General features: G+C 41.5%; 54 protein-coding genes, 1 tRNA gene and 1 riboswitch (2 of these 56 cut by a window edge). Of the genes, 34 read left to right on the top strand and 21 right to left on the bottom strand.

The window, feature by feature from the left end; all coding sequences use genetic code 11:
* From parC to nudF, 6 genes are all read right to left on the bottom strand, one after another.
* Positions 1-142, bottom strand: the beginning of a protein-coding gene (parC, locus tag QQJ93_RS10630; protein WP_089122245.1) for a DNA topoisomerase IV subunit A. The gene continues 2,132 nt to the left of window position 1, outside the view; 142 of the gene's 2,274 nt are visible here — the first part of the coding sequence; it begins with the start codon at positions 140-142; its stop codon lies beyond the left edge, outside the window.
* A gap of 31 nt (positions 143-173) precedes the next feature.
* Positions 174-2,060 carry a DNA topoisomerase IV subunit B gene (gene parE, locus QQJ93_RS10635; RefSeq protein WP_089122244.1) on the bottom strand — a complete coding sequence of 629 codons (1,887 nt, stop codon included), beginning with the start codon at positions 2,058-2,060 and terminating at the stop codon, positions 174-176.
* Between the two features lie 206 nt (positions 2,061-2,266).
* Positions 2,267-2,884 (bottom strand): esterase YqiA, encoded by a 618-nt coding sequence (gene yqiA, locus QQJ93_RS10640; RefSeq protein ID WP_431313592.1) that lies wholly within the window; start codon positions 2,882-2,884, stop codon positions 2,267-2,269.
* A gap of 39 nt (positions 2,885-2,923) precedes the next feature.
* Entirely contained in the window at positions 2,924-3,748 is an 825-nt protein-coding gene (cpdA, locus tag QQJ93_RS10645) for a 3',5'-cyclic-AMP phosphodiesterase (RefSeq protein WP_089122243.1), read from the bottom strand.
* A 52-nt stretch (positions 3,749-3,800) separates the two neighbouring features.
* The gene (locus QQJ93_RS10650; RefSeq protein ID WP_089122242.1) at positions 3,801-4,223 is read right to left on the bottom strand and encodes a DUF1249 family protein; all 423 of its coding nucleotides are present in this window, start codon (positions 4,221-4,223) and stop codon (positions 3,801-3,803) included.
* A gap of 77 nt (positions 4,224-4,300) precedes the next feature.
* Positions 4,301-4,927: an ADP-ribose diphosphatase gene (gene nudF, locus QQJ93_RS10655; protein WP_089122241.1), complete on the bottom strand. Its 627-nt coding sequence runs from the start codon at positions 4,925-4,927 to the stop codon at positions 4,301-4,303.
* Between the two features lie 230 nt (positions 4,928-5,157).
* Here nudF and tolC point away from each other — a divergent pair, with 230 nt between their 5' ends.
* Entirely contained in the window at positions 5,158-6,513 is a 1,356-nt protein-coding gene (gene tolC / locus QQJ93_RS10660) for an outer membrane channel protein TolC (RefSeq protein ID WP_089122240.1), read from the top strand.
* A 274-nt stretch (positions 6,514-6,787) separates the two neighbouring features.
* Here tolC and hldE read toward each other — a convergent pair whose 3' ends face one another.
* Together hldE and glnE are read right to left on the bottom strand one after the other, a co-directional pair.
* Positions 6,788-8,218 (bottom strand): bifunctional D-glycero-beta-D-manno-heptose-7-phosphate kinase/D-glycero-beta-D-manno-heptose 1-phosphate adenylyltransferase HldE, encoded by a 1,431-nt coding sequence (gene hldE, locus QQJ93_RS10665; protein ID WP_089122239.1) that lies wholly within the window; start codon positions 8,216-8,218, stop codon positions 6,788-6,790.
* 131 nt (positions 8,219-8,349) lie between these two features.
* Positions 8,350-11,208 (bottom strand): bifunctional [glutamate--ammonia ligase]-adenylyl-L-tyrosine phosphorylase/[glutamate--ammonia-ligase] adenylyltransferase, encoded by a 2,859-nt coding sequence (glnE, locus tag QQJ93_RS10670; RefSeq protein ID WP_089122238.1) that lies wholly within the window; start codon positions 11,206-11,208, stop codon positions 8,350-8,352.
* Positions 11,209-11,321: 113 nt separating this feature from the next.
* On the opposite strand from glnE, the gene QQJ93_RS10675 reads away from it, so the two are divergent.
* Positions 11,322-12,077 (top strand): ion transporter, encoded by a 756-nt coding sequence (locus tag QQJ93_RS10675; RefSeq protein WP_284186085.1) that lies wholly within the window; start codon positions 11,322-11,324, stop codon positions 12,075-12,077.
* Between the two features lie 345 nt (positions 12,078-12,422).
* On the opposite strand, the gene QQJ93_RS10680 is transcribed toward QQJ93_RS10675, so the two are convergent.
* On the bottom strand, positions 12,423-13,946 hold the full coding sequence (locus QQJ93_RS10680; RefSeq protein ID WP_089122237.1) for a CYTH and CHAD domain-containing protein: 1,524 nt from the start codon (positions 13,944-13,946) through the stop codon (positions 12,423-12,425).
* A gap of 296 nt (positions 13,947-14,242) precedes the next feature.
* Here QQJ93_RS10680 and QQJ93_RS10685 point away from each other — a divergent pair, with 296 nt between their 5' ends.
* The 3 genes from QQJ93_RS10685 to QQJ93_RS10695 all read left to right on the top strand — a co-directional run bounded on the left by QQJ93_RS10685 (position 14,243) and on the right by QQJ93_RS10695 (position 17,198).
* Positions 14,243-14,923 carry a TIGR00153 family protein gene (locus QQJ93_RS10685; RefSeq protein WP_089122236.1) on the top strand — a complete coding sequence of 227 codons (681 nt, stop codon included), beginning with the start codon at positions 14,243-14,245 and terminating at the stop codon, positions 14,921-14,923.
* Positions 14,924-15,039: 116 nt separating this feature from the next.
* The gene (locus tag QQJ93_RS10690; RefSeq protein ID WP_089122235.1) at positions 15,040-16,299 is read left to right on the top strand and encodes an inorganic phosphate transporter; all 1,260 of its coding nucleotides are present in this window, start codon (positions 15,040-15,042) and stop codon (positions 16,297-16,299) included.
* 287 nt (positions 16,300-16,586) lie between these two features.
* Positions 16,587-17,198 (top strand): TIGR04211 family SH3 domain-containing protein, encoded by a 612-nt coding sequence (locus tag QQJ93_RS10695; protein ID WP_089122234.1) that lies wholly within the window; start codon positions 16,587-16,589, stop codon positions 17,196-17,198.
* 277 nt (positions 17,199-17,475) lie between these two features.
* Here the strand turns inward: QQJ93_RS10695 and QQJ93_RS10700 are convergent, their stop codons facing one another.
* From QQJ93_RS10700 to QQJ93_RS10710, 3 genes are all read right to left on the bottom strand, one after another.
* Positions 17,476-18,732, bottom strand: coding sequence for a uracil-xanthine permease family protein (locus QQJ93_RS10700; RefSeq protein ID WP_089122233.1), 1,257 nt, complete (start codon positions 18,730-18,732; stop codon positions 17,476-17,478).
* 274 nt (positions 18,733-19,006) lie between these two features.
* Positions 19,007-19,840, bottom strand: a complete 834-nt coding sequence (locus QQJ93_RS10705) for a general secretion pathway protein GspB (protein WP_089122232.1) — start codon at positions 19,838-19,840, stop codon at positions 19,007-19,009.
* The gene (locus QQJ93_RS10710; RefSeq protein WP_089122231.1) at positions 19,840-21,528 is read right to left on the bottom strand and encodes an ExeA family protein; all 1,689 of its coding nucleotides are present in this window, start codon (positions 21,526-21,528) and stop codon (positions 19,840-19,842) included. The genes QQJ93_RS10705 and QQJ93_RS10710 overlap by 1 nt, the downstream gene beginning before the upstream one ends.
* 308 nt (positions 21,529-21,836) lie before the next feature.
* Between QQJ93_RS10710 and QQJ93_RS10715 the strand changes: the two genes are divergently transcribed.
* Both QQJ93_RS10715 and QQJ93_RS10720 read left to right on the top strand, forming a co-directional pair.
* Complete coding sequence (locus QQJ93_RS10715; protein ID WP_089122230.1) at positions 21,837-23,060, top strand: multifunctional CCA addition/repair protein; 1,224 nt, start codon at positions 21,837-21,839, stop codon at positions 23,058-23,060.
* A 133-nt stretch (positions 23,061-23,193) separates the two neighbouring features.
* Positions 23,194-23,964 (top strand): undecaprenyl-diphosphate phosphatase, encoded by a 771-nt coding sequence (locus QQJ93_RS10720; protein WP_089122229.1) that lies wholly within the window; start codon positions 23,194-23,196, stop codon positions 23,962-23,964.
* Positions 23,965-24,055: 91 nt separating this feature from the next.
* Here QQJ93_RS10720 and folK read toward each other — a convergent pair whose 3' ends face one another.
* Together folK and folB are read right to left on the bottom strand one after the other, a co-directional pair.
* On the bottom strand, positions 24,056-24,538 hold the full coding sequence (gene folK, locus QQJ93_RS10725) for a 2-amino-4-hydroxy-6-hydroxymethyldihydropteridine diphosphokinase (RefSeq protein WP_089122228.1): 483 nt from the start codon (positions 24,536-24,538) through the stop codon (positions 24,056-24,058).
* Positions 24,535-24,894 carry a dihydroneopterin aldolase gene (folB, locus tag QQJ93_RS10730; protein ID WP_089122227.1) on the bottom strand — a complete coding sequence of 120 codons (360 nt, stop codon included), beginning with the start codon at positions 24,892-24,894 and terminating at the stop codon, positions 24,535-24,537. The genes folK and folB overlap by 4 nt, the downstream gene beginning before the upstream one ends.
* 158 nt (positions 24,895-25,052) lie before the next feature.
* On the opposite strand from folB, the gene plsY reads away from it, so the two are divergent.
* A complete protein-coding gene (plsY, locus tag QQJ93_RS10735) occupies positions 25,053-25,664 on the top strand; it encodes a glycerol-3-phosphate 1-O-acyltransferase PlsY (RefSeq protein ID WP_089122226.1) in 612 nt (203 codons plus the stop codon).
* A 346-nt stretch (positions 25,665-26,010) separates the two neighbouring features.
* On the opposite strand, the gene tsaD is transcribed toward plsY, so the two are convergent.
* A complete protein-coding gene (gene tsaD / locus QQJ93_RS10740; RefSeq protein ID WP_089122225.1) occupies positions 26,011-27,027 on the bottom strand; it encodes a tRNA (adenosine(37)-N6)-threonylcarbamoyltransferase complex transferase subunit TsaD in 1,017 nt (338 codons plus the stop codon).
* A 228-nt stretch (positions 27,028-27,255) separates the two neighbouring features.
* Between tsaD and rpsU the strand changes: the two genes are divergently transcribed.
* The 7 genes from rpsU (at position 27,256) to QQJ93_RS10775 (ending at position 33,999) form a co-directional block, all read left to right on the top strand.
* Positions 27,256-27,471 (top strand): 30S ribosomal protein S21, encoded by a 216-nt coding sequence (gene rpsU, locus QQJ93_RS10745; RefSeq protein ID WP_017024921.1) that lies wholly within the window; start codon positions 27,256-27,258, stop codon positions 27,469-27,471.
* 28 nt (positions 27,472-27,499) lie between these two features.
* Positions 27,500-27,943 (top strand): GatB/YqeY domain-containing protein, encoded by a 444-nt coding sequence (locus QQJ93_RS10750; RefSeq protein WP_089122224.1) that lies wholly within the window; start codon positions 27,500-27,502, stop codon positions 27,941-27,943.
* A 272-nt stretch (positions 27,944-28,215) separates the two neighbouring features.
* Positions 28,216-29,976: a DNA primase gene (gene dnaG, locus QQJ93_RS10755; RefSeq protein ID WP_089122223.1), complete on the top strand. Its 1,761-nt coding sequence runs from the start codon at positions 28,216-28,218 to the stop codon at positions 29,974-29,976.
* Between the two features lie 120 nt (positions 29,977-30,096).
* Positions 30,097-31,938, top strand: coding sequence for an RNA polymerase sigma factor RpoD (gene rpoD / locus QQJ93_RS10760; protein ID WP_089122222.1), 1,842 nt, complete (start codon positions 30,097-30,099; stop codon positions 31,936-31,938).
* A 158-nt stretch (positions 31,939-32,096) separates the two neighbouring features.
* A tRNA-Ile gene (locus QQJ93_RS10765) sits at positions 32,097-32,173 on the top strand.
* Positions 32,174-32,299: 126 nt separating this feature from the next.
* Positions 32,300-32,572, top strand: a complete 273-nt coding sequence (locus QQJ93_RS10770; protein ID WP_089122221.1) for a hypothetical protein — start codon at positions 32,300-32,302, stop codon at positions 32,570-32,572.
* Entirely contained in the window at positions 32,572-33,999 is a 1,428-nt protein-coding gene (locus QQJ93_RS10775; protein WP_089122220.1) for a GGDEF domain-containing protein, read from the top strand. Before QQJ93_RS10770 ends, QQJ93_RS10775 begins: the two co-directional genes overlap by 1 nt.
* Before the next feature lie 187 nt (positions 34,000-34,186).
* On the opposite strand, the gene ribB is transcribed toward QQJ93_RS10775, so the two are convergent.
* From ribB to QQJ93_RS10795, 4 genes are all read right to left on the bottom strand, one after another.
* Positions 34,187-34,849: a 3,4-dihydroxy-2-butanone-4-phosphate synthase gene (gene ribB, locus QQJ93_RS10780; RefSeq protein WP_089122218.1), complete on the bottom strand. Its 663-nt coding sequence runs from the start codon at positions 34,847-34,849 to the stop codon at positions 34,187-34,189.
* A 129-nt stretch (positions 34,850-34,978) separates the two neighbouring features.
* A riboswitch (FMN riboswitch) is annotated at positions 34,979-35,138 on the bottom strand.
* A gap of 155 nt (positions 35,139-35,293) precedes the next feature.
* On the bottom strand, positions 35,294-35,908 hold the full coding sequence (locus QQJ93_RS10785; RefSeq protein WP_089122217.1) for an acetate uptake transporter: 615 nt from the start codon (positions 35,906-35,908) through the stop codon (positions 35,294-35,296).
* A 192-nt stretch (positions 35,909-36,100) separates the two neighbouring features.
* On the bottom strand, positions 36,101-36,727 hold the full coding sequence (locus QQJ93_RS10790) for a mechanosensitive ion channel domain-containing protein (RefSeq protein ID WP_089122216.1): 627 nt from the start codon (positions 36,725-36,727) through the stop codon (positions 36,101-36,103).
* Positions 36,727-37,689, bottom strand: a complete 963-nt coding sequence (locus QQJ93_RS10795; protein WP_431313597.1) for a bile acid:sodium symporter family protein — start codon at positions 37,687-37,689, stop codon at positions 36,727-36,729. Before QQJ93_RS10795 ends, QQJ93_RS10790 begins: the two co-directional genes overlap by 1 nt.
* A 300-nt stretch (positions 37,690-37,989) precedes the next feature.
* Here QQJ93_RS10795 and QQJ93_RS10800 point away from each other — a divergent pair, with 300 nt between their 5' ends.
* Positions 37,990-38,373: a DUF3302 domain-containing protein gene (locus tag QQJ93_RS10800; protein WP_089122214.1), complete on the top strand. Its 384-nt coding sequence runs from the start codon at positions 37,990-37,992 to the stop codon at positions 38,371-38,373.
* Entirely contained in the window at positions 38,373-39,503 is a 1,131-nt protein-coding gene (locus tag QQJ93_RS10805; protein ID WP_089122213.1) for an HlyD family secretion protein, read from the top strand. The genes QQJ93_RS10800 and QQJ93_RS10805 overlap by 1 nt, the downstream gene beginning before the upstream one ends.
* A 93-nt stretch (positions 39,504-39,596) precedes the next feature.
* On the opposite strand, the gene QQJ93_RS10810 is transcribed toward QQJ93_RS10805, so the two are convergent.
* Together QQJ93_RS10810 and QQJ93_RS10815 are read right to left on the bottom strand one after the other, a co-directional pair.
* Complete coding sequence (locus tag QQJ93_RS10810; RefSeq protein WP_089122212.1) at positions 39,597-40,844, bottom strand: NAD(P)/FAD-dependent oxidoreductase; 1,248 nt, start codon at positions 40,842-40,844, stop codon at positions 39,597-39,599.
* A gap of 13 nt (positions 40,845-40,857) precedes the next feature.
* A complete protein-coding gene (locus QQJ93_RS10815) occupies positions 40,858-41,925 on the bottom strand; it encodes a methyltransferase (RefSeq protein ID WP_089123530.1) in 1,068 nt (355 codons plus the stop codon).
* Between the two features lie 203 nt (positions 41,926-42,128).
* Between QQJ93_RS10815 and QQJ93_RS10820 the strand changes: the two genes are divergently transcribed.
* The 17 genes from QQJ93_RS10820 to QQJ93_RS10900 form a co-directional block, all read left to right on the top strand.
* Complete coding sequence (locus QQJ93_RS10820) at positions 42,129-42,875, top strand: beta-ketoacyl synthase chain length factor (RefSeq protein WP_089122211.1); 747 nt, start codon at positions 42,129-42,131, stop codon at positions 42,873-42,875.
* Positions 42,875-43,684 (top strand): lysophospholipid acyltransferase family protein, encoded by an 810-nt coding sequence (locus QQJ93_RS10825; protein WP_089122210.1) that lies wholly within the window; start codon positions 42,875-42,877, stop codon positions 43,682-43,684. The genes QQJ93_RS10820 and QQJ93_RS10825 overlap by 1 nt, the downstream gene beginning before the upstream one ends.
* Before the next feature lie 30 nt (positions 43,685-43,714).
* Entirely contained in the window at positions 43,715-43,972 is a 258-nt protein-coding gene (locus QQJ93_RS10830; protein WP_089122209.1) for a phosphopantetheine-binding protein, read from the top strand.
* Positions 43,973-43,994: 22 nt separating this feature from the next.
* Positions 43,995-44,252 carry an acyl carrier protein gene (locus QQJ93_RS10835; protein WP_089122208.1) on the top strand — a complete coding sequence of 86 codons (258 nt, stop codon included), beginning with the start codon at positions 43,995-43,997 and terminating at the stop codon, positions 44,250-44,252.
* Complete coding sequence (locus QQJ93_RS10840) at positions 44,252-44,815, top strand: COG4648 family protein (protein WP_089122207.1); 564 nt, start codon at positions 44,252-44,254, stop codon at positions 44,813-44,815. Before QQJ93_RS10835 ends, QQJ93_RS10840 begins: the two co-directional genes overlap by 1 nt.
* Positions 44,816-44,854: 39 nt before the next feature.
* Positions 44,855-46,288, top strand: a complete 1,434-nt coding sequence (locus QQJ93_RS10845) for an AMP-binding protein (RefSeq protein WP_284186086.1) — start codon at positions 44,855-44,857, stop codon at positions 46,286-46,288.
* A gap of 1 nt (position 46,289) precedes the next feature.
* Entirely contained in the window at positions 46,290-46,649 is a 360-nt protein-coding gene (locus tag QQJ93_RS10850) for an ApeI family dehydratase (protein ID WP_089122206.1), read from the top strand.
* Positions 46,650-46,666: 17 nt separating this feature from the next.
* Positions 46,667-48,490, top strand: coding sequence for a glycosyltransferase family 2 protein (locus QQJ93_RS10855; protein ID WP_089122205.1), 1,824 nt, complete (start codon positions 46,667-46,669; stop codon positions 48,488-48,490).
* Positions 48,471-50,024, top strand: coding sequence for an HAL/PAL/TAL family ammonia-lyase (locus QQJ93_RS10860; protein WP_089122204.1), 1,554 nt, complete (start codon positions 48,471-48,473; stop codon positions 50,022-50,024). The genes QQJ93_RS10855 and QQJ93_RS10860 overlap by 20 nt, the downstream gene beginning before the upstream one ends.
* 104 nt (positions 50,025-50,128) lie before the next feature.
* Positions 50,129-50,566 carry an acyl-CoA thioesterase gene (locus QQJ93_RS10865; protein WP_089122203.1) on the top strand — a complete coding sequence of 146 codons (438 nt, stop codon included), beginning with the start codon at positions 50,129-50,131 and terminating at the stop codon, positions 50,564-50,566.
* A gap of 70 nt (positions 50,567-50,636) precedes the next feature.
* Entirely contained in the window at positions 50,637-51,269 is a 633-nt protein-coding gene (locus QQJ93_RS10870) for a LolA family protein (protein WP_089123528.1), read from the top strand.
* Positions 51,270-51,338: 69 nt separating this feature from the next.
* Positions 51,339-53,654 carry an MMPL family transporter gene (locus tag QQJ93_RS10875; RefSeq protein WP_284186087.1) on the top strand — a complete coding sequence of 772 codons (2,316 nt, stop codon included), beginning with the start codon at positions 51,339-51,341 and terminating at the stop codon, positions 53,652-53,654.
* A 1-nt stretch (position 53,655) separates the two neighbouring features.
* Positions 53,656-54,309 (top strand): DUF3261 domain-containing protein, encoded by a 654-nt coding sequence (locus QQJ93_RS10880; RefSeq protein WP_089122201.1) that lies wholly within the window; start codon positions 53,656-53,658, stop codon positions 54,307-54,309.
* Positions 54,310-54,363: 54 nt separating this feature from the next.
* Complete coding sequence (locus tag QQJ93_RS10885; RefSeq protein ID WP_089122200.1) at positions 54,364-55,566, top strand: beta-ketoacyl-[acyl-carrier-protein] synthase family protein; 1,203 nt, start codon at positions 54,364-54,366, stop codon at positions 55,564-55,566.
* Positions 55,559-56,029, top strand: a complete 471-nt coding sequence (locus QQJ93_RS10890) for a hotdog family protein (RefSeq protein WP_089122199.1) — start codon at positions 55,559-55,561, stop codon at positions 56,027-56,029. Before QQJ93_RS10885 ends, QQJ93_RS10890 begins: the two co-directional genes overlap by 8 nt.
* A 22-nt stretch (positions 56,030-56,051) precedes the next feature.
* Positions 56,052-56,777 carry a 3-ketoacyl-ACP reductase FabG2 gene (locus QQJ93_RS10895; protein ID WP_089122198.1) on the top strand — a complete coding sequence of 242 codons (726 nt, stop codon included), beginning with the start codon at positions 56,052-56,054 and terminating at the stop codon, positions 56,775-56,777.
* On the top strand, positions 56,774-57,671 hold the 5' portion of the coding sequence (locus tag QQJ93_RS10900) for a beta-ketoacyl-ACP synthase (protein WP_089122197.1). 350 nt of this gene lie beyond the right edge of the window; 898 of the gene's 1,248 nt are visible here — the first part of the coding sequence; it begins with the start codon at positions 56,774-56,776; the stop codon falls past the right edge of the window. Before QQJ93_RS10895 ends, QQJ93_RS10900 begins: the two co-directional genes overlap by 4 nt.

The raw sequence follows: 57,671 nt of genomic DNA on the forward strand, positions 1-57,671 counted from the left end.
GCTGTACTGGCTTGAGGCCGTCCCCAACATACGGTAAGGCACGGTCCATAATTACGTACATTGAATAGTTTAGATACGCATCTTCTGTAAACTTGCGCAGGGCTAACTGTTCAACACCATCAAATGTCATTTCAGAACTCATTGATTAACCTTAATTCTTTTCTATAAAGGGCTTATAGCTCTACGTCTGCTTGATCACCGTAGGCTTGTAGCCAATTACGACGGTCTTCCGCACGCTTTTTACCTAGTAGCATATCCATCATCTCCATGGTTTGCTCATCGTCATCAACGGTTAATTGCACTAAGCGACGAGTATTAGGATCCATGGTTGTTTCACGAAGTTGTAGTGGGTTCATCTCACCCAAACCTTTAAATCGCTGCACGTTAATTTTGGCTTTTTTATTGCTTAATCGCTCTAAAATGCCATCTTTTTCTGCTTCGTCTAAGGCATAGAATACTTCTTTACCACAGTCGATACGGAACAGAGGAGGCATGGCAACATAAACATGGCCAGCACGAACGAGAGATTCAAAATGGCGCATAAATAGCGCACAGAGTAATGTAGCAATATGCAAACCATCGGAGTCCGCATCGGCAAGAATACAGATTTTGCCATAGCGTAAACCATCAAGATTGTCTGTATCAGGGTCAATACCCAATGCTATAGAAATATTATGGACTTCATCAGAGGCAAGAACTTGGTCTGAAGACACTTCCCAAGTATTTAAGATTTTACCACGCAGCGGCATGATCGCTTGAAATTCACGATCTCGAGCTTGCTTGGCTGAACCCCCTGCCGAATCCCCTTCCACTAAGAAAAGTTCGGTACGGTTTAAGTCTTGTACTGAACAATCAGTTAATTTGCCTGGTAGTGCTGGACCTGAAGCCACTTTTTTACGAACCACTTTTTTACTGGCACGCATACGACGGTGGGCATTAGCAATGCAAGACTCAGCCAGCAACTCCGCAATTTGCGGTTTTTCATTAAGCCATAAACTAAAGGCATCTTTGACTACACCAGAAACAAAAGCCGCCGATTGACGAGAAGATAAACGCTCTTTAGTTTGACCAGCAAATTGAGGATCTTGCATCTTGATCGACAGTACATACGCACAGCGATCAAAAATATCATCACCCGTTAACTTCACTCCGCGTGGCAGCAAGTTGCGGAATTCACAAAACTCACGCATGGCATCAAGTAAGCCTTGGCGTAAACCATTAACGTGAGTACCACCTTGAGCCGTTGGGATCAGGTTAACGTAACTTTCAGTAATTAAATCGCCACCTTCTGGTAACCAAATAATCGCCCAATTAGCTGCTTCGGTTTGCGCAATAAATTCACCAGTGAAAGGCTCTTCAGGCAACGCAGGGAAGCCTTTCACCCCTTCGACTAGGTAATCTTTCAGGCCATCTTCATAGAGCCATTTATGAGTTTTATCATTCACTTTATCGATAAACTCAATTTCAAGACCTGGGCATAACACAGCTTTCGCTCGTAAGTTATTCACTAAACGGCTAACAGAGAAATTACCGGAATCAAAATACGAAGCATCTGGCCAGAAATGAACACTGGTTCCAGTATTACGACGACCACAAGTACCTGTAACTTCAAGTTCAGAGACTTTATTACCGTTTTCAAATGCGATTTCATACACTTGAGCATCACGTTTAATGGTCACTTCTACCCGTTTGGATAAGGCATTCACTACAGAGATACCTACCCCGTGTAAACCGCCTGAGAATTGGTAGTTTTTATTTGAGAACTTACCACCAGCATGCAATTTACAGAAAATCAGCTCCACTCCTGAAATTTTCTCTTCTGGGTGGATATCAACTGGCATGCCTCGACCATCATCAGTCACTTCGATCGATTGATCAGCATGGAGCGTCACTTGCACTTTAGATGCATGACCAGCTAAGGCTTCATCGACACTGTTATCTATAACTTCTTGCGCCAGATGGTTTGGACGTACGGTATCGGTATACATCCCCGGGCGACGGCGAACCGGCTCGAGTCCATTTAGGACCTCAATCGCACCAGCATTATATTGTTCAGTCATAATAAAAAGATATTCTCAAAAAAGATGGTAGCCATTTTGGCATACGAACGATGTCACATGGTATTGATTGGAAATATACTCTGTATCCCCACATACAATGTCAAGTTAAGCCACAAAGCCAAATTTAGACACAAAGAAAGAAAGGATTCTATAGTTATCCCCAAACAACCTCAAGATACGAGTGTCACACGGTAAGGGCAAACACACTATAGTTGCAAAAACTCAATAATTTGTTGTGGGTAGCGTTCAAAATCCACAAAGCTATGATCACCACCGACTTCAACAGTTGAACGACTATGCTGATATTTTTCTACCGCTTGGCGATAATCGAGCACTTCATCGCCTTCTTGCTGTAACAACCAAAAATCTTGTGGCGTTCTAAGGCTTGCTACTTCAAGTGCTTTAAGTTCTAAAATATGTTTTTGTTCTAATACGTAATGTTGTTGAGTGTAAGGGTTGGTTTGTTGGCCAAGGAAATTTACTAGTAACTCATAAGGACGAACCGCTGGATTGACCACGACCGCTCGACAACCATATTTATCATTAAGCCAAGTGGATAAGTAACCACCTAGTGAGCTACCAACTAAACCAATATTATAATCTCGCTGATGGTTACTCACAAAAGCATCGATGTAGTCGGCAGCACGTTTAGGAAAATGAGGAAGTTGTGGGATTTCGAGCTTAATATCAGGGCGATGTTGCTGACAATATTGGCGAATAACATTGGCTTTATGGGAGCCGGGAGAGCTATTAAAGCCATGTAAATACAGCAACATTGAAGGTTTAGACACGATACACTCCTCAGTTATTGATTGAGGTCCCATTGTACACTTATGTACAGTTAAATAATATTAAGGGGATCGTTAATATCCTTGCGCTTCAAAGTTTGGTAAGAACTCCTCTCCCTCTAACCGATACACTTTAGTATCAAGCTGACCGTTGGCCTTTAAAATCAAAGAACGCCATCCTGGAGCCACTTTATCAAGAGCGAAATCATTCGATTGTGGTTTAAATTGGATGCAAGTCGATGGACTCGTCAGCACCTCTACACCTTGATGAACTTGATGGAAATCTTGATGAACATGACCGCATAATACCGCTTTCACATAATTGAACGGCTCTAGTATTTTCCAGAACGCATCACTGTTATGTAAGCAGTGCTGATCAAGCCACTGGCTACCAACCAATAATGGATGGTGATGTAATAATACTAGGCTAAAGCGATCAGGGTATTCCGATAGGCAATCCGATAGATATTGCAGTTGCTGCTCAGTCAAAAATCCATGTGGACTTCCTTCTGCTTGGCTATCTAGTAAAATAACTTGCCAATACTTGCCAACCAGCAGATGCGTATCTTGTTGAATTTGGGTAGAAGGATAAACACTTTTCATGCTTGGCTGGTAATCGTGATTGCCCGGCAACCAATAACAAGGCTTCTTCAAAGGAGCAATACATTGCTCAAAATTGGCATAAGAAGCGTCCGTATGATCTTGTGATACATCCCCAGTCATAATCAAAGCATCATAATCGAGTGCTTGATTTTCAATATCAGCAACCACAGCAGAAAAGCTACTTAAGGTATTAACACCAAGCAACTCCCCTTCGTCCTCGGCAAAAAGGTGGGTATCAGTAATTTGAACCAAGGTTATATCGTCACGATCTGATTCAATATAGTTTGGTTCAATCATATTAGAAGAATCTTTTTTCAAGGCTGCTAACTCAAATATACAAGGGTTGAAATTAATAAATTGGGGCGCGGCTAATTCCGTGCCTTAAACAAAAGCTTAACCACTCACCAAGGAATTGGTTTACTTGGAACTTTTCATCTTTTTGCATCATTTTTTTATTAGGATAATCATAACGTGCTTCTACCCGAGAAATCTGCTCACTAGCACACACTTCCGCAACTCGGGCATCATGATATAAGCGAACTTGCATACGTGGCAGTGGGAATACTGGACGAGCATCACATTGACAAACATCCACTAATGTCGTGTAACGGGTGATCTCTTTAACTTCTAATTGATAAGCCATTTGCGAAACTTGATACGAACGCGTATCTCCTACCGTAGGCTCAAACGGCAGTAAAGAATTCATTTTGGCATAATTGGTTTCATACACTCGCATTAAACCTGCCAGATCAACATGATACGCTTTTTGCATTAATAACCTTAGTAACCTTTTTTAGAATATTTTTAGTCATCAAAATATTAAGATAGTTCATCGACTATAGGAGCCTTTTATTCACTCCAACGAAGCTTGAGCTTTTGATGATTTAACTCTAACCATAGTAGAGCAATGATAGTGGCACCATTTTCAATCACACCAGATTCGACCAGCTGATAAGCTTTCTCACGACTCATTACGTGCACTTGAATATCTTCACCCTCGTCATCAACCCCGTGAACACCAGACGCTAAATTGGCATCTACTTGACCAATAAACACATCTAAAGTTTCAGAGCAGCCGCCAGATGAAGGATAATAGTGGCTAATATGCTCTATCTCTCCGATTTCAATGCCCGCTTCTTCTTTGGCTTCACGCCGAACAACTTGCTCTAGTGGCTCATCCTTATCATTGATACCAGCAATAATTTCTAGCTGCCAAGGTGATGAGTGCTCTAGTGCACCAACTCGAACTTGCTCGATTAACACCACTTGGTCACGCTTAGTATCATAAGCTAGTAAAGCAGCAGCATGCCCTCGCTCAAACATTTCACGAACAACCGGCTGGCTCCAGCCACCAGCGAATAAACGGTGCGTAAAAGTGTATTTCACTACTTTAAAAAAACCATTAAATACAGTTTCCTTGCTCTCAATTTGAACGTCACTAGGCTGAAAAAGCGACTTAAATGGTTTAAAGTTCATCGTGAAACTCCTTTTTATCGGCTCAGTGATCTAATCACGATAGTAATCAATCAACAAGCGTTGTTATAAATTTATTTGATAAACATTGAGTTTTTTTTAATTTTCACTTAATTTATTATCCAAATGGATAGTAAGTGGTAAAATAGTGTAAAAGTTTGCATAACATTCTAGTTACTTAGGTTACAATCTAAGCCATGTTGTCTATTAATTTTATAAGCGGGAAAAGAACCATGAAAAAACTGCTTCCACTTATCATTGGCCTGACTTTAGGTGGCGTTCACCTTGCACACGCTGATGATCTGGCAGAGATTTATAATCAAGCAAAAGAAAATGATCCTCAATTATTACGTTCAAAAGCTGATCGTGACGCCTCTTTTGAAGCGATCGAATCAAGCCGCGGTGACCTTTTACCTCAAATTAATTTGACTGCGGGTTACAATATCAATCGTAATATTAATAACCACACCGGCTCTCACTCTGTATCAGGCTTATCAGCAAGTTCACCGACGGAACAAAATGCCTTCACAGCAGGCGTGGATTTCTCTCAAGAATTATATCGTCGTGACAGCTGGGTTAATTTAGATATTGCAGAGCAAAATGCTCGCCAACAAGATTCAGCATACGCAGCAGAGCAACAAGCAATGATCTTGCGTGTTTCTCAAGCTTACTTTGACGTATTACAAGCACAAGATAACCTAACCTTTATCCAAGCGGAAAAGAAAGCGGTAGGCCGTCAACTTGAACAGACCAAACAACGTTTTGAAGTAGGCCTATCTGCCATCACTGACGTACATGATGCGCAAGCGCAATACGATAGCGTATTGGCCGATGAAATCTTGGCAAAAAATAACGTAACGAATAGCTATGAAGCGCTACGTGAGATCACCGGACAAGATCACAAAGATCTAAGCGTATTGGATACCAAACGTTTCTCTGCCAATGTGCCACAAACTAACCAAAATACATTGGTTGATGAAGCTCAACAGAAAAACTTAGATCTATTAACGGCTCGTATTGCTCAAGACATTGCCAAAAGCAACATATCTTTAGCCCAGTCAGGCTACACACCATCACTGACATTAGATGGTGGTTATCAATATTCTGATATTGATGAACATAATGACCACACAGCATCAAGAAACTACACCAGTAACGATTACAACATCGGTGTGAATTTAGTGGTTCCACTGTATCAAGGTGGCTCAACTAGCGCCGACGTGAAAACTGCGCAATACCAATACGTATCAGCAAGTCAGCAACTAGAAGCGACTTACCGTAACGTAGTGAAAAATGTTCGTGCATACTACAACAACATTAATGCTTCGATTGGTTCAATCCGTGCTTACGAGCAGTCTGTGGTTTCAGCTAAGTCAGCTTTAGAAGCGACGGAAGCAGGCTATGAAGTTGGTACTCGTACTATCGTTGATGTGCTAGATGCAACACGTCGTCTATATGATGCAAACCGTCAACTTTCTGACGCTCGTTACAGCTATGTAATCAGTGTGCTTCAACTAAAACAAGCGGTAGGTACATTGAGCGAGCAAGATATTCTGGATATCAATGCAGGTCTTAAACGTCCATCATAATACCAATCAAATTAATTAGGTGACCAGAAATTGCGTAGAAAAAAGCTTCGAAAACAAGGCATAAATTTTGAGTAAGTAGTTGCTCTACAACCAAAATTTATAACACAGTTATCGAAGCTTTTAGCAAGCAAAAATGATCAAATAATTAATGCGATTGGTATAAACTCTGATCTGACAACAATCAGAGCTTTTTGATTCTCGCTTAAATAAAAACGCCACTTCAAGTTGAAGTGGCGTTTTTGTATCTCTTATTTGTTGCTAAAAGTAGAAAAAATTAACCTTTACCACCTTTAATTGCATTAATAATCTCTGAAGTTGAGCAACCATCTTCAAAATTTAATACTTTCACTTCACCACCATCAGCGATCACTTCTTCACCACCAGCAATCTCTTCCGGCTTATAATCGCCGCCTTTTACAAGAATACTTGGTAGTACTTCTGAGATTAAGCGTTGTGGCGTATCTTCACTAAATGGTACAACCCAATCAACGGCACCAAGCCCCGCTAATACCGCCATACGACGGTCAGTTGGATTGACCGGACGACCAGGTCCTTTTAGACGTTTAACTGACTCATCGGTATTCACCGCAACGATTAACTTATCGCCAAGTTCTGCGGCATGATTTAAATATGACACATGACCCGCATGCAAAATATCAAAGCAACCATTGGTCATTACAACTTTCTCACCACGAGCACGTGCGCGTTTCACAGCTTCAATCAGCGCTGATTCACTAATCACACCAAAATCGGTATCTTTACTACCATGAATCGCCTCTGCTAATTCAATGGTTGATAGTGTTGAAGTGCCAAGTTTACCAACGACAACACCAGCAGCTGCATTGGCTAATGCACAAGCTTCTTTTAAATCTTTGCCTGCAGCAACCGAAGCGGCTAATACTGAAATAACCGTATCACCAGCGCCCGTCACATCAAACACTTCTTGCGCTTGAGTTGGCAGGTGGAATGGTTCTTCACCACGACGAAGAAGCGTCATACCGTGCTCACTACGAGTCACCAAAAGCGCTTCGAAATCAAACTCTTCAATAAGCGCTAAGCCTTTTTCTACTAAGTCTTGTTCATTCTTTGTTTTGCCGACTACCAGTTCAAACTCAGATAAGTTTGGTGTTAATAGTGTTGCGCCACGGTAACGTTCAAAGTCCGCACCTTTAGGGTCAATAAAAACTGGAACATTCGCGGCTTTCGCTTGTTTAATCATGGTTTGCACATCATCTAATGCACCTTTACCATAATCAGACAAGATCAGTGATTTTACTTGGGGTAGATATTGCGCCATACGCTCAAGTATTGGCTGAGAATCAACCTCTTCAAAGCTATCTTCAAAATCTAAACGAATCAATTGCTGGCCACGGCTCATCACTCGTAACTTAGTAATCGTCGGTAAATTCGGTACTGTGACAAAATCACAAGTAACATTTAATGACGATAGCTTTTGATTTAACACCTGGGCGGGCTCATCTTCACCAGTTAAACCAACTAATTTTGCATTACCACCTAATGCCGCGATATTCATTGCAACGTTTGCTGCACCACCCGGTCTTTCTTCATTATTTTCAATTTTAACTACCGGTACAGGTGCTTCAGGCGAAATACGACCTGTTGGGCCATACCAGTAACGGTCTAGCATCACATCACCAATGATCAATACACCAGATTGGGCATAATCGGGCAAAATAGGTTTCATACTGTTCTCCATGCTTAATGGTCTTAGCTATTACCCGCCATTAAGACAAAATTAACTTTATTATGTCGATAATATCACAGGCTTATATGCCCAAGTAACTCAAGTTGCATATTTCATTCACTGAGCTTACTTCAGTGAGTGTGCTGAGCAAACCAATGTTGCCAATGAGCTATCACACACTCTCTTTGCTCAATAAAAAGCGAATCATCAACATCTGCATCTAAGTTTAGCAAGTTTCTATGATGTGTCTCATTACGCAAGCAAGTATAAGCTTCCGTCAGTTGTTGACTGTCCTCCTCACTCATTAGTCCTTGCTCAAAGGCTTTCTCTAAAATACGCACATTATCCGACCATTGCGTTAAAGGCGAATAAGTGTGGCTATGCTGTAACACTAAATACTGCACTAAAAACTCAATATCGGTAATGCCCCCTTTATCTTGCTTAAGCATAAAGCGCCCCGGTTTCTTGGCACTTAAGTGCTCACGCATTTTTTCTCGCATATCGGTAACTTCTTGACGTAATTTATTATTATCTCGCGGTTGCGTGAGCACGTTATGTCTAATTCGGCTAAAGCTTTCTGCTAATAGAGAATCACCATAAATCATCCTAGCTCGTACCAATGCTTGATGTTCCCAAGTCCAAGCTTGTTGTAATTGATACTCTTCGAAGGTTTCTGTAGCACAAGCCAACAAGCCTGAAGCGCCAGATGGACGTAAGCGGGTATCCATTTCATATAAAATTCCCGATGGCGTTCTTACGGAAAAAATATGCACAATTCGTTGCGCTAACCTTAAGTAAAACTGACGACCATCAATTTCTTTTTGTCCTGTGGTATAGACGTTAGTTGGGCAGTCATGCAAAAACACGACATCAAGATCTGAGTTGTAACCCAGCTCCCAGCCGCCAACTTTGCCATAACCAATGACCGCAAAGCCTCGTCCTTCTCTATCGGCTAAATGGCTCGGCTCACCGTATTTTTCTGTCAATTGCAACCATGCTTGCTGTACTACTGCATCAACAATCGCTTCAGCCAAGTAAGTTAAGTGATCACTTACTTTCATCACAGGAAGCACTCCCGCTATATCAGCAGCAGCAATTCGCAAAATGCAAATCTGCTTAAATTGACGCAACGCTTCCATTTGCTGTTCCATATCATCTTCTGGAATGCGCGCTAGAAAATCTCGTAATTCAGAACGATATTGATGCAACTCAATCGGGTTATACAGTTGCTGAGGATCGATTAACTCATCGAGCAAAATAGGATAACGGCCTAGCTTTTCCGAAATCATCGGACTTGCGGTACATAAGCGCACGAGTTGCTTTAACGCACCAGGATGTTCTTCCAACAATTCTAGATAGGTGGTTCGAGTAACTATTCGGTTAAGTAGATGCAATACTCTCGCCAAACCAAACTGGGCATCTTTATGTGTTAAAACGGCTTCAAAGACTTTAGGCATTAAGCGAACAAGCACTTCACGTCCACGTGGGCCAAGCGTCTTTTTAGCTAAATCTTGCTTAAAACGCACGATCACTTCGGCTAAAGACGCGGCATGCTCTGAGCCGACATCTTGCTGTAAGATCGTTTCTAACACATCGACTTCACTGGCCATATCCCACATTTCAACAAGGTGTGGCGCAACTGAATCCTCTGATTCCTCTTCCTCTCCAATCAGATCAATAAAGATCTGGTGAACATTTTGCATATGTTGGAAGGTCATTTGCATTAATTGATCCCAGTCAGACGTCGACATAGCAAAGGCTAGCCGCTGCTGATCAAGCTCATCATCAGGCAAGGTTTGGGTTTGTTTATCACCAATCGCCTGCAATAAATTTTCAAGGCGACGTAGAAATAGATAGGATTCAATTAAGGTTGCCACTTCATGTGACTCAAGCAAACCAAGCTCATCAATCGCCGTTAAGGTTTCTAGCAAACCACGTCCTTGTAAGCTAGGCTCTCTCCCACCACGAATCAACTGAAAAACCTGAACGATAAACTCAATTTCACGAATCCCTCCCGCGCCAAGCTTAATGTTATTGCTCAAACCACGACGACGAACTTCTGCGCTTATCATCGACTTCATTCGGCGCAGAGATTGGATCGCACTAAAATCAATATAACGGCGGAATACAAACGGTCTGAGCATCTGACGAAGTTCCTGGTATTGAGGATACATTTCACATCCCATCACGCGAGCTTTCACCATCGCATAACGTTCCCAATCTCGCCCTTGTTCTTGGTAATAATCTTCTAGTGCTGCGTAACTCATCACCAATGGACCACTTTCCCCAAATGGACGTAATCGCATATCGACTCGATAACAAAAACCATCAAACGTGGTTTGATCAAGCGCTTTGATCACTCGTTGGCCTAGACGAGTAAAAAACTGAGCATTATCTAAAGTGCGACGCTTACCTTGAGTCTCGCCATTTTCTGGGTAGGTAAAAATCAAATCAATATCAGAAGAAAAGTTCAACTCCCCACCGCCGAGTTTTCCCATACCAATAATCAACATAGGCTGGGCTTCCCCTTGCGCATTGCATGGTGTTCCCCACTCTTCACAACATGCTTTGTATTGCCATTGATAAGCTTCAACAATCATTGCCTCCGCCAACATAGACAAGTGTTGTAGGCTCGTTTCTAGAGGCCATTGTTGTAAAAAATCACGCCAAGCAATGATCACCATCTCTTGACGGCGGAATAATCTTAGTTGATGCAAAAACTCGATTTCATTGGCACATTGCTCCAACCGTTGTTGCAACTCTTGGCGATAACTATCAGCACGTTTTTGTACTTTAAGTAGTTGAGGCAATTGTTCGAGTAACGTCTCATCGCTCATCAGTGATTCATTAATAAAATCGCTTAGACCTAAAACAGTTTCGAGTTGCTGCTTTTCGTCTTGTGACCAATCTTCTAAGCTATTTGAATGACGCTCAAGCAATGTAGTGAATGCAGAATCAGAAAGGGCTTGTAGCGCAGCAGGCAAACTCATAGAAACTCCTTGTTTCATTAATAGACCATTATATTGGTCGTTTATCTTGTGCATGATAAAGTGCAGATACTTTGTTTTATTCTACGTTAGAAATCAATTAATAAGGAAACACCATGCTTAAGGTGCATAATGGCTCCGATTTTAAACCAATGAGCTTAATGTCATTATTGCTTTCGTTTATCTCAGTTGGCATTGTCATTTATTTGCTCCTGTTTCTAGTCGACCAAGAAACTCGCCATACCTTATTAGGAATAGATACCGCTATTTGTGTTCTCTTTTTACTGCAACTAACCATTGATTGCTGCCGCTCGGAACACAAATTAGACTATTTAAAATCCCATTGGCTGGATATCATCGCCAGTATTCCTTTCATTGAAATTCTTCGTATTGCTCGGATCTGGCATATTGTCAGAATGTTATCTCTATTCCGATATAGCACCTCTTTTATTAAGCAAGTGAAACAGAACCGTAAAGAGGCAACCTTAGCGACTATCTTCACTTTATTGATCATTTTAGTCTGCAGTAGTTCTATTTTTATGTTGATGTTTGAACGTGATGCGATTAATAGCAACATTCATACTGCTGGAGATGCCTTATGGTGGAGTTTAGTCACAATATCTACCGTTGGTTATGGGGATTATTATCCTGTTACCTTTGGTGGCAAAGTGCTAGCCACCGCAATGATTATCTGTGGGGTGGGGATATTCGGTATGATTTCTGGTTTGATCACATCCATCTTAACTTTACCGGTAAAAACCGAAGCGGAAGATAATCATGTGCTGCAGCAATTGCTGTCTCAGCAACAAACTATGCTCGACAAAATAGAACATTTAGAGCAACAGCTACAACAGAAGAGTCGTGATCAATAACTTCAATCACTTATACCCAAGTGACCTCAAGATGCAGAATTCAGAACTATCATCCAAGTCTTTAGACAAGGAAGATTTATGCGGAATGTAAGCACCTTTCAAGTAAATCTGACACAGGCTAAGGGCTTGGATGAAGCTCCCGAAGGGCAAGTTAAAACAAGCTTTATGCTGCGTTAAATTGAACAGGGATAGAATGACTATGATCATATTCAATTTGCCTTGCCTAAAACTTGTTTTATTCTTGCTGAAACTCGCATCTTGAGGTTACTTGGGTATAAATAGTAAACAAATAGAGATAACAAAGGGATCGAAAGATCCCTTTGTTATTTATAGGCAAATCAACGCTTAATTATAGCGATGCCAATAAGGAGCAGCTTCAATACAACGAGCACGAGTTTGCTCCATGGCGTGCAAGATCGACATTTCTTGACGCCTTATCCAACGCTCTAACTGTTCTTGATCGGATTCTTCAAGCTCGGGCAATAGCTGTTGTAATGGTTCTAAGGTCAATAAATCATCAATACCTTCCAGTAAGTCTACCCAAGGCAAGCGAAATTGTGTTCTCAGTTCTAAATCGAACAAGTAAGCGAAAGCCAATCCAGTAAATAAGTTACGTCTTAAGCGAGATTGTTGGTCGATATAGTCTTGACGCGATAACTCCCGCTCGACTGGGAAGACTTCGATTAACTCAGCCCAACTGCGATCCAGTTGCTTCATCGCAAAAGGTTTAACGTCTTGCGCCATTTTTTCACGCGCTTTGTCGTCTAAAAATGGCTGCCAGCCTTTCGATAAAATCCAACGGCTTAAATCTAGCAACACTGCAGTATAACGAGCAGATTCAAATAACTTTAAAATCAACTCTGAACTAGGCAAGGCTTCTTTTTGTTCATTGAGTACCGCGACAAGTTGCTTTTGACAATCCAGCTTACGTAAGGTGTAACCTTTATCTTCGGTTAAGTCCTCTAAATATTGAGAAGCTTTTAACCAAGATAACTCTTCTTCTAACCATTTGAATTCTTGACGTAATAAAGCACTAGCACGACGAGGGATGATCCCACCATAAACCGCGAACAACTGGCGAATAAAGTGAATCGCATAATCTATTTGTTCTAATGCCTCTACCGTTTGTTGCTCGCAGTAGATTTGCTCATGATAATGCCAATGTGACAAACCATGCTCCAGTGATTGAACAAAACATTCTTCAACGCTGAATTTAGGATCAGTTTCAATTAAAGCGAAATCTAACACCGGATCAGATACATAGTTTTGTGCCAAACGATAGCCACGAGCTGCTTTACTTAAATTGCCTAAACGCATGCCACCTTGGTCGGATAAAAGACGCGCTAAAGTAAACAAAGATTCGGTTTGCCCTGACTTAAGCTCTAACTCTACTTCACAAATCGGCGATTGTTGCTCACCGGCAACGACGACACCTTGATCGAAAGCCACTTCTATTTGGCTTCCATCTGGCATACTCAATAACCATTGCTCTCTTTCAAAATTAGTTGCGAAGAGTGGGACAATTTGCTGTTGTAATACTGATACATCGCGCCCTTCAGGCCAAATATCATCTGGGTGAAGTAATAGGTTTGGCTCATTACTAGAATGTTCAGCATTGTATTCTGGGCGCTGATGTAATCCTGCTACCACTCGACCAGAAGTTTTCACTGTTTGAACGTACACACCATCGCTTTGACGAATCCGTAAACCGATATCATGGTCGCGTAACCAAGAATCGGCGGTATCAAAATAAATATTGCCAAGTTCTTTGCAGCTATGCTGAAGGACTTTAGCCTCGGAAATTTTTTGCTTTAATATATCGGAGAAATCAGGTGAAACAAAAAACTTAAGTTCTATCTCGGTTTCCATAATGATACCTATTATTAGGGTCTGTTGACCTTAGCTACCCAGAAAGGATATTGCGGAATTGAATAGTGAGCAAGAGAGAAATATATACCCAAGTAACTTCAACATGTAAATTTCTGCATATTGAGGTTACTTGAATGCCAATCACAAAAATATGATCTGCAGATAACATGATCTAAAATAGTATTAATGCTTTTCAGATTAAGTTAACATGCGCGACTTTATAGCACAGTCCAGTATTTGAGCTAAAGTTAAGCCAAATGTCCCATGGGTTATATTTTTTTGTAGGTTGAATAACCATGCCAGTAAATACAATAATGGGGTTATTTGCAAAGTCCCCTATTAAGCCTTTGCAAGAACATGTTGTATGTGTGAACGAATGCTGTTCTCACCTGATCCCTTTCTTTGAAACTTGCGCCAAAGGCGACTGGGAAGAAGCGAATAACATTCGTGAAAACATCTCCCGTCTAGAGCGTGAAGCTGACGTATTGAAGCGTGAGATTCGTCTCAAACTTCCACGTGGTCTTTTCATGCCGGTAGATCGTACCGACATGCTTGAACTCCTCACTCAACAAGACAAGCTTGCTAACCTTGCTAAAGATATCGCGGGTCGCGTTATTGGACGCCAGTTGGAAATCCCAACACAAATGCAAGAAGCTTTCCTAGCTTATGTCTCTCGCTGCCTTGACGCCGCTAGTCAAGCTCAAGAAGTTATTCATGAATTAGATGAACTACTTGAAACGGGTTTTAAAGGCCGTGAAGTAACATTAGTTGCTGAAATGATTAACCAATTAGATGAAATTGAAGATGACACTGACACAATGCAAATTGAGCTTCGTCAGCAGTTAATGGCAATTGAATCTAAATACAACCCAATCGATATTGTATTCCTATACAAGATCCTTGAATGGGTTGGTGGTATTGCCGATCAAGCACAACGTGTGGGTGCTCGCTTGGAAGTCATGCTGTCTCGTTCTTAACGTTCGACACAGCTACAATAAACAAAACAGTAAAAAATAACTGATGCGGTAAGTGCAGGGTGTGATTCCCTGCGCCAAACTTACCCGAATTGTTATCTCAAAAACTAGGTATTACGATGGATATCCTCGCAAACTACGGCACTATTTTAATTTTAGTTGCAGCGTTCTTTGGTTTCCTAATGGCTGTTGGTATTGGTGCAAATGATGTTGCCAATGCAATGGGTACTTCTGTTGGCTCTAAAGCGCTAACAGTAAAGCAAGCAATTGTTATTGCTATGATTTTCGAGTTTGCTGGTGCTTATCTAGCAGGCGGAGAAGTAACTGACACCATTCGTAAAGGGGTGATTGATACCTCATACTACACCGCCCAACCGGACGTTTTAGTATACGGTATGATGTCGGCACTACTTGCAGCGGGTACATGGCTACTTTTAGCGTCATATATGGGCTGGCCGGTATCAACTACGCACTCGATCATCGGTGCGATCATTGGTTTTGCTTGTGTTTCAGTAGGTACAGAAGGTGTCGACTGGCATTCAGTACAAGGTATCGTGGGTAGCTGGATTGTCACGCCCTTTATCGCTGGTATATTTGCCTATGGTATATTTGTCAGTGCACAACGGCTAATTTTCGACACTGAAAACCCAGTGCACAATGCTAAACGATTTGTGCCTGTTTACATGTTTATTACCACTATGGTGATTGCTCTAGTTACCATTAAGAAAGGCTTAAAGCACATTGGTCTACACCTAACTCATAGTGAAGCTTGGATGTATTCAGCGCTGGTTTCTGCCATTGTCATGGTATGTGGTTACATTTATATCAATAGAAAATTTGCCAACCAAAAAGAAGATCACAGCTTTGCCGGTGTTGAGAGCATCTTTAGCGTATTAATGGTTATCACTGCGTGTGCGATGGCATTTGCTCATGGTTCAAACGATGTTGCTAATGCTATCGGCCCACTGTCAGCCGTCGTGTCTACTGTTGAGCATATGGGACAGTTAGCCGAAAAAAGTACTATTGCATGGTGGATTCTACCATTGGGTGGTATTGGTATTGTCGTTGGTCTAGCAACTATGGGTCATAAAGTAATGGCAACCGTCGGTACTGGTATCACTGAACTAACTCCTAGCCGTGGTTTTGCAGCTCAGCTTGCAACAGCAACTACCGTGGTATTAGCATCAGGTACAGGCTTGCCAATCTCAACCACGCAAACCTTAGTTGGCGCAGTATTAGGTGTTGGCTTTGCTCGTGGTATCGCTGCATTGAACCTTGGTGTTGTACGTAATATTGTAGCATCTTGGATCATTACCCTACCTGCTGGTGCGGTACTTTCAATTGTGTTCTTCTACGCAATTCAAGGCGTCTTCGCATAGTGCAATCAAGCTATCATCGTAGGCATTCTGTCATAGCTATGTCATAATTTTTACGACAAGGTAAAAAGAGGGAGCGAAAGCTCCCTCTTTTGTTGCACCTCAAGCTGAAACTTCTTACTATTCGATAGGCTTATCGTTTATATCTGCACAGTGATGGGGATACTAAAGGTACCTGTTTTTGAACAGGCTAATGAACCGGCCAATTGCTGTTCATCTCCTTTAAATTTATACCAATGAAAAAGCTTTATTCAAATCAAAAGCTTTATATCAATTAAAAGGGACCAAATGTGAAAAAGCTTCTTTGCTTAGTATTATTGGCATGTTTTTTTGCTCCAATGACATACGCACGTGACTTCTACATTTCAGACAAACTTTTTACTTATGTGCACTCAGGCCCAAGTAATGACTACCGTATTATTGGTAGTGTTGATGCTGGCGAAGTGATTAAAGTACTAGGTCGCAACAATTCAACTAACTTTACGCAAATCTTAGACAGCAATGGTCGTAAAGGCTGGGTTGAAAGCAAGTATGTGACTCAAGATGTCAGTATGGCAGTTCGCATGCCTAAACTTGAAAAAGAATTAGCCACGGTAAAAGATCAGCTAAGTAAAGCTCGTGAAACGGCAGATACTGAAAAAGCTGGCCTAGTCAGCTCTCTAGAGTTAAACAAAAAGCAAATTACTGACCTAGAAACTAACTACCGCGAAATAAACCAGCAACTTATTGACTCTCAAGAAGAGGTCCGCTCATTACGTGCAAGAATTGATACTCAAAAAGATGACTTACTACTTCGTTACTTCATGTATGGCGGTGGCGTTGCCGGTTTAGGTCTATTGTTTGGTTTAATTTTGCCACACATCATCCCTCGCCGTAAGAAAAACCCAGGTGGTTGGGCTTAAGCTCCTACTGCTCTAAGCATAGAATCTTAGTTACGGTTATGTAATAGATAAAAAAGTGCGCCTACCAAGGGCGCACTTTTTGTATCAATCTATTTTAATACCAGTTCCAGTAAATAGATGGTCTAAATTAGCGTAGAGAAAAAGCTTGATAACAAGGCATAAAATTTCTGTTAGTAGTGGTTCTACAGACAAATTTTATAACGAAGTTAGCGAGTTTTTTAACAAGCTAATATGATCAGTTATTTGTTGGAATTGGTATAATATCGTATCTTCGAAGTTACTTAACTCCTGATTCATCTTCCATTTGTGCATTATCGACAATATGATTTTCGCCAATATCTTTAGGAAGTACGAGGTTAAGAATAATCGCCACGATACCGCATAAACTCACACCTTGTAGACTAAATTCACCAACACCGAATGCCATACCACCAATACCAAAGACTAACGTTACCGCCACAATCACTAGGTTACGAGACTTATGTAAATCAACTTGGTTTTTAATCAAGGTATTCAAGCCAACTACGGCAATCGAACCAAATAATAAAATCATAATGCCGCCCATTACTGGCACCGGAATGGTTTGCAGTACAGCACCTAACTTACCAACAAACGCCAATATCAGAGCTGTCACCGCCGCCCATGTCATAATCACAGGGTTAAACGCCTTAGTGAGCATTACCGCTCCAGTTACTTCTGAGTAAGTTGTATTGGGTGGTGCGCCAAACATAGCAGCAGCCATCGTTGCCACTCCGTCGCCAGCCATAGTGCGGTGCAATCCAGGTTTTTTCAGGTAGTTTTTCCCTGTCACATTGGAAATCGCTAAAATATCACCTACGTGCTCAACCGCTGGCGCAATTGCAACCGGGATCATAAATAGTACTGCATTGATATTAAATTCAGGGAAGGTAAAGTTGGGAACCGCCAACCAAGCCGCTTGCTCAACTGGTGAAAAATCTACTACACCAAAGAATAAGCTCACAATATAACCAGAAACAATACCACCGAGAATAGGCACTAACTTAAAGAAGCCCTTCCCCATCACACTTAAAATAATGGTCACAATCAAAGAAATGGCAGAAATCCATAACGCAGAATCATGAGCGACAATTTGAATACCACCATCACCACTTTTACCTAGCGCCATATTCACTGCCGCAGGTGCCAGTCCTAGACCGATAACCATGATCACTGGGCCAACGACTACTGGTGGTAATAACTTATGGATGAAGCCACTGCCACGCACTTTAATCACCGCACCTAATATCACATACACAGCACCGGCGGTCATCAAGCCACCTAAAGTACTAGCGACCCCCCATGCTTGAATGCCATACATAATAGGGGCAATAAAAGCGAAAGAAGAGGCAAGAAAAATGGGAACGCTTCGCTTAGTAATCACTTGGAAGATAAGAGTACCGATACCGGCACCAAATAACGCGACACTTGGGTCTAACCCAGTTAAGAGAGGAACTAAAACCAGTGCACCAAATGCTACGAATAACATTTGGGCACCTTGTAAAATCTGAAACATAACACCCTACCTGCTTTATCCTGATAAAAAACCGCAGGGATTCTACCATTAAAAAGAACAATATTTTTAATGGCCGCACCTATTTCGTAAATTACTTCATTTGATCGGTCGACTTAAATCAACTTTCTATGATTGGCGCGATGAAGAACTTTAAGTTCCGATCTGGTGTATAAGTGATGGCATCATCAGTAAAGATGATTAACTTTTTTAACCTAAAACATAATTTTTTCGCATCTGATACCAGTTTCACGAGATCTACTTTCAAATTCGTAGCCTAGCCTTGCCACTCATACAAAGCTGGAATTTGCAGTTGCTGATTATCAAATGTCACAATCAAACTACCAGGTAGTATTTGATCCAACTTGACCAATTTATTGATCACCCACTCCCCTTCATGCACATTATTTCCGTTTACTTTAATCCAGCGACTTTGAGATTGAGAAGAGTACATATGAGTTTCAAAATTCATTTTGGGTAAGCGACCTCGATAATCACTTTCATGCCCCACCAAGTTAATGGCATTTTGTGGCTTAATAGGCATCGAAGTAGTTTTCGTTTGAGATGCACTTTGAGTAGGGTGCTTTTTTAATGCCGATTGAAAACGCTGAGCAAGTTCAGGTGATAAGCCCGAAAGATCAAGGTTATCAACATTCCAATCTTGCTTTGATACATCGCTAACATTGACTTGATCCGTTTTAATACGTCGCCCTTCTGATGGAGAGTTATTTCGACTCGCGGTGGTTGACGGTTTAGGTCTTGCTGGTAAAGGTTTAGCGACCGGTTTAGGTAATGCCGTTAATTCAGTTAGTTCCGGGTAAGGTAACAACTTAGCTAATGGCTCACTGTTCTCAAGTATTACCGCTCGTTTTTGATTTGTTAAAGCATCAGTAGCTTCAAGTTGAGAGGGTTCAAGAGTCGCCGGATTAAAATGCAAATAAGTCATCACTGCCAATATCGCAATAACCGGTAACACTGCAAATAGCCCAACCAACCACCAGCGCGTCGTTTTGGTAACATTAAGGCGAGCTGGAGAGGAGAGATGAGGTTGTGATATTTGCGCTTGATAAGCCTGTTCTGATTGTTGGAGCGCTTTCATTACTTCAGACATTACTTATCCTCCGTGGCTAACGGTAAGATACTATCAACCACACTCGGCGCTTTGTTATTAACGTAGCTATCAAGCAACATCAACGTTCTTTTACCTGCGATACCATCAACATTAATGCCTTGCCACATTTGAAAGGCTTCCACTCTATTCTTCATACTTTGATCAAATTGATGACGTTCTTTCAGCGGCTCACCTAATACTTGAGACAATAAATTATTCAGTTTCTCGACTTCCGGCCCTTGAGAGCTTAATTTCAAAGTTTGGCCAGCCAACTCACTATGCCACAACAACTGAAATTCTCCGCTCCAATGTTGTTTCAGCCACTGCGTTGGAACTTCAACTCTTTTATCTGCGAGTAACAATTGCACCTTTTCATCAGACAATTTATATAAAATGGCGAAATAAGAATGGTATTGATCTTGTAGTGTCAGCATTGCTGGACGATTAATGACCGCCAGATCATTTAAAGTACCTGAATCTTGATAGCAGTATAAATTCGCGCGCTCCACTTGTTGGCAATTCGCTTCATCATTCGCCACCTTATATCCCCATAAGGCCATCAATGTTTTCATCGCGGAAATGGGGTTATAACTTTGGCGGATCAACGGCTCAACCAACTCAGCGATGTTGTTGTTTTGAGATGATAGATCATTGTTATTTGGGGCAGTTTGATTAACTTGTGCTGAGATTGGCTCGGCTACTGATTCAAAACTAGCACTCTCAAGCTTTTCGCTTACCATCCAGCTTGGAACCCAAAACCACGCTGTTGCCGCTAACAAACAACCCACCGACAAGCTTACGAAATAGGCTAACCAAGGTTGAGATTGAGTGGTCGATTCAGTTCCGCCATTTAACACTGGATTGGAACGGCCAATTGGGCATTGAAAGCTCATCACATCTTCACACGCTTTTTCTGCGACACTCAAAGAAATATGAGCCTCACCACCATAGTAGGCATACAACATGCATTTATCACAAACTAAGTTAATTAAGCGAGGTACGCCTTGGGTTTGTTTAGCTATCAACTTAATCGCTTTGGCAGTAAAAATATCATATTGCCCACCTGCCACTTGTAAGCGAAATTGAATATATTGCGAGACTTCATCGGTAGTTAAAGGCAGTAGGTGGTAGCGTCCGGTAATACGTTGTGCGAGTTGGCGTAACTCTTCAGTTTGCAGCTTATATTGCAACTCTGGCTGGCCAATTAATAGTACTCTAAGTAGCTTTTGACTTTCTGTTTCTAAGTTAGTCAATAATCGTAATTGCTCTAACACATCGGCGGATAAATGCTGAGCTTCATCAATCAAAAGTAGTGTTTTGATACCCTTACCATGGTTATCCAATAAGTATTGGTAGATCGCTTGGGTGAGTTGCTTAAGACTGGCAGATTGTTGGTAAGAAATAGAAAACTCATCACAAATTGCTTCTAACAAATCTGTACTGGTATAGGTTGGATTCAACAATAATCCGGTTTTAACATTCGATTCTAATACCGAAAGCAACGCTTTAGAAACGGTCGTTTTACCCGTGCCAACTTCACCAGTGAGTAAAGCAAAACCACCTCCGCCGCCTAAACCCGCTTGTAAATGATTCATCGCTTCCCGATGACGTGCACTCAGAAAAATATAGCGAGAGCTTGGAACAATCGTAAACGGTAGTTCTGATAAACCAAAAAAATCCTTGTACATGCACACTCTCAAACCAGAAAAAAGCTATCGGCCACTAAAATACATGATAAGTGACATTATTTATACTCACTGACCACTTCATCGTGGCGAAGTTCTAATTTATACCAATTCCGATAAATAAGTGGTCTGAATTAGCGCAGGAAAAAAGCTTGATAACAAGGCACAAAATTTCTGTTAGTAGTGGTTCTACATACAAATTTTATAACGCAGTTAGCGAGTTTTTTAACAAGCTAAGATGATCAGTTATTTGTTGGAATTGGTATTGTTGCTAAAATGCCGATCAATATGATGGTAAAAAAGGGTTTCGAGTGGAAATTTATCTGGTAGGCGGTGCAGTGCGTGACCAACTTCTTGGCATTCCAAGTTACGATAAAGATTGGATGGTGATTGGTAGTAGCCCACAAGAAATGTTGTCACAAGGCTTTCGTGCAGTAGGGCAAGATTTCCCAGTATTTCTTCATCCTAAAACTCAAGAAGAATACGCTCTGGCTCGTACTGAACGTAAATCAGGCCAAGGCTACACCGGTTTTGAATGCCATTACGCGCCCGACGTTACCCTAGAAGATGATTTAGCTCGCCGCGATCTAACAATTAATGCTATCGCGCAAAGCCCTGATGGTACATTACACGATCCTTACAACGGTGAGAAAGATCTACAAGATCGAATCCTGCGTCATGTCTCCCCCGCCTTTAGTGAAGATCCTCTACGTGTTCTACGTGTCGCAAGGTTTGCCGCTAAACTACACCCCTTTAGCTTTACTATCGCGCCAGAAACCATGCAATTAATGAAACAAATTGTTGATTCTGGTGAATTAAAATATTTAACCGCTGAACGTGTATGGCAAGAATGGCAGAAATCATTAAACACCGACTCCCCACAAGTTTTCCTAGAAATACTAAAACAATGCGGTGCACTAGCGGTGATTTTACCGGAAATCGATTCGTTATTTGGCGTCCCTCAACCTGAGCGCTGGCACCCTGAAATCGATACCGGCATTCATACTTTAATGGTGGCAAAACAAGCAGCTCAATTAAGCTCAGATATTGCAGTACGATTTGCCGCACAAGTACATGATCTAGGTAAAGCTATTACTCCTAAATCAGAATGGCCAAGCCACAAAATGCATTGCCATACTGGTCTAAAACTTATCAAACAACTTTGCCAACGCTTAACCGTTCCAAATGAATGCCGCGATTTAGCCCTCTTAGTTTGCCAACATCATTCTAATATCCACCGCACTATGGAACTCAAAGCCTCCACTGTACTCAAATTGCTCAACCAACTCGATGCTTGGCGTAAACCACAACGCTTTGAGCAAGTCTTATTATGCTGTCTGGCCGATCACCAAGGACGCTTAGGATTGGAATCTCAACCCTATCCACAAAAAAAACGCATGCTAGATTACTACCACTCAGCAGTGAGCATTGATGTTCAAGCCATTATCTCCCAAGGCATTACAGGGAAAGCTATCCGAGAGGAATTAGATAAGCAAAGAACCGCTGCAATTCAAGCAATGAAACTGCTCAAATAACTCCCTGTATTATCTATGGGAATCATCGTACAATGCGGCCAATTTTTTGCTTCGCCATATTGATGCGTAACATAAACCTGATCCGGTAAGTGATTTACCAGCGATACAATTTAACTAGGGATACACACTTCCAATGACCATTTTTGATTCCATTATCCTCGGAATAATCGAAGGTATTACTGAGTTTTTACCTATTTCATCGACTGGACACATGATTGTTGTCGGTGATTGGTTAGGCATTGCCAATACCGATACCAACCAAGCTTTTGAAGTCATCATTCAAGTAGCCGCTATTTTGGCCGTTATCGCTAACTATAAAGAAAAGTTTCATCCTAGATTCTTTGATCTTTGGGTGAAAGTCGCGGTGGCTTTCTTACCTATCGGTATCATTGGCTTTCTAATGAGTGATGTGGTGAAAGCGTTATTTAGTGTCACGGTAGTGGGAGTAATGTTTATCGTCGGCGGGATTATTTTCATCGCAGTAGAAAAATATTACCAAGAAGAATCCTGCCCAACCACCGATGTCAATGACGTCACTATGAAGCAAGCTATGTGGATTGGTTTTGCGCAGATATTTGCTTTGATTCCAGGTACTAGCCGTGCAGGCTCAACCATTATCGGCGCCATGCTCGTCGGATTGAATCGTAAAACCTGTGCTGAATTTTCATTCCTACTAGGTTTACCGGTTTTAGCAGCGGCATCTGGTTATGATTTATTAAAGCACTATCAAGACTTCACTACCGCTGATTTTACTAACCTCGCGGTTGGTTTTATCACAGCCTTCATTGTGGCGTATTTCGTGATTAAGTGGTTTATCAGCTTTTTGGCTAAATTCACCTTTGTAGGATTTGGCATCTACCGAATTCTTTTTGGCATGTTATTACTTGGTATGGCTTGGGGTTAATCAACCCTACTGAGCTGTACAAATAGAACAACACAAACAAAATAGGCGTGATACGCTTAAGTATCACGCCTATTTTTTATCTATTTCAGTATTACCCAAAATCAAAAGGGACCTCTTGTAGGCTACCTTTCGGCGTAAAACTGTCCCATAGTTGACGGATAGTTCGACCATCATTCGGTATGCTTAAATCTGGACACAATTCATATAACGGCTGTAAAACAAACTCATAATGAAAAATATCGGCTCTTGGCAAGATTGGCTTAACCGTTGAAAACACGTTGCCATACAGCAAAATATCCAGATCTAACGTTCGATCTTGGAACTTTTGTGCTTCAATCTCTCGTCCCCATTTCAATTCAATATCTTTAAGCTTGATTTGTAACTCAGGCAAACTTAATGAAGTTTCTAACTCAAACACTAGGTTGTAAAAAACATGACTATCAAAACCAACTGGCTGACATTGATAAACCTTAGAAGCTCTTAACTCACCAAGCAAGTTAAGTTCTTCAAAGGCAGCTTTTACATGCTTTTCTGGTTCAAGATTACTACCTACCCCAATATAGCTGAGCGTCACATTTGGCCTCGTTCAATAATCACGCCTACGCCTTTCGCTTGTGGCACCGCACCCGGCTTGATTAAATGAATTTTCACCCAAGGCACAGTAAAGGTCGTCATGATCAGTTCGGCGACTTCTTCTGCTACTCGCTCAACCAATTGAAAGTGACCATTCTCGATATGATTTAAGACGGCTTGACTCACTTGGGCGTAATCTAATGCATCATTAACATCATCACTTTTGCCAGCTGGACGGTTGTCATGAGCCATTTCGATATTGAGAACCAATTTTTGTTTAATATCTTGCTCCCAATCATAAGCACCAATCGTGGTAATCACCTCTAATTGCTCAATAAATACTTTGTCCAAGGCCATGCTGTTTCCTTTTAATAAATTAGATTCTTTCTTATAAAAATTAATATCATTGAATTTCTAAGATTACGACTCATCGGATACCCAAGTGAGATAAAAACACGTAATATGCGCAAAATATACTACAAATTCCCAACTACACACTACCGCCAAGGAAGACTATGAGCATTCTGGCACTTATATTGATCATTCTCGCCTACTTACTCGGGTCAATTTCGAGTGCGGTGCTGATCTCTCGAATGTGCCAATTACCAGACCCACGACTCCAAGGTTCGAAAAACCCAGGCGCCACAAATGTATTACGTGTTGGTGGAAAATGGGCTGCGCTTGGTGTGCTGTTGTGTGATATTTTGAAGGGAATGCTTCCAGTTTGGGGAAGTTATTATTTAGGCATTGAGCCGCTAATTCTTGGTTTTATTGGGGTTGCCGCTTGTCTTGGTCATATTTACCCAATCTTCTTCCACTTTAAAGGTGGTAAAGGCGTCGCCACCGCGGTGGGTACTATGGCGCCCATTGGTTTTGATTTAACCGGCATGGTGATGGCAACTTGGCTTATCACCTTCTTCTTCAGCCGCTATTCATCGCTTGCAGCCATTGTCACATCACTACTCGCACCATTTTATACTTGGCTGGTCAAACCGCAATATACCATTCCAGTGGCAATGCTCTCTTGCCTAATCATCTTTAGACACTACCAAAACATTAAACGTTTGATTGATGGTAGCGAACCTAAGATGGACAAGAAAAAACTTTCTTCTCACAGCCCCAAATAAACCAACTACCCAATAAAGATATATACCCAAGTAACTTCAAGATGCGAGTTTCAGCAAGAATAAAACAAGCTTTAGGCAAGGCAAATGGAATATGATCATAGTGATTCTATCTCTGTTCAATTTAACGCAGCATAAAGCTTGTTTTAACTTGCCCTTCGGGAGCTTCATCCAAATCTTTATACTGCGTCAGATTGGTTTGAAAGGTGTCTACATTCCTTCGCCAATCTTCCTTGCCTAAAGGTTTGGATGATAGCTCTGAATTCTGCATTTTGAAGTCACTTGGGTATAGATAATAAAAACGGCAGGTGAATTAGCTGCCGTTTGTTCATTGCATTCTCATCAAAACTTATTCAATGGGTTGCAATTGATCAATAGGCCAACGAGGCTGAGCTTGTACAGAAAGATCCGTCACCTCACCATTACGTAAACGCTGCATCCCCGCATAAGCAATCATGGCACCATTATCAGTACAAAATTCGGTACGTGGATAATACACAGCGCCACCCACTTTTTGAGCCAAAGCTTCTAACGAAATTCTCAACTGCTTGTTAGCACTTACTCCGCCAGCAATCACTATTCGCTTTAGTCCAGTTTGCTCTAGTGCACGACGGCACTTAATCACTAAAGTGTCACATACCGCTTCTTGGAAAGCATAAGCAATATCCGCACGAGTTTGATCATCATTGTCATTTGCCGCAATCGTATTAGCCGCAAAAGTTTTTAAACCAGAGAAACTAAAATCGAGCCCCGGGCGATCGGTCATTGGACGTGGAAATTTAAAACGACCTTTAGTGCCATTTTCTGCTAAGCGAGATAATAAAGGACCGCCAGGATAATCTAAGCCCATCAATTTAGCGGTTTTATCAAATGCTTCACCAGCAGCGTCATCAATTGATTCACCTAAAATTTGATATTCACCAATCGCTTTAACTTCCACCATCATGGTGTGCCCGCCAGAAACTAGCAAAGCGACAAACGGGAACTCAGGTGGATTATCTTCTAGCATCGGCGCTAACAGATGCCCTTCCATATGATGAACCGGTACCGCCGGAACATTCCACGCATAAGCAAGGCTACGACCAATCGTTGCACCTACTAATAATGCGCCAACTAACCCGGGGCCTGCGGTATAAGCCACCCCATCAATATCTTTTGACTTTAAGCCGGCTTCTTTTAATGCCGCTTTAATCAATGGAATGGTTTTCTTTACATGATCACGAGAGGCCAGTTCAGGCACTACCCCACCATAATCGGCATGTAATTTCACTTGGCTATATAATTGATGAGACAACAACCCTTGCTCTTCATCATAAATCGCAATGCCGGTTTCATCACATGAGGTTTCAATACCTAAAATTCGCATAGTTATCCCTGTACTTCTTGGTACATCGGTTGATTTTTCTAGAATTGAGCGTAATCTTACCGCCTCGGAAAAAATTTAACCAGATCTTCCCTTGATAATGCTTTACAAATGGGTAGCGATCGGATTAAAATTCCGCACCATTTTTGATCTAGCTGATTAATGTCTGGGCTAACAATTGAACAGACTCAACGATCAGCGTTAACGAATAACCCCTGAGGTGAAAGGCATATGCCAGTAGTTAAAGTACGTGATAACGAACCGTTCGACGTGGCACTACGTCGTTTCAAGCGCTCTTGCGAAAAAGCAGGTGTTCTTTCTGAAGTGCGTCGTCGTGAGCACTATGAGAAACCAACAACTGTACGTAAACGCGCTAAAGCAGCGGCTCAAAAGCGTCACGCTAAAAAGCTAGCTCGCGAAAACGCACGTCGCGTTCGCTTGTACTAATAACTTAACTTCCATAAGGACTTAAGTTATGGCTCTGATTGACCAACTTAAAGAAGAGCAAAAGTTAGCGATGAAAGCCAAGGACAAAGCGCGCCTTGGCACTATCCGTTTAGCTCTATCAGCAATTAAGCAACGTGAAGTTGACGAACAGATTACTCTGGGCGATGACGACATTCTTGCCGTGTTGACTAAAATGGTTAAACAGCGTCGCGATTCTGTTACGCAATATGAAGCTGCAAATCGTCAAGATCTTGCAGATGCTGAAAAAGCAGAAATTACGGTTTTAGAGGAATTTATGCCTCAACCGCTCACCGATGAAGAAGTCGCTGCTTTAATTGATAAAGCAATTACTGAATCTGGTGCTGCGGGCATGCAAGACATGGGGAACGTAATGGGGGTTTTAAAACCTCTACTTCAAGGACGTGCAGACATGGGTAAAGTAAGTGGCTTAGTTCGTTCTAAGTTAGCTTAAATTTCCCAAATATATTAAAGCAAGCCGTGCACTTCTTTGGAGTTGCACGGCTTGTTTGTATATAAAAGGATACAAGGTTTCTAGTCCCTAGTTTCTAGGAAAACTATCTCTATTAACTTTAATCCACCAATAAAAACACACTGCAATAACAAGTGAAATATAGGTTATCGCCCCTAGGAACTAGGAACTAGGAACTAGGAACTAGGAACTAGGAACTAGGAACTAAATTATCATTTGCCCAACTTAAACAATCATTAAGAGTTTAAATTTTTATGGCAGGACACATACCACGTAGTTTTATTGATGACCTTCTTGCTCGAGTTGATATCGTCGATCTTGTTGATCCACGCGTTAAACTCAAAAAACAAGGTAAGAACTACGGCGCATGTTGCCCGTTTCATAATGAAAAATCGCCCTCTTTTATTGTCAGCCCAGATCGCCAAACTTACCATTGTTTTGGCTGTGGTGTTCATGGCAATGCCATTGATTTCATGATGGAATACGAACGTCTGGAGTTCGTAGAAGCGATTGAAGAATTAGCAGGGATATTGGGCCTTGACGTTCCTCGTGAGCAACGAGGTGGTGGTAACTTCCCAAGTAATGTTCCACGCGCTAACGCTGAGCAAAAACGCAATTTATACGATTTACTGGGAAGTATTAGTCAATATTATCGGTCTCAGTTAAAAGTTTCCGCCAATAAACCAGCAATTGAATACCTTAAAAATCGCGGATTATCCGGCGAAATTGTACAAAAATTTGGTATCGGTTATGTCTCAGATGAATGGGATAATGTGCGTAAAAACTTTGGCCAACAAAAAGCCGTACAGGATATGTTGGTCGAAGGCGGCATGCTGATCGAAAACGATAAAGGCAATCGCTATGACCGTTTTCGTGGCCGTATTATGTTCCCAATTCGAGACCGACGTGGACGAGTGATTGGCTTTGGTGGACGAGTACTAGGTGATGAAAAACCTAAATATTTAAATTCCCCGGAAACGCCCGTTTTCCATAAAGGTAAAGAGTTATACGGTTTATACGATGTTCTACAAAGCCATCGTGAACCTGCACAAATTTTAGTGGTCGAAGGCTATATGGATGTGGTGGCCTTAGCGCAATATGGCGTTGATTACTCGGTTGCTGCACTCGGTACCTCAACTACTGGCGATCACATGCAGATGCTATTTCGCCAAACGGGTACTGTTGTCTGTTGTTACGATGGTGATCGCGCCGGTCGAGAAGCTGCATGGCGAGCGATGGAAAATGCATTGCCGTATTTAACTGACGGTCGACAATTAAAATTCATGTTCTTACCCGATGGTGAAGATCCTGATTCTTACATTCGTGAATATGGTAAAGAACAATTTGAGCAACAGGTATTCCATGCAACATCGTTGTCAGAATTTTTATTCTCGACCTTGATGCAACAAGTGGATACCAGCAGCAATGAAGGTAAAGCAAAGTTAACCTCATTGGTAGTGCCATTAATAGAAAAAGTGCCAGGTGGAACATTACGTCTATACTTGAGAGACTTATTAGGTAAAAAGCTCGGATTACTGGATGAACGTCAATTACAACAATTAATTGCTAAAGACAGTCAACCACAAACAACACCGCAGCCACATAAAGAAATAAAGCGCACCCCAATGCGAGTGGTTATCGCATTACTTTTGCAAAAACCCAGCTATGCTGAATTAGCACCAAATTTAGATACAATTCGCCATATAGACTTACCAGGTTTAAGTTTATTATTAAATGTACTTGATATTTGTCGAGAAAATCCCCATATCAAGTCTGCCCAGTTGATGGAACACTGGCGAAATCAACAAAATGAAGCATTATTATCACGCTTAATGAATTGGGATATTCCCCTCAATGATGATAATGAACAAGATGTATTTTTAGATACATTGGATAAAATACTAGCCCAATGTATTGAAAAACAAATTGAAACTTTGCAAGCGAAAGAAAGAAGCTCCGGCTTATCAGTCGAGGAAAAACGGGAGTTGCAAGATCTTATTCTTCAACGTCCTTAGTTCAGCAACGCCCTAAGAAAACGTTCTTAAGTGGCGAGCAATGATTAAATTTGTTATAATTGGCGGTTTGCATTTCGCATACTAATATTCTTCACTCAGACCTCAAGTTGGATATCGTCGATGGATCAAAATCCGCAGTCACAGCTAAAGTTACTTGTCGCAAAAGGTAAGGAACAAGGCTATCTGACCTACGCCGAAGTAAATGACCACCTACCTGAAGAAATCGTAGATTCAGAACAGGTAGAAGACATCATTCAAATGATTAACGACATGGGTATCCAAGTCGTTGAAACCGCACCTGATGCGGACGATCTTATGTTGAATGAGGCAGTAGCAGATGAAGACGCTGCCGAAGCCGCAGCAGCCGCACTTTCCAGTGTAGAAAGTGAAATTGGCCGAACTACTGACCCAGTTCGCATGTACATGCGTGAAATGGGTACGGTTGAACTATTAACTCGTGAAGGTGAGATCGACATTGCTAAACGCATTGAAGATGGCATCAACCAAGTTCAATGTTCAGTCGCTGAATACCCTGGCACTATTTCTTATATTCTTGAGCAATTTGATAAAGTTCAAGCTGAAGAACTTCGTTTAACTGACATTATTTCGGGTTTCGTTGATCCTGATGATGATGGCAATGCCGCACCAACAGCAACACACATTGGTTCAGAGCTTGCTGTTACTGATGATGATCTGGATGACGATGATGAAGATGCAGATTCAACAGAGGACGAAGAAGAGGAAGATACAGGCATCGATCCTGAACTTGCTCTAGAACGCTTCACAGAGCTGCGTAATACTTATCAGAACTTACAGCTTGCGATCAATGAACATGGTCGTGAAAGCAAAGCAATTGCTGATAGCAAACAAGAATTCCTTGATGTTTTTCGTCAATTCCGTCTTATTCCAAAACAGTTTGATTATTTAGTTAATAATCTTAAAAACTCAATGGATCGTGTACGTACACAAGAACGTTTAATTATTCGTACTTGTGTTGAATACGGAAAAATGCCGAAGAAAGCATTCGTGCAAGCCTTTACGGGTAATGAATCATCAGATGCATGGCTAGATGATGTTTTAGCATCAGGTAAGCCATATGCAGATAAAATTAAACAAAGCGAAGAAGATCTGCGCCGTAGTATCTTCAAGCTAAAATCAATCGAAGAAGAAACGTCTTTGAATGTTCAAACCATCAAAGATATCAGCCGTAGAATGTCAATCGGTGAAGCAAAAGCTCGTCGTGCGAAAAAAGAAATGGTTGAAGCCAACTTACGTTTGGTTATTTCGATTGCGAAAAAATACACCAACCGTGGCCTACAATTCTTGGATCTTATTCAAGAAGGTAACATTGGCCTCATGAAAGCGGTTGATAAGTTCGAATATCGTCGTGGTTATAAGTTCTCAACTTATGCAACATGGTGGATTCGTCAGGCGATCACTCGTTCAATTGCTGACCAAGCACGTACGATCCGTATTCCGGTACACATGATCGAAACCATTAACAAATTGAACCGTATCTCTCGTCAGATGCTTCAAGAAATGGGTCGTGAGCCGTTACCAGAAGAATTGGCTGAACGCATGCAAATGCCTGAAGACAAGATTCGCAAAGTACTAAAAATTGCTAAAGAGCCAATTTCAATGGAAACGCCTATCGGTGATGATGAAGATTCGCACCTAGGTGATTTTATTGAAGATACTACGCTTGAATTACCTTTAGATTCAGCCACTTCGACTAGCTTGAAGTTCGCCACTAAAGATGTTTTAGCTGGCCTAACGCCTCGTGAAGCAAAAGTCCTTCGCATGCGTTTCGGTATCGATATGAATACTGACCACACTTTGGAAGAAGTGGGTAAGCAGTTCGACGTAACCCGTGAACGTATTCGTCAGATTGAAGCCAAAGCATTGCGCAAACTTCGTCATCCAAGCCGCTCAGAAACACTGCGCAGCTTCTTGGACGAATAAGCCAAGCAGATACATTTCTGATTTAAAAGGTGAGTTATATACTCACCTTTTTTATGCCTGAATTTTGAAACCTGTTTAAGTGGATAAAAACTAAGCGCAATCTAGACGCTCACATCTAGACACCTTTCGTTCATTCCCCTATAATCGTTCAACAATTTGGCCCCATAGCTCAGTTGGTTAGAGCGCACGACTCATAATCGTTAGGTCCACAGTTCAAGTCTGTGTGGGGCCACCATTTTTAAGGAAGACGCTCAAGAAGAGCGTCTTTTTTTTATCCTCACTTTAGAGAATAAAAGCCTCCTTTGTTTTATACTGAATGACTTAATCGATACATGTTCATACGGTAGTCATACTGAGGCCAATGAAAACTCATATCCACTCTATTTCCCGATTTACCATTTCTCGCTACTTGTGCGGCAGCATCTTTGTCACCATTTTGCTTTCTGCTTCACTCGCCTGTTGGCTACTGGTCAATTCATATCATGATTTTGATAATGCGAAAGAACGAACAAAGTTCTTCCATGTGGTTAATCAATTTATTTTAGCTTTAAATTTGTATGGTCGTGAGCGTGGCTTCGCTAATGAACTCATCTTTTCGGATCAACAAATAAGCCGGTTGCATGGCAAGCTTTGATGAAAGGTCGTTTAGAAACTGATCAGGCCTTAAACACGCTCCCAAAAGAATTTATTACCTCTGAGCAGTGGAAAAAAATTAATACCAGCAAGCAAATTGCACGCGAAAAAATTGATCATTACAAAACAAATACAGCGATTAATATTCAACAAAGCCGAGAAGCTGTCGATGCATTATTAAAATCGACTCGAATATATCGACTCGTTATGATTGATGCGATTTCTAACAAGTTAACCAACTCAATCACAAGCAGTAGTGCTGTTAGCCGCTTAATCGCAATCTCAATGATAAGAGATAACGCTGGACGCTTAGCGGCTCCATTTGTAAACGCTCTATACTATCAAAGCACTCTATCTTCCTCTGAGTTCTCAGATACTATACGTCGAATGGAGGAAATTCACGTTAGTTGGTCATTAGTCGAATACTTACAAGATAATCTACCTAAGAATAAATATTTCCAACAACAAATTGAAACCACTAAAGCAAGTTACTATGAGCAGAGTGAAATGTTCCTTCGCGATCTCTCAGAACAAGCAAAAGTTACCCACCGTTTAAATATCAATGCTTATGAATTCTCGATGCAATATCGTAAAGGCTTAGGGGCAATTGAGGCATTACAGAATAACTATATCAATGAACTATTCCGTCTATACAAACAAGAAGAACGACAAGCGCTTACTAAATTTGTCATCGTAGTATTGATACTAATCGCTAATATCACCTTGCTTGCCGGTATTATGACTTATATTCAAAGGCATATTCTTAAGCCCTTATCGGATCTTAATAAGGCCGCGAGTTTACTCGCCAACTCTACAGAAAATACTTCTGGAAAGAATATCAGTGAAATACAAAGCTTATTTAACACCCTCAATGTGTTGGATCAGCAAATGAAATTGCAGCAGTCTATCCATGAAAAGTTAGTTAAAGACTCAGAAGAAGATCCCTTAACCAAATTAGCAAATCGCCGACGGTTTACTAGAGAGGCATTATCAATGCTAGCAATGAGCAGTGAAAATCCTACTCATTTAGTTTTGATCGATTTGGATTATTTTAAAAAAGTGAATGATGGATGGGGTCATGTTGTTGGCGATCATGTATTAGTTGGCATTGCCGATGTTTTACGTAAATACTCTCACCCAAATAGCTTATCAACACGCCTAGGTGGTGAAGAGTTCGCGATCATCTTCCCACCCAATATTGAATTGGATTTAGATCAACAACTAGAAATACTACAAACTAAAATTCGTCAATTAAAGATTAATAACGAGCAAGGTGGAACGTTATCGGTTACTGCCAGTTTTGGTGTAGCCAGTTCGACAAGTACTCATGCCAACGCACTTAAAAACTTATTAACTGAAGCCGATGAAGCGCTTTACCGAGCCAAAAATCAAGGTCGAGACCAAATCTGTTATACCCAAAGTAATTGAAGTTGCAGTGAGGCGACAAGTGAATGAGGCCCCATGAGCATAGCTCGCCTATGTGATTGGGGCGAATGAACGCCGGCAACAAAACTGCAGCTTCAAGTACGACGGGTATATTCATAATCAGACAATAAAAATAGAGGTTAAGTAAAACCTAACCTCTATTTATCATTCTTAAATTTGAATGAATATTCTACGCTTGTTTTTTCATTAATGATTCACGGTATTGAACGATATCATCAATAGTTAATACAGGCATATTATGTTGCTTGCCAAATGTCACGATCTCTTCTGCACGTGCCATGGTCCCATCAGGGTTAGTCACTTCACACAACACACCTGCTGGGTTTAAACCTGCTAATTGCATTAAGTCTGTCGTACCCTCTGTATGCCCACGGCGAGTTAATACTCCACCAGTACGAGCACGCAATGGAAATACATGGCCTGGACGCGCCAAATCATCGGGCTTAGCATCAGCAAAAATTGCGGTCTTAATAGTCGTTACGCGATCAGCTGCTGAAACCCCTGTCGTCACACCTTGCTTAGCTTCAATTGAAACCGTAAATGCCGTCTGGTTTTGGCTATTGTTATTGACTACCATTGGCGGTAAATCAAGTTGATTTGCTTGTTCATCCGTTAAGCATAAGCACACGATACCGCTACACTCGCGAATCATTAACGCCATTTGAGCATCCGTTAGTGTTTCAGCTGAATAAATAAGATCGCCTTCATTTTCACGGTCTTCATCATCAAGCACAAGTACGCCTTGTCCTCGCTGCAGTGCAATTAAAGCGGCTTCAACACGCTCAATAGGGTTTCCAAATTCGGCTAATAAAGAAGGTTGGTTCTGATTCATGGTAATATCTCCTGTAGATACCAGAATCAGGGCTCTTTAAGAAGGGGTCAGTAAACCGATAGCTACAAGCCACCTATTACCGACGTCAAAGCCACTTAACTACCTTAGCAATTAAGGTAGTTAAGTGTCATTTATCCTCTCCCATCCAGACTATAACTGTCGGCTCTGGCATCTCACCAGATCTGCTGACCCTACTTCAAAACGATAATGAACTAGGCGCTCGCGGGCTGATAACATCAAAGTGTTATATACCGCCGGTGGGGAATTTCACCCCGCCCTGAGAATAAGTTAAAAAATTGTGCCACTTTCTGTGGTGGATACATACTATTACAGCAACAAGATAAAATCTATTTTCTCTTAGAGACAAATTTAGAAAAGCAGACATGATCAAAAAAGCCTCAGACTAAGCTGAGGCCTTCACAATAAAGTTTTTGTTAGAATAAATTAAGCAGCAGCTTTAATTGATTCAACGGGCGCAGTTACTTTTTTCTCACCGATAGGAAGAACAGTACGGCCAAACTCTAGATTGATTACTGTAGCAATGGCTAAGTAAACCGCACTTGAACCACAGAAAATACCCACTACACCTGCGATATGGCCGATGGTTGTATTACCAGTAAAATCACCAGCAGCAAGCAAGAAGAATAGTAGAGTCAAGCTACCAAATACCACTTGTTTAGCTACTGGGTAACGAGCTAAAGTTGCAATAAACATAAAGCCTGTGAAGATACCCCAGATGAGTAGGTAAGATGCTAGAAAATGCGCTGGCGTTGCTTCACCTAAGCCCATGCCTGGCATTAAAATTAGGCCAACAAGTGATAACCAAAACATACCGTAAGAAGTGAAAGCTGTGGTACCAAACGTATTACCGTTTTTGTATTCCATAATACCAGCGATAACTTGTGCAATACCGCCGTAAAAAATACCCATAGCAAGAATTACGCTAGTTAGTGGAAATAAACCTACGTTATGTAAATTTAAAAGAATCGTTGTCATACCAAACGCCATTAAGCCTAATGGTGCTGGATTTGCTGGTTTTGTAGTAGTCGCGGTTGACATAGTATTACCTGATTAAAATATGAACGGAATTTTAAAAGCGGCGTATTATTGTCGATGACCGAGATTTTGTAAAACATTTTGTAGTATAAGTCACAAAAAACTATTTCAAGTCATGAAAAAGCCTGAATACAATGCCAATAAGATCGTATTCAGGCGTAATAAACTAGAACCTAGTTAACCTCAGGTTAGTTATTATAATTTTACTTTTTGATCGGTAACTTTCGATTCAACAGCACTCACATTATTCTGCTCTAATGTTACTTCTACTTCAGAGGCTTCAGTATCTTTTGGTTGTGGTTTTTCTTTTAGTACAATCACCGGGCGTGTCATAAATAAGTTGTTCGGATACAAAACTAAATCTCCATCGAGACTACGTAATTGAACGTTCATAAAGCCCATTTCCGTAATTTCACCTTCCAAAAAGTTGGCACCATCAACCACTCTCACCCAACGACCCACTCGGCAATCATTCTGGGTAAATAAAATTAAAAAACTCGTTAAGTTACTCAGTAATGACCAACCAGCAAATAGCGCCACCCCCAGTAAAGCAAACATGGAAGAACCAACAACCAATAGACCTCTTAACTCAATACCCCATAGCATCAATAGCAAACAGATTAAAATGATAGAAGTAATGGTATTGAGTAATAGCCTAGCGCGTTGTTTACGGTGAGGACTAATACCGCTTTTCATACTACGCAAGAAAACTTTCCCCGGAATACGGCGCAGCATGGGATAAAACACCAACACAAATGCAGTAATAAACCACTTGTAATAGTCTTGGGTAAACACCAACCATTCTTGAGATATTGTCGACATTAACTATTCGCCTCTATTTGCTGTTCACGAGCGATGGCTTTCTTTTGATAGCGATTGGCCAAAACTGCGCAATAAAATATTTGTAATGGGTGATAAATCATTATCGGCAACAATATCATTCCTAGCCTAGGATCAGCACTAAAAATCACTTTCGCCATTGGCACACCTGCCGCCAAAGTTTTTTTACTACCACAAAACACGGCCGCCACTTCATCTTCATGATTAAAGCCCAACCAACGAGCGCTTTTGACCATCAAATTCACGACAAAGAACAATACCAGTCCACAAATCAAAACCGACATAATGACGTACTCAATCGAAAAGCTATGCCAAATCCCCTCTGCGACTGAATCACTAAAGGCATTAAAGACTATCAGTAAGATGACACATTTATCCAGTTTACCAATAATGCTTTTATGCTTTTCAAAACCAGATAGTAAAAAAGGTCTCAACAGCTGACCAAGTATCATAGGCAATAACAACATCTTAGAAATAGATGTGACTGATTCCATAACATCAATTTCAGCGCCCTCTAAACCCATAAAAACTTGAATTAAGAGTGGGGTAATTAAGATCCCAAGAATACTAGACAACGATGCGTTAAATATCGCCCCTGGCATATTACCTTTACCAATCGCGGTCATAGCGACCGATGAAGATATGGTGCTAGGCAATACAAATAAAAAGCAGAAGCCAAATGCTAATGCGCTAGGCATCAAAGCCAGTAAACCTTGACCAAACACCACCCAAAGTAAGGGATAAAGAATAAAAGTCGCCGACTGAATAAATAAATGCAGGCGCCAATTACTCATCCCCGCTTTTAACGATCGCGGAGAAAGACCAATACCATGCAAAAAGAAAACTATCGCAATGCCAAAAGCGGTCACTTGATCTAAATGTAAGCTACCTTGACTACGTCCAACATCAGGAATAATCGTAGCTAATAGCATGCAAATGACCATCGCCACTAAAAACCATTCTTTCTTTAATATTGCGACTAGATTTAAACGCATATAATTAATATCTCTCAATAAATTAAAATGGATAAAAACTTTGGAACTTCATTGGCATCGTATAAACTAAGTTCGCATATAATTAAAAAACGCATCCATATTGTGAGATGCCGCCCTAAGAGTGCAAAACGCTGTGTTTCAAACAAAGCCTTGTTTGACATAGAGTATTAACTAGCATTAATAAAATCACGATCTTTTTATTAGTAACTGTCAGCGCATTACATTAAGCGAGCAGGTAAAGGAAAAACAATGACATTAGATTATGTAGCCCTGGGCATACTTATTTTCGTCGTACTGGTGCTGTTTTACGGCATCATTGTTATTCACGATATTCCCTATGAAATTTCCAAAAAACGCAATCATCCTCATCAAGATGCTATTCATGTTGCCGGCTGGGTAAGTTTATTTACTTTGCATGTACTTTGGCCATTCTTATGGATCTGGGCGACCTTATGGCGCGAAGATCGTGGTTGGGGATTTAATAAACTACAAGCTGAACAAGATGATATGCACCATAAAGTTGATGAATTAAATAAGCAAATTTCTCAGCTACAAAAGCAAATGGCTGAACTATCACCCCAAACAAAACCATCTGAGAATACACAAGAAAGTACCAAGGGAGAATCAAACTAATGGAAACAATATTGATTCTAACCTATACCGCTTTTTGTATTGCGATATTTAAAATCTTCCGCATTCCACTCAACAAATGGACGGTACCAACCGCTGTATTAGGTGGCGTAGTTTTACTGGGCTCTATCTTCTTAGCTATGAACTACTTCCAACCATTCACTCAGTTGGGCGGCCAAATCTATAGTACTACGCCAATGGTTTCTAATGTCCGTGCCCGTGTGGTTTCTGTCGAAGTTCAACCAAACAAACTAGTTAAACAAGGGGATGTATTAGTACGTTTGGATGATACCCCATTTAAAGCTGCAGTAGTGCAACAACAAGCTGCTCTTGCTGCCGCAAAGCAAAACGTATTAGTTCTTGAAGCGGCTTACAAACAAGCTGCTGCTACTAGTGTACAAGCCTTAGCAGAAAGAGATCGTTCACAGCGTGAAGCTGCTCGTTACCAAAAAGGTTACAAACGTGGCGCATTTACTTTGCAACAAGTGGATGACAAACAACAAATTGCTAAAGGCGCAGAAGCCGCCTACCAAGCAGCACTTTCTAATGAAAACGCAGCTAAAGCAGCTTTTGAATCACAAATTAATGGCGTTAATACTTCGGTTGCAGAAGCTCAAGCAGCTTTAGATAAAGCGCAATTTAATCTAGACCAAACGATTATTCGTGCTCCAACGGATGGTTATGTTTCACAATTAGCATTAAAACCCGGCGTCATGGCGGTTCCACTACCATTTAAGCCTATTTTGACTTTCGTGAGTACCCAAGATCATTACTTCGTTGGTGCCTTCCGTCAAAACTCAACACTGAATATTAAAGCTGGTGATGAAGCGGATGTGATCTTTAGAGCGCTACCTGGTAAATCTTTCAAGGCAGAAGTATCGGAAGTGCTGCCTGCGATTGCAGAAAGCCAAATCCAAGCAACTGGAGAACTGTTAGGCACTAATATGCTGCAAACTCATGGCCGCATTATGGTGAAATTGAAACTGATTGATGATGTAGAGCAATACAATTTACCTATGGGTACTAATGTTGAAATTGCAGTCTACTCAGGCAAGTTAGAACACGTTGCTATCATTCGTAAAATCCTGATACGAATGAAGAGCTGGCAAAACTACGTGTACTTCGATCACTAATATCGACGTACCCAGCAATCATTGTTCATATACACAAAAGCCCCGTTCGTTCGGGGCTTTTTATTGTCTACCATTCAAGGTTTCTTTCTATTTTTAACTAGAGCAAATTTCCGCTAAAGTACTCAAACGTTTTTGCGGGTTTGCTACATAAGGGTTTGAGATATCCCATGCATAGCCGGCTAAAATCGAACTTATTTTTTTCTTTATCTCTGGATGGGCATTTTCAAAAAACACCACATTTTGGAAACGTCCGTCATACCAACCTTCGACATAAGCACGGAAAGTATCTACCCCAACCATTAATGGCTCTGAGTAGTCTTTTTGCCAATCTACCGCTTCACCATTGAATTGACGAATTAACGTATCGGTTGCCAGTTCCGCAGACTTCATTGCAATCGTCACACCTGATGAAAATACCGGATCTAAAAACTCACCAGCATTCCCCAACATCGCATAGTTACTACCTGCAAGATGTTTCACATTAGCTGAGTAACCGCCAATCGTGCCACTCATGTGACAAAAATCAGCATCCTTAAACAGTTGCTTCAAATGAGGCTCTTCTGAGGTTAACTGCTTTAATGCCGTAATTTCATCGTCAGGATAAGCTTCAAAAAAGTCAGGCGTTGAGACTACCCCAACAGAACAGACACCATTACTAAATGGGATGAGCCAATACCAAACCGTTTGATTATCAGGATGCACATAGATGGTGATCTTATCGCGATCATAATTTAACTCACTAGCCAAACTGTCCGTTATATTATCGGTAACATGAGTAAATAGTGCCTTACGCTGCGAGAGATCCGAGGGCAATTCTAAGTCAAGTAATCTAGGTAATACGCGTCCATAACCACTCGCGTCTAAAATAAAACCAGCTTGAATTTGATAGGGCTTCCCCACTTCATCAATGACGGATAACACCGGTTGCTTTGGCTCAATATCTACCGCCGTTACCGTATGTTGATAACGAATTTCAACACCTTGCTTTTGTGCTTCATCCGCGAGTAATTTATCAAATGGTCCACGTTGGACTTGAAAGGTAGTACCCTCTCCTGGCGTATACTTGTCGGTAAAATCAAAATAGGTATATTTACCTTGATAACGAAATGCAGCACCATTTTTAAACTGAAATCCTGCTTTATTCACTGCATCAAACAGATTAGCCTTCTTTAAACTTTCCATACAAGCTGGTAGTAAGCTTTCCCCAATGGAAAAACGAGGAAAAGTGCTGCGTTCTAGTACAATACAGTCAATATCATGTTGCTTAAGAATAGCTGCAGCTACTGAACCAGAAGGACCAGCACCAATAATCACAACCGGTACTTTCTGTCTTATGCTCATTCTAAATCCCCACCTAAATTGCTTTAAGATGTAAAAGCGTATGCCCTAGCCCAATATGATCGATGCGATTACTCACCACAAAGCCCGCTTCTTTAACGATCTCTAAAAAATCATCGCTACGATAAAAACGACTATTACCATTGGCCAAACAAGTAAAGTAAAGCGAAGTGGCATTGAGACTATATGACGCTGCTTCATAACGCTGAGCATCCCAAAATAGCTCAAGGATATACACGTCAGCTTGAGGTTTCATAGCAGCACGGACACGGCGTAAAATACTGAGAATTTCCATCGGTGAGAAGCAATCTAAAAATTGACTCATCCACCACACGTCAGCACCTTGTGGCAAAGCTTGCTGTTTATCGAGCATATTAGCTGGGAAGAAATCAACGCGCTCAGAAAAACCATGCTGAGTAATATTTTTTTTAGCTAACTCAATTTGTTGTGGCAGGTCGATAATAGTGACATTGACATTCTCATCATGCTGGCAACACTGCAATGTCCACTTGCCTGTATTGCCACCAATATCAAAAATGTGCTTTGGTTGATTAGCAAAAATCTGTTTCAGCAAGACTGGAAAAGTATTATCCGAATAAAAATGGTCAAACTTAAACCAACTGTCTTGGGCTTTCTTCGGCAAACTAGATAAGCCTTCGTAAATCGTCGACCAATCTCCTAGTTCTTTTAAACCAGCTGGTGTGCCCCCTTTAATTGCTTCGGTTAAATGCATCATTCCGGCATAACAAACGTCTGCAGTAAAATCCATATTGGCAATAGTCATACCATCGCTTAATAAAGAATGACCTAACTTAGCAAGTACGTAATGGCCATCACGCCATGTCACAATATGTGCACTTAAAGCCATATCTAATAACACTTTAATACCATATTCAGACACTTGAGTAGCTTCTGCAATATGTGAAGCCATCATGCCTTGCTCTGGCTGTTTTTCTAGTGCAGTTAAAATACCAAGATCTCGTAAGGTTCGAGCGGTATGAAAAACGATAGGAGAAAAAGCTAATTTCTGAGCTTCGGTTTTTGCTTCTAATGCTGTGTATGGATCGTGTTGATATTGCTTCAAAATTAAAGTCCAAATAACAAATCTGTCGACAAGGAAAATAAAGTCATTGCCGTTTAAAAGCGGCGACTTAATTGGATATTGCTCATAATACCCCATTAAAGGTTATGTTTTTGTATCAATTAATGACTGAACAATATAGCGTTTGCATCAATAAAAATGCTATTTTTACATTTTGCTTCTATAAATGGTATGAATAGGCATTAATGAACACTATTTCATTTAATATTGAACACTGGCACGCACTTTCTCCGGGGTTAACCACACCAGAGGAATGGCAGCGTTACACCGAGCATGCCTCTGAAAGTGCAAAACCATCACTCGAAGTGAATTTAGTCCCTGCGATGATGCGCCGTCGCATGAGTCCATTGAGCAAAATTGCCTTACAAACCGCCATCCATTTACATCAATCCAGCTCATCCAACGTTGACTACCTAATTTTTTCAAGTCGTCATGGTGAGCTATCACGCACTGTTGAATTATTACAACAAGTTTTACAAGGCGAAGAAGCCTCACCAATGGCATTTTCTCAATCAGTGCATAACACCAGTGCAGGTTTATTTACCATTGCCACCAAAAGTCCAATTCCAGCAACATCACTTGCAGGCTGCGAGTCTAGTCTACACAATGCTTTAATTGAGGCTAGTGCTTACTTATCAGAAAACCCACAGCATAAGATATTGCTGATCGACTTTGATGCACCACTACCAAAACCTTATGATCAGTTTGAATCCATTCCAACACCACCACTTTATGCATTAGGGTTGGTACTGAGCTCAGGTTCACAAACCCAAATAAACTGGCAACCTAAAAAACCGCCTAGTTTAGAGTCCAAAAACCGTTCACAAACCATAGATATCATTCAACAATTAGCAAACCAAAGCCATAACTGGACAATTGAAGACTCCCGAAATCAATGGCAATGGCAATGGCAACGAGGTGATGTTGAATAATGACAAGCCACTCAGTTAGCTTTGCTCAACGTTGCAATAAATATTGGCGAGTGATTGCCACTGGCAGCTGCTTTGCTATTTTTGGTATCGGCGCCCTCTGCCTAACCTTTATTGTATTTCCATTGATGACTTGGACTGCTCGCAATCAAAGCCAACGTGAAATACGGGTACAATCAATTATCCAAAGAGCTTTTCGTTTATTTTGTCGTACCATGAAGTTCACTGGCACGATTGATTACTGCTTCGATAATGTAGAACAAATGCAGCAAGATAGAAATTGCCTAATTATCGCTAACCACCCAAGCTTAATTGATTATGTGTTGATAGCTTCTTGTCTGCCACAATGTGATTGTTTAGTAAAAGCTGCGATTTGGAATAATCCATTTATGAAAGGGATTGTGAAAGCCGCTGGTTATATTCCGAATCGCGATCCAGAAAGCTTGTTGGATGACTGTAGCCAACGGCTAAATCATGGTAATGTTCTGTTGATTTTTCCAGAGGGGACTCGGACAACACCTGGACAGAAATCCAAACTACAGCGTGGAGCCGCACAAATTGCCGTTCGCACTCAAACAGATTTAAGAGTGGTTCACATCACTGTGAGCCCTAGTTTTTTAACCAAACAAATGAAATGGTATCAAGTACCCGATACAAAACCTTTTTTTCATGTAGAAGTGAAAAACAAAATTAACGTCGATGAATTTATTCAAAACAGTGATTCACCAACCACTGCCGCACGTCAACTTAATCGACATTTATCGAGCGCGATTTTCCCTGAAAACGCCCAACAACATAAAACCAATCTCTGAACATATTTTTAGCAATTTAGGTAGGTCACTGTGGAACAACTACACAACGAATTAAAAGCATTAATTATTGAAGCGTTAAACCTTGAAGATATTCAAGTCGAAGATATCGAAACCGACGCAGCTTTATTTGGTGACGGCTTAGGGCTGGACTCTATTGATGCTCTAGAACTCGGTCTTGCCATCAAGAAAAAATATCATATTGTAATTGATGCTGACGATAGTCAAACTCGTGAGCATTTTGCTTCTGTAGCGAACTTAGCAAACTATATTAGCTCTCAACGAAACTAACCTAAAATAGAACAAGAATATTATGACGGAAATAAACAGAGACGAAGTATTCAACAAAGTACAAGATGCCTTTGTTGAGCTATTTGAAATTGATGCTGATGACATCAAGCCTGAATCAAAGCTTTACCAAGAGCTGGATCTCGATAGCATTGATGCCGTTGACCTTGTGGTTCACCTACAAAAATTAACGGGCAAAAAGATTCAACCAGATGAGTTTAAAGCGGTACGCACGGTCGACGATGTAGTTGATGCAGTGGTTGAGCTACTCAAGGAAAAATAATGCGCGCATTAACGGCTTTGTCTGCCCTACTGCTATTGGCTTATCCTTTAGCAGTTTATTATGGATTGAGCCGTTGGGGTATTGGCGTGATAGGTATTATCTTTGTCGCCTTGTTTGTGATTCGAATTGCTGCTGGCAATCAAACTAAGTTAAAAGAGCTGAAATACATTGCTTGGTTAAGTGGCGCTGCCGGTATTATTCTCACTTTATGTGCGACATTATTTCGTGAACATGGTTGGTTTACCTACTACCCTGTGGTGGTCAACATCCTGATGTTTTCATTATTCTTCAGTAGTTTATGGCAATCGCAAACATTAATTGAACGACTTGCTCGCCTACAAGAACCAGAACTACCGGAAAGTGGCGTGCGCTACACTCGCAATGTCACTAAAGTATGGTGTAGTTACTTTGTGGTTAATGGTTCGATTGCACTTTACACCTGCTTCTTGCCACTTGAAATCTGGACCTTATACAATGGCTTACTCAGCTACTTATTTGCCGGAAGTTTATTTACGGTTGAATGGTTAGTAAGAGGGTATATTCGTAAATCTAACGAGCCATGATCTACTCGTTACTATTATTGCTATTTTGAACTGCTCAATATGGAAATTGCCACCAGCATGATGCCCGCTCCTTTTGTTCCTATTTCTCAATTGATGAATGCCAATAGAGCAACTCAACACTCTACTGACTTTCCTGTTGCATATGATGGCTTCAACCAGCAAGGTCAAGTAATTAGTTGGCAACAATTCCAACAAGATACCCATCAACTAAGCCAGCTATTACGTGCTCGTAGTGAATCTCGCTGGGCTATTTGCTTTGACGATAGTTACTGGTTCTCCGTGGCGTTTATGGCTGCTTGTCATAGTCAAAAACAACTGATTATACCGGGCAACTTACAACCAGCGGCATTGGCCGAGCTTTCACAACACTTTGATGCGGTTTTACATGACAGAGTGATTGATTTCACCGCTCTCACACCACACTTTTCTGTTGATGTACCAAGAGTATTAGATAAAAAAATTGAGATGGATTTGCCTCAATTTGAAAATTTAACTGATGTAGCAATCACCTTGTTTACTTCAGGCTCCAGTGGCCAGCCAAAAGCCATCGAAAAACCATTATCGATTCTCGAAAAAGAAGTAGCACAGTTACAAGCCACTTGGGGAGAGTCATTACAAGGTGCAACTACAGCAAGCACCGTGTCTCATCAGCATATTTATGGTTTGTTATTTCGTATTTTGTGGCCGCTTTCTGCTAGCAGACCATTTCTCACACAAAACTGGCAATATCCTGAACAAATTATTGAACATGCAGCTCACAACTTAGTATTAATCAGTAGCCCTGCTTTACTGAAACGCTTAACGCCAACCGAAACTTCAGACCGTTATCGCGCTATTTTTTCATCCGGTGGTCCACTCCCTCTTAATTCAGCTAAAACTTGCAATGCACTATTCTACAATTACCCACATGAAGTGCTTGGCAGTACTGAAACTGGTGGTATCGCACATCGCCAGCAGTATTCAAGCGATACACCTTGGCAAGCGTTTGTCGGTACTCAGATTGATGTGAACGTTGAGCAGTGTTTAAAAATTAAATCACCTTTGGTAGATATGGAAAACTGGTACCAAACCGCCGATCAGTGTGAATTATTAGATAATCAGCATTTTATGTTGAAAGGTCGTGCCGATCGGTTGATAAAAATAGAAGAAAAGCGCATATCATTAAGTGAGATTGAACGCCATTTAAATCAACTTGATGAAATTGATGAAGCCGCGGTGATTCCATACCAAGAACCTAAGCGTTTAATCACTGCCGCTGCCATTACTCTCTCCCCAATTGGACAAGCTAAGCTCAACCAACTCGGTAAGGGAAAATTTGTACTGATGCTACGCCAGTCCTTACATCAATGGATTGAGCCAGTTGCTATTCCGCGCCGTTTTCGAGTCGTTGATGAGATCCCCCTCAACACTCAAGGCAAGCGCTTAATCAGTGATATTGAGCAACTCTTCCACTCAGAGTCGAGAAGTAAATAAGATGACAGTGATAAGAAAACCCACTCTAATAAAGCAACAAAGAGACGAAAATACGCTCATATTGTGGCTACGAGTTGATGCTGAAATAGAAGATTTTAAAGGACATTTCCCTCAATTTGCTTTATTGCCGGGGGTCACTCAAATTGATTGGGCAGTTTATTATGCTCAGCAGTTTTTCGATTCACCAAAATCCTTTCAGTCAATGGAAGTGATCAAATTTCAAGAACCAATTTTGAAAGAGGCACTAGTCAAGCTGACCTTAACTTGGCATGCTGACAAACAAAAGCTGAACTTTAGCTACACCTCTGGACAAGATGATGAAGTACGTACTCATTCATCCGGTCGAATATTATTAGGTTAAAGGAACGATGTCTTAATATGGCCTCATTTTCTCCCTGCTTTGTGATCCCTTGCTATAACCACGGCTCGACCATGGCAAGTGTTATCGCCTCTTTGCAACCATTTGGTTATCCGATACTGGTAGTTGATGATGGTAGTGACAGCGACACTAAAGCAAATTTAAATAGTTTAATCGACACTCCAGACCTAACCTTGCTTGCCAACCCTGTCAATCAAGGTAAAGGTGGGGCTATGATTCTAGGCTTACGTGAAGCACACCGCCTAGGGTTTAGTCACGCAATTCAAATTGATGCCGATGGACAGCACGATCCACAAGCAATTCCTCGTTTAATTGAAACCTCAAAAAAATATCCTGAGCAATTAATCTCAGGTCGTCCTATCTATGACGATTCAGTACCGAAAACACGTCTTTATGGTCGCTATGCCACCCATATTTGGGTTTGGATTGAAACACTTTCTTTCGCACTCAAAGATAGCATGTGTGGATTTCGCTCTTATCCGCTCAGTGCCACGATTGACACGCTCGATCGATATTCAATGGGCCTGAGAATGGATTTTGACACCGAAATTATGGTCAAACTGTATTGGCAAGGCATTAATTGCCAATTTATTGAAACTCAGGTGATTTATCCAGAAAATGGTATTTCTCACTTTGATGCCTTACACGACAATGTGCGTATCAGCAAAATGCACACTAAGCTATTTTTTGGCATGTTACCTCGTATTCCAAAATTGCTCGCTCGTCATTGCAAAAAATCCTCTTGCCAATATTCAGCAGGGCAAAATCAAGTCAAACTCGATCAAGCAAATCAAGAGCAAGCGACTCACTGGGCGAAAAGTAAAGAGAAAGGGACGCTATTGGGCATCAAACTTCTGATGACAGTGTATTCACTACTCGGACGCTCTGTATTTAATGCCATTTTAAAACTGGTGATTGGTTACTATCACAAAACCGGTAAACAAACGCGACTCGCCTCTGAACAATATATTCAACAGCTTGAAAATTACAGCCAAAGGCAAAAAATCACATTAGCCACACCACTTTCTAGCTACCAACACTTATTATCATTTGGCCATACCATGCTAGATAAACTGGCTGGATGGCGTGGTGATATAACGCGAGATGATCTGACAATTCATGGTCAAGAGCACTTTGAGCAAGTCATTAGCAACAAACAAGGCATTGTGGTTTTAGGTTCACACTTAGGTAACTTAGAGCTTTGCCGCGCAATGGGAAGTCTGCGTCATGGCATCACGATCAATGCGTTGGTTTTTACCGAACATGCCGAACGCTTTAACAAAGTAATGAAAGCAGTCAACCCAGACTCATCGATAAACTTAATTCAAGTGACTACGCTCGGACCGGATACTGCGATTTTATTACAGCAAAAGCTTGAACAAGGTGAGTGGATTGTTATTGTCGGTGATCGTACTTCTGTCACCAAAGAACAACGAGTAATTTGGGCTGATTTCCTCGGCAAGCCTGCGCCTTTTCCGCAAGGTCCCTTTATGCTCGCCAGTGTGTTAGCGGCGCCTGTATATTTACTATTTGGATTGCGTGATGAACACAACCATCAATCACGTCCTCGCTACCATGTGTATTTCGAGCCTTTTGCAGATAAAATTATTCTGCCAAGAAAACAGCGTATGCAAGCCTTACAAGATGTGGTTCAACAATACGCAACACGCTTAGAGCACTTCACCTTAAAAGCACCATTACAATGGTATAATTTTTTTAATTTTTGGCAGCTGACGAATCAAGCGCCAAGTGACAGCACCAACACTACTCAACATGATCCTAATTCAGGACAAAGTGAACAGAATGACCAATCAAAATTGTAATAACAGCAACATTACCTTTGGTGCACAACGCCTGACTATCGAAGATGTTATGGCTATCGCTCAAGGTAGCCCTGCACAAATGAACAACAGTGACGATTTCACTAGCAAGATTAATCGTGGCGTGGCCTTTTTAGAGCGCCTCTTACAACAAGAGGGGGTCATTTATGGTGTCACCACCGGTTATGGTGACTCTTGTACCGTGGCTATTCCAATGAATTTAGTCGATGAACTCCCACTGCATTTAACTCGTTTCCACGGTTGTGGTTTAGGAGAACATTTAGATGAGCAACAAGCTCGCGCGGTATTAGCGACTCGTTTATGCTCCTTATCGCAAGGAGTTTCTGGTGTCACTCATGATCTGCTCAATCAAATCGTTACTTTAATCAATCAAAGCATCACACCACTCATTCCACAAGAAGGTTCAGTAGGAGCCAGTGGCGATTTAACCCCACTCTCTTACCTTGCTGCGGTGCTAATTGGTGAGCGCGAAGTATTATACAAAGGCCAAGTGCGTCCAACCTCTGAAGTGTTTGCTGAATTGAATATCCAACCAATTAAGCTAAAACCGAAAGAAGGCTTAGCTTTAATGAATGGTACTTCCGTGATGACTGCGCTAGCCTGCATTGCCTTTAAACGCGCAGAATATCTAGCTCAACTTTCCACTCGCATTACTGCTATGGTGTCATTGGGGATGCAAGGTAACGACTTTCATTTTGATGAAGCATTATTTGCAGTAAAACCTCATCAAGGGCAACAACAAATTGCCGCTTGGCTACGCGCTGATTTACAAGCCGAACGCCCACCAAGTAACAGTGACCGACTACAAGACCGCTATTCATTACGCTGTGCACCTCATGTGATTGGCGTGTTACAAGACACCTTACCGTGGTTGCGTCAAATGATTGAAAATGAACTTAACAGTGCTAATGACAATCCAATCATTGATGGTGATAACGAGCGAGTACTACACGGCGGTCATTTCTATGGCGGCCATATCGCAATGGCGATGGATACTCTAAAAACAGCCGTTGCAAACCTTGCTGATCTGCTGGACCGTCAAATGGCGCAGTTAATGGATTATAAGTTTAATAACGGATTACCATTCAACCTAACTGGTGCAACAGGTGAACGTAAGCCAATTAACCACGGCTTCAAGGCCGTACAAATCGGCATTTCAGCATGGACAGCCGAAGCACTGAAAAACACTATGCCCGCAAGCGTATTTTCACGCTCCACTGAATGTCACAACCAAGATAAAGTCAGCATGGGGACGATTGCTTCTCGTGACTGCCTACGGGTCTTGCAGCTAACAGAACAGGTTGCCTCTGCATCGTTATTGGCAGCGACTCAAGCGATTGAATTACGCAAACGTAATAACGAACTTGATCAGCAACACTTTAGTCCAGCCTTAAAAGATATGCTTGAGATCGTGCAAAATGATTTTGAATTTGTCACTGAAGATCGTCCATTAGAAGCTGATTTACGTAAGTTTGTTGGTAAGATCCAGCAACAAGAATGGACGTTGTATAAGTAAAGGTTTCTAGGTTGCGAGTCCCTAGTTTCTAGGTATAAACAATACAAGCAACGGAGCTTCCCCTAGGTACTAGGAACCAAGCCTACGAACAAAATGAGAAAATAATGAATAAACCAGCCCTATCCGCCCAAGTCATCATGACCCCCTCTTTCCAGGATGCCGATCCTATGGGGGTGGTCTATCACGGCAATTACTTTCGTTTCTTTGAAGAAGCGCGCCGTGTGATGTTAGATAAGATAGGTTATAACTACCGTGAAATGCAGGCTTCTGGTTATATGTGGCCGATTATCGACACTAGAGTAAAATACATCAAACCTATCCCATTTGATTTAACCGTGCGGGTAGAAGCGAAATTGACTGAGTGGGAAAATCGATTAAAAGTCGACTACGTCATTTACAATGCTGAAACAAATCAGCGCCTGACCAAAGGTTATACCATGCAAGTGGCTGTCAGTATCGAAAGCGAAGAGATGTGTTTTGTGTCACCAAAAGCCTTCACCAATAAACTTGCTGCCTGGAGTACTAATGAACATCATGCCTAAACCCTTCGTACTTGAAGCTGCAGCTTTGTTGTCGGCGTTCATCCGCTCTAATTACTTTGGCTATAAACTAATGTGGAAAGCACTCCATGGCCTAGTGCTATGTGCTTTGTTGCTTTTCACTCAAACCAGCCAAGCAGCCACCAGCAATAATGATAAGTTAGCACAGCTACAACAACAATTAGCTAACCACCAAGTAGTACGGGGAGATTTTACCCAAACGCGTCACATGCAGATGTTTGATGCGCCTTTAACATCGCAAGGACAATTTCTACTTTCAAGCCAATATGGATTGTGGTGGCAACAAACGACGCCATTTCCAACCTCTTTAGTGTTAACAAAAAATACGCTTAGTCAGCAAGTTGGTTCAGAACCTGCGCAAGTACTTAACGTCAGCGATAATCCAATGGTGTTTTATTTTAGTCATGTATTTTTATCGTTATTCCAAGGTGATACTGAAACCTTACAACAGCAATTTGATCTGAAATTAAGTTCAAGCCCAAGCAGCCAATGGGAGTTATCCTTAACACCCAAATCGGCACCGCTAAATAAAGTATTCAGCCAGATAAACATTGAAGCGAATGATTATATTAATCGTATCGAGCTAGTAGAAATTCGTGGCGATCGCACCGAAATAAACTTTATCAATCAAACTCATCTACCTAGCGATTTATCGACGACTGAACAAGCCATCTTTGGACAATAGACTCTGATGATCAAACGATTAATTCAACATGACCAACAAAAACTACGGGCTCTGATATGGCTTGTAATCATGTTGATCTTAGCCGTTGTATTGTTAACGCAATTACTTGGCCGATCATTACCAGTCGAAACCAACATCATGGCGCTGTTACCCAAAAATCAACAAGATCCTAGTGCGCAAATTGCCTTTGATCGGGTCGCCTCAAGCATGAGCGACAAAGTGATCTTTTTAGTTTCAAGCCCAGATCAAGATAAAGCACAACAAGCTGCCCAACAGTTTGAAGCGCAATTGAAACAATTCCCTTTATTCAAACAAGTCAATGGCAAGCTGGCGCAAGATGCCCAACAAGCATGGGGACGATTTTTCTTCCCTTACCGGTTTCAACTTCTCACACCAACTCAGCAACAAAGGCTCACCAATTCACCACAATCACAAACTCAATACGTGATTCAATCTGTCTATAGCCCATTTTCTGGTGTCAGTGGCAATGAGCTCAACAGTGACCCCTTTTTATTATTCCGTGACTACCTCAAACAATTAACTGCTCACTCTGGTAATTTTCGATTATCCAACGGCTATTTAACGACTGACTACCAAGATCAGCATTACGTTTTGATCAGCGCTGATCTCAACGGATCGGCCTATAGCATGGCATTACAAGATCAACTGGCTGAACTTTCTCAATTGGAGGACGATCTCAAACAAAAATTCAAACAAGATCAAATCAATGTCATACACACCGGTGTGATTTTTTACGCTGCTCACGGTACTCAAAGTGCTAAAAGTGAAATCAGCACTATCGGCGTGGGTTCGTTAGTCGGCGTGATCTTATTGATTCTATTAGTTTATCGCAGCATGATGCCATTAAGCCTGGCACTACTTTCCATCAGTTGCGGCCTAGTGGCGGCGTTTGTCATCACTGTGCTGATTTTCGGCAAAGTACATTTATTTAGCCTAGTGTTCGGAGCAAGCTTAATTGGTGTGTCTATAGATTACGCCTTTCACTACCTTACTGACCGTTTAGCAGCTGGCTCTCGCTGGAATGCCTCGCAAGGGTTAAAGCATATTCTGGTGGCCATCACACTAGGGCTTATCACCAGCTTAATTGGCTACCTAGGTATGTTAATCGCGCCCTTTCCTGGTTTACAACAATTAGCACTATTTTCCGCAATTGGCCTTTTTTCAGCCTACGCAACCGTGGTGTGTTGGTATCCAATTTTAGCAGCAACTCCAAGCGTAGATCGCGCCTTGCCTTTCCGAAAAATACTCACTCTATGGTTGTCATTATGGCAGCAACCAAAAGTACGCATCATCATTCCGTCGGTATTTGCAATAGCCGCAGGAGTTGGTTTGTATCATGCCCACTACAATGACGATATCCGTCAACTACAAGCCATGCCTGTAAATCTCAAGCAACAAGAGCAAACCATAAAGACTATTTCAGGCATTCAAAATGACCAACAAATGTTACTGGTGCAAGCGCAAAATAATGATCAATTATTGGATAAACTACAGACCATCTCCAATCAACTTGAACTGCAAATCCAAGCAGGCAATTTAGGTGGCTATCAAAGTATCAGCCAGTTTATTGCCAGTCCACAACAGCAAGAGCACAATTTCGCATTAACCCAATCACTTTATCAATCGCAAAGTCAGGCTTTATCTCAAGCATTGAAGTTAAAGCAAACACCAAAACTAGATTCAGGTTTTAAAGCAATTACCATTGAGCAATTCCTTAATTCACCGATTTCAAATCCAGTACGCTTTATGTGGTTAGGTGAAATAGACGGACAATCTTCCGCAGTCATTACCCTCAACGGTGTACAGAATAACCAAGCAATTGAAGCATTTGCAGGGCAACAATCCAATGTAAGCTATCTCAATAAAACCCAAGAAATCTCACAACTGTTTGGTTTATATCGCCAACATGTCACGCAATTATTAGTGTTGGCTAGCCTAGTGATTTTGTTGGTGGTATCACTGCGTTATGGATTCACTCAAGGAATACGAATCGTGCTTCCTCCGATGATTGCAGGTACCGTTGGAATAGCGGTGACCGTACTCACTGGCAGCGCACTCAATTTATTTAACTTACTGGCACTAATTTTAGTCCTTGGAATTGGTATTGATTACACACTGTTTTTCGCCGAACAATCTAGATCACAAGCAAGCTCTGATGCCCATCTAGCATTAAAACGTAATTCTACACTGCTCGCGATAAGCTTATCTGCGTTAACCACAATTCTCTCTTTTGGTCTATTAGCACTCAGCGAGACTCAAGCTATTCATAGCTTTGGTATTACCGTGTTATTTGGCATTATCATCAGTTGGTTATTAGCACCATTGGCAATGAAGCCACCAGCGACTATCAGTAAGGAAAGTTGAAATGAATATTCTAGCTAAATTTATAGGATTGATATTACTGGTAAGCCTGACCGCTTGTTCAACACACTCAAAGACTTCTTCCTTCAATAGCCCAGAAGAAAAGAATCGAATCCAGATTGCTGATGAGACTTGGGTCGCCTTACCCCAACCGTCAGAACTAGGCTATACACTGACTGCCAGTCAATTACTCAGCGTACGATATATTGATCAAACGAAAAAAGCACAAAGCAACCAACTGCCAATCCAATTACAAATCACTCAAGATAAATTAGTACTAGCAGGCTTTTCTTCTTGGGGAACCCGTTTGCTCAGCTTAAGCTACCAAGATAATCAATTCGATACTTATGTAATGGCAGGGCTAGGCAGTAGCTTGCCCAAGCCTGAACAAGTTTTGTTTAATTTGATGATCACTTTATATCCATTGGATGTCTGGCAACCTAAACTACAACAGATTGGTTGGAGATTAACGGAACAACAAACCGACGATAGCCAACTTCAACATAGCAAACAAAGAGCATTGTTCGATAATCATGGCAAACTGATCGCAGAGATTAATTATGCATCAATTGACCCACTCAAAGGTGACATTACTTTTATTAATCACGCTCTAGACTTCACCATTGTGATAAAAACCTTACAATACCAACAAGATTAATATTTGTGCTTTCATCATCCATGATATTGCCATGTAATAAGGACTATTACCCGAATGCCTAAACAGCCTAATCCTCCTCTGTATATTCATGCATGTGGCTCTCACTCCGCATTAGGCTGGACAACGGAAATGATCCACCAGCATTTACAGCAAGCCAACACGCCAAATATGCAAGTCAGCACCAATTGGCTCAATGATGGTAGTGAAACGGTAGTCGGAGTGGCTAATGGTCCATTGCCGACCATCGATGAAAAGTTTGCTCACCAAAATACTCATAACAATCGCCTAGCATTGTCGGCATTACTGCAAATTGATCACACGATCAAGCAAACTATTGAAAAATATGGCGTAGACAGAATTGCCGTAATTATTGGCACGAGCACTTCAGGTATTGCCGATGGAGAGCATGCCCTTACACAGTGGCAACAAAGTGGTGAACTCCCCGTAGGCTTTGATTATCATCAACAAGAAATGGCGAATACCAGTCGATTTATTGCTGATTACTACAATATAACTGGCCCGAGCTACACCATTTCAACGGCTTGTTCCTCCAGTGGCCGAGTGTACATTTCTGCCCAACGTTTACTTAAAGCGGGCCTCGTTGATGCAGTGATTGTTGGCGGTACCGACACCTTGTGTAAACTGACTTTAAATGGTTTTTATGGCTTAGAAGCGCTATCGCACCAACGCTGTAACCCTTTTAGCGCCAACCGTAATGGTATCAATATTGGTGAAGCGGCAGCTTTCATGCTGCTCAGCCTTGAAAAGCCCGATCCTAATCAAGATTGTTTAGCTTTATTGGGAGCTGGCGATAGCTCTGATGCCCATCATATTTCAGCACCACACCCACAAGGCAATGGCGCAGAGCAAGCGATGCGTAAAGCACTAGAAAATGCTGGGCTCCAAGCTTGTGATGTTGGCTATATTAATGCTCATGGCACCGCCACTAAACTCAATGATCAGATGGAAGCCAAAGCCATTGAACGAGTATTTGGCAATCAAGTTCCAGTCAGTTCAACCAAACCACTTACCGGACACACATTAGGCGCGGCGAGTGCAATTGAAGCCGCAATTTGCTGGCATGTATTACACTATCAACTGCCAATCCCAGCACAAATTAATGATGGTGAAAACTCTGAATTTAGCATTGCCTTGGCTACACCTAATCAACGTTTAAAACAACCAACCATTTTGAGTAACTCTTTCGCTTTTGGTGGCAATAACGTCAGCCTAATTTTTGGATATCCAAATGACTGAAACAAGTAATACTTCATTACCCAATATCGCCAGTTTAGTGCCGCATGCCGCACCGATGATCTTAGTCGATAAGCTGATTGCAGTTGATCAACAAAGCATTCACACTCAAGTAATTATTAAATCCGATGAACTGTTTTTTAACGTTGAGAATCAAAGCGTACCCGGCTATGTTGGCATTGAATATATGGCACAATCTATCGCTGCTTGGTCTGGCTTTCAAGCGTGGCAAAAAGGTGAGCCACCTGCGATAGGTTTTTTACTAGGTAGTCGCCGCTATCAGAGTCAGTGCTCCGAATTCTCGCTTGATGAAACCTTAGATATTTATGCTGAACAAGTAATGGAAAATAATGGCATGGCGGTATTTCAATGCCGTATCGACGTCCAAGGAAAAACAGTTGCTAACGCACAATTGAATGCTTTTGTGCCTTCCCCTGAACAATTAAATGCTATGCAGTCTCAGTAGTGTGTGAAAAAAGGAAAAACGAATGTCACGACATGTTCTCGTCACTGGCGCAAGTAAAGGCATAGGCCAAGCAGTTGCAATTCAATTAGCCCAAGATGGCTTTGATGTCGTAGTTCACTACATGAGTGATCAAACTGGTGCCGAACAAACTCAAGCTACGATTCAACAGGCAGGTGGTCAAGCTCGCCTATTACAATTTGATATTAGCGATCGCGAGCAGTGTCGTGAAAAAATTGAAGCGGATATTGTAGAACATGGCGCTTATTATGGTGTTGTCAGCAATGCAGGAATTACACGCGATACTGCCTTTCCTGCCATGATGAGTGACGAATGGGATAGCGTCATTCATACCAACTTAGACAGTTTTTATAACGTTCTGCATCCTTGCGTTATGCCAATGGTACAGCTACGCAAAGGTGGCCGTATTATCACCATGGCTTCAGTATCTGGCATTATGGGTAACCGTGGACAAACCAATTACAGCGCAGCCAAAGCAGGCGTGATTGGTGCCACTAAATCACTCGCCTTAGAACTAGCCAAACGAAAAATAACGGTAAACTGTGTCGCGCCTGGCTTGATTGATACAGGTATGGTTGATGAACACGTTCAAGAACACGCACTACCTCAAGTACCGCTACGTCGTATGGGCAAACCGGAAGAAGTGGCAGGTTTGGTCAGTTACCTAATGTCAGATAATGCGGCTTACATTACGCGCCAAGTAATTTCAGTAAATGGAGGTTTAGTATGAGTCGTCGTGTTGTGGTAACAGGAATGTCTGGCGTCACCGCTTTTGGTAACGATTGGCAAGCAATAGAGCCAAAATTAAAAGCTTGTGAAAACGCCGTACAATTTATGGAAAGCTATGTTCAATACGATGGCTTAAACACAAAACTAGCTGCTCCAGTATTAGATTTTGAACTACCAAAGCATTACACCCGTAAGAAAATTCGTGGTATGGGTCGCGTCTCTCAAATGGCAACCTTAGCTTCAGAAAATGCTCTACTACAAAGTGGCTTATTAACCAGTGATGGTGAGAAACATGAAATTCTGACTAATGGCCAAACCGGTGTAGCTTATGGGTCTTCCACCGGCAGTACTCCCGCTATTGGTGCGTTTGGTGTGATGCTTAATGAAAAATCAACTCGTGCCATCACCGCCACCACTTATGTTCAAATGATGCCGCATACCTCAGCAGTCAATGTTGGTTTATTCTTTGGGCTGCGTGGTCGCGTAATCCCAACCAGCAGCGCATGTACCTCTGGTAGCCAAGCCATTGGTTATGCCTATGAAGCCATCAAACATGGTTACCAAACTGTGATGGTTGCTGGCGGTGGTGAAGAGCTATGCCCAACTGAGTCAGCCGTTTTTGATACCCTTTTTGCCACCAGTTTAAAAAACGATGCGCCTAAAACCACCCCTCGCCCTTACGATAAAGATCGTGACGGGCTCGTCATTGGTGAAGGTGCTGGCACCTTAGTACTTGAAGACTATGACCATGCCGTTGCCCGTGGTGCTAAAATTTATGCCGAGATCGTAGGCTTTGCCAGCAATTGTGACGCTGCACATGTGACCCAACCGCAAATGGAAAACATGCAACGCTGTATGGAATTGGCTTTAGAAAATGCTCAGCTAGCACCAAGCG

It is taken from the genome of Vibrio algivorus, from assembly GCF_030161215.1.
In the GTDB taxonomy this organism is placed as follows: Bacteria; Pseudomonadota; Gammaproteobacteria; order Enterobacterales; family Vibrionaceae; genus Vibrio; species Vibrio algivorus.

Coding starts and splice junctions, on each gene's coding strand:
- QQJ93_RS10785 (WP_089122217.1), bottom strand. CDS start 35,908: ATGTCAACCGCGACTACTACAAAACCAGCAAATCCAGCACCATTAGGC.
- QQJ93_RS10800 (WP_089122214.1), top strand. CDS start 37,990: ATGACATTAGATTATGTAGCCCTGGGCATACTTATTTTCGTCGTACTG.
- QQJ93_RS10675 (WP_284186085.1), top strand. CDS start 11,322: ATGCTTAAGGTGCATAATGGCTCCGATTTTAAACCAATGAGCTTAATG.
- QQJ93_RS10875 (WP_284186087.1), top strand. CDS start 51,339: ATGTTGATCTTAGCCGTTGTATTGTTAACGCAATTACTTGGCCGATCA.
- dnaG (WP_089122223.1), top strand. CDS start 28,216: ATGGCAGGACACATACCACGTAGTTTTATTGATGACCTTCTTGCTCGA.
- QQJ93_RS10775 (WP_089122220.1), top strand. CDS start 32,572: ATGAAAGGTCGTTTAGAAACTGATCAGGCCTTAAACACGCTCCCAAAA.
- yqiA (WP_431313592.1), bottom strand. CDS start 2,884: ATGGGACCTCAATCAATAACTGAGGAGTGTATCGTGTCTAAACCTTCA.
- QQJ93_RS10845 (WP_284186086.1), top strand. CDS start 44,855: ATGGAAATTGCCACCAGCATGATGCCCGCTCCTTTTGTTCCTATTTCT.
- rpoD (WP_089122222.1), top strand. CDS start 30,097: ATGGATCAAAATCCGCAGTCACAGCTAAAGTTACTTGTCGCAAAAGGT.
- hldE (WP_089122239.1), bottom strand. CDS start 8,218: ATGAAACCTATTTTGCCCGATTATGCCCAATCTGGTGTATTGATCATT.
- QQJ93_RS10825 (WP_089122210.1), top strand. CDS start 42,875: ATGACAAGCCACTCAGTTAGCTTTGCTCAACGTTGCAATAAATATTGG.
- QQJ93_RS10840 (WP_089122207.1), top strand. CDS start 44,252: ATGCGCGCATTAACGGCTTTGTCTGCCCTACTGCTATTGGCTTATCCT.
- QQJ93_RS10860 (WP_089122204.1), top strand. CDS start 48,471: ATGACCAATCAAAATTGTAATAACAGCAACATTACCTTTGGTGCACAA.
- QQJ93_RS10705 (WP_089122232.1), bottom strand. CDS start 19,840: ATGTCTGAAGTAATGAAAGCGCTCCAACAATCAGAACAGGCTTATCAA.
- folB (WP_089122227.1), bottom strand. CDS start 24,894: ATGGCCTTGGACAAAGTATTTATTGAGCAATTAGAGGTGATTACCACG.
- QQJ93_RS10880 (WP_089122201.1), top strand. CDS start 53,656: ATGAATATTCTAGCTAAATTTATAGGATTGATATTACTGGTAAGCCTG.
- QQJ93_RS10750 (WP_089122224.1), top strand. CDS start 27,500: ATGGCTCTGATTGACCAACTTAAAGAAGAGCAAAAGTTAGCGATGAAA.
- QQJ93_RS10870 (WP_089123528.1), top strand. CDS start 50,637: ATGTGGAAAGCACTCCATGGCCTAGTGCTATGTGCTTTGTTGCTTTTC.
- rpsU (WP_017024921.1), top strand. CDS start 27,256: ATGCCAGTAGTTAAAGTACGTGATAACGAACCGTTCGACGTGGCACTA.
- QQJ93_RS10805 (WP_089122213.1), top strand. CDS start 38,373: ATGGAAACAATATTGATTCTAACCTATACCGCTTTTTGTATTGCGATA.
- QQJ93_RS10720 (WP_089122229.1), top strand. CDS start 23,194: ATGACCATTTTTGATTCCATTATCCTCGGAATAATCGAAGGTATTACT.
- tolC (WP_089122240.1), top strand. CDS start 5,158: ATGAAAAAACTGCTTCCACTTATCATTGGCCTGACTTTAGGTGGCGTT.
- QQJ93_RS10795 (WP_431313597.1), bottom strand. CDS start 37,689: ATGGTCATTTGCATGCTATTAGCTACGATTATTCCTGATGTTGGACGT.
- parE (WP_089122244.1), bottom strand. CDS start 2,060: ATGACTGAACAATATAATGCTGGTGCGATTGAGGTCCTAAATGGACTC.
- QQJ93_RS10835 (WP_089122208.1), top strand. CDS start 43,995: ATGACGGAAATAAACAGAGACGAAGTATTCAACAAAGTACAAGATGCC.
- QQJ93_RS10865 (WP_089122203.1), top strand. CDS start 50,129: ATGAATAAACCAGCCCTATCCGCCCAAGTCATCATGACCCCCTCTTTC.
- QQJ93_RS10700 (WP_089122233.1), bottom strand. CDS start 18,732: ATGTTTCAGATTTTACAAGGTGCCCAAATGTTATTCGTAGCATTTGGT.
- QQJ93_RS10890 (WP_089122199.1), top strand. CDS start 55,559: ATGACTGAAACAAGTAATACTTCATTACCCAATATCGCCAGTTTAGTG.
- tsaD (WP_089122225.1), bottom strand. CDS start 27,027: ATGCGAATTTTAGGTATTGAAACCTCATGTGATGAAACCGGCATTGCG.
- plsY (WP_089122226.1), top strand. CDS start 25,053: ATGAGCATTCTGGCACTTATATTGATCATTCTCGCCTACTTACTCGGG.
- QQJ93_RS10885 (WP_089122200.1), top strand. CDS start 54,364: ATGCCTAAACAGCCTAATCCTCCTCTGTATATTCATGCATGTGGCTCT.
- ribB (WP_089122218.1), bottom strand. CDS start 34,849: ATGAATCAGAACCAACCTTCTTTATTAGCCGAATTTGGAAACCCTATT.
- QQJ93_RS10650 (WP_089122242.1), bottom strand. CDS start 4,223: ATGCAAAAAGCGTATCATGTTGATCTGGCAGGTTTAATGCGAGTGTAT.
- nudF (WP_089122241.1), bottom strand. CDS start 4,927: ATGAACTTTAAACCATTTAAGTCGCTTTTTCAGCCTAGTGACGTTCAA.
- QQJ93_RS10850 (WP_089122206.1), top strand. CDS start 46,290: ATGACAGTGATAAGAAAACCCACTCTAATAAAGCAACAAAGAGACGAA.
- QQJ93_RS10790 (WP_089122216.1), bottom strand. CDS start 36,727: ATGTCGACAATATCTCAAGAATGGTTGGTGTTTACCCAAGACTATTAC.
- QQJ93_RS10810 (WP_089122212.1), bottom strand. CDS start 40,844: ATGAGCATAAGACAGAAAGTACCGGTTGTGATTATTGGTGCTGGTCCT.
- glnE (WP_089122238.1), bottom strand. CDS start 11,208: ATGAGTTTGCCTGCTGCGCTACAAGCCCTTTCTGATTCTGCATTCACT.
- QQJ93_RS10710 (WP_089122231.1), bottom strand. CDS start 21,528: ATGTACAAGGATTTTTTTGGTTTATCAGAACTACCGTTTACGATTGTT.
- QQJ93_RS10855 (WP_089122205.1), top strand. CDS start 46,667: ATGGCCTCATTTTCTCCCTGCTTTGTGATCCCTTGCTATAACCACGGC.
- QQJ93_RS10685 (WP_089122236.1), top strand. CDS start 14,243: ATGCCAGTAAATACAATAATGGGGTTATTTGCAAAGTCCCCTATTAAG.
- QQJ93_RS10680 (WP_089122237.1), bottom strand. CDS start 13,946: ATGGAAACCGAGATAGAACTTAAGTTTTTTGTTTCACCTGATTTCTCC.
- QQJ93_RS10770 (WP_089122221.1), top strand. CDS start 32,300: ATGAAAACTCATATCCACTCTATTTCCCGATTTACCATTTCTCGCTAC.
- QQJ93_RS10690 (WP_089122235.1), top strand. CDS start 15,040: ATGGATATCCTCGCAAACTACGGCACTATTTTAATTTTAGTTGCAGCG.
- QQJ93_RS10895 (WP_089122198.1), top strand. CDS start 56,052: ATGTCACGACATGTTCTCGTCACTGGCGCAAGTAAAGGCATAGGCCAA.
- QQJ93_RS10820 (WP_089122211.1), top strand. CDS start 42,129: ATGAACACTATTTCATTTAATATTGAACACTGGCACGCACTTTCTCCG.
- cpdA (WP_089122243.1), bottom strand. CDS start 3,748: ATGATTGAACCAAACTATATTGAATCAGATCGTGACGATATAACCTTG.